A 42,229-nucleotide genomic window follows, 5' to 3' on the forward strand; every position below is an offset into this window, starting at 1 on the left:
CACATTTAGTAGTTTTTTGGCAGGAGCATGAACCATTTTATTCGCACTCTCGATGCGATTACGTCCTTTTTCCTTCGCAGCATATAGTGCTTCATCTGCCGTTTCAATCGCCTTGTTTAAGGTAATATTCTTCGATTCAATTTCATAGATACCTCCAGAAAAAGTAAGCGAAAATTTCTCCCCATCTTCTTCGAAAACAATTTCCGAAAATTGCTTTAGCATCCTGTTTAATACTTCCATAATTTCCGATTCACGTGCTCGCTGAAATAAAATGACAAATTCTTCTCCACCATAACGGAAAAGTGTATCCGTACTTCTAATATTTCCTTTTAAAAACTTCGCAAAAGCCGTTAGAACTTTATCGCCAACTACATGGCCATATGTATCATTCACTTTTTTAAAATGGTCAATATCTAATATGGCAATTGTTCCAGTTGTTTTTGTTCGAATCACATCACTAATAAAGCGATTATAGGAATCTTGTAAGAACTTTCTATTATATACTTGTGTAAGCTCATCAATTAAAACAGAATGATCAAATATTTTCTTTCGTTCTAAATGGCGTTCAATTCGGATAAGAAATTCATCTATATGGATTGGCTTTTCTATGAAATCATCTGCACCTGCTTGATAGGCCGTCAATCTTGTTTTCTTATCATTATCGATGCTACACATAATCTTCGGTACAAATGAATGTTTTGTATGTTTATGTATATCAGCAAGTACATCAAAGCCTGATACATTTGTTAAATTAATATCTATAATAATGCAATCAGGATGTAGAGAATAAAACTGTTCAATAGCATGATCAGCTTTCGTGTTGGCTATTACCATCCAGCCTTTACTCTCAAGCTTTTCTTTTAGGAAAATAAGTAAAGAAACGTCATCATCTATTAGTTGAATTAGCGGCACATCCACATTACGTACCTCTAAAACTTTATCCATTTCTTCTTGAAAATGCTCATATTCATGACAGATTCGATTAGCTTACTTAAAAATTTCTTAAGTTCTGGCTCCGTCCAATCGTGTTGTCTTTCTTCTACCTCTTCCATTAAGTCTGAAACTAATTGAAAAAGTAAATCTAAATCTAACGTACCAGATGTTCCTTTAATCGTATGAAGTAACTGATACACCTCTTTATGTTTAATTAGGCTTTCTTCTCCATCTAATTCGAATAAGCTTTTTAGCTCTTTTGTCATTCTTGTTATAAATATTGCTTTATACTTATCTAATACCATTTACTTCCCTCTCTTCTTCAGAGTTTGAATGAGGTATTTTTCTCATAATATCTGATTATTTTCCCCATTACTTCTAATAATTTATTCACCCTTTTACCTATGTTTATTTGGGCTAAATGTTCTATAAATGAAAAAAACAGCCCACTCCATATGGCCTGATTTTCTATTAGTAAATAAAAGCACATTTCCTTCTATAGAACCTATCTAAAATTAAACACATATATCATTATATAAAAAGAATGGTCAACTAGATAGAGAAAAATGAGAAGGAAATGAAACTTTTTATTAAATTGTAAATAGGTCTAATTACCCAAAATCCTAGTTGTTTACTTATCTTGCTTTAGTTTTTAAAGAGCAGGAATTTTAAACCAATTTCTTTTAGCTCTTCATCTGTTTATTCTTTCTGTCACAGCTTTCCATAGCAGCTAGTATTGTTCCCTTGAAATGCTGTTGCTCTAATGTATTTACTGCTTCGATGGTTGTTCCACCAGGTGTGCAGACTTCCATTTGTAGGACACTAGGATGCTTGCCTGTCTCTAAGACCATTTTTGCTGCACCATAAACGGATTGAGCAGCCATTTGGTAGGCTTTATTAGCAGGAATCCCACTTCTAACTCCACCCATTGCTAGTGCATCAATAAACATATACACATAAGCTGGAGAAGAACCACTAATAGCTGGTATATAATCCATTAATCGCTCTTCCACTACTTCTACTTTTCCGAAAGATAAGAATAGCTTCTTTAAGTATTCTATTTCTTCTGCTGAGACATTTTTATTACTAGAAAAAACAGTCATTCCTTCTCCTACTAGGGATGGTGTATTAGGCATAGAACGAATGACTTTTGTTTTAGAAGATAGCTTATTTTCTACAAAGGAAATATCTAACCCAGCAGCTAAAGTCACAATAATAGTTTCTTTTTTCACAGAATTTTTTATCTCTGTTAGGATGTCTCCATATAGATGTGGTTTTACTGCCACAATAAGAATATCAGCAAATGATGCTACCTCTTTATTGTCTAAAGTAACCTGTATCTGAAATTTTTCTCTAACAGACTCGGCACTATTCTCTGACTTAGTGCTCACTATTAGTTGGTCTCGGTCTATAAAGGAAGAACGAATCATTCCTTGCACCATAGCTTGAGCCATTTTGCCACATCCTATAAAACCAATACGCTGTTTATCCAATATTATCTTCCTCTCCTCTTTTGTATTTCTAACTCTTACATAGAGAGGAGAGAAAATCAATATATACGTCTACAACTACTAGAGAATTCTTTCTTTCACTTGCTTTTCCATACTCACTATAAATTCTTCTAGGAGAAATTGTTTTTGTTCTTGTTCCCCATATCGTCGAGCATTAACTGATTTATTGGCTACTTCCTGGTCTCCGATGACAAGCATATAAGGAATTTTCTTCATTTGTGCTTCTCTTATTTTATATCCTAATTTTTCACTACTATTATCCACCTTAACTCTTATCCCTACTCTCTTTAAGGCAGCTTGCACTTGTAAACAATACTCAAGATGTATGGAAGATACAGGAATGATTTGAACCTGTCTTGGAGAAAGCCAAACAGGAAGTGCCCCTGCAAAGTGCTCTAGTAAGATGCCAAAGAAACGGTCAATGGAGCCGAATATTGCACGGTGAATAACAACTGGACAAACTTTTTCATTCTTTTCATTGATATATGCAAGATCAAATAATTCTGGCATTTGGAAATCCAATTGAATAGTAGCACATTGATGACGTCGATTTAATGCATCTTTTATATGAAAATCAATCTTCGGTCCATAAAAAGCTCCATCTCCTTTATTTAATACATAAGGAACACCCATATGATCTAGGACTTTCTGCAATATTTTTTCCGCTTTATCCCATCGCTCATCTTCTCCTAAAGAATCTTCAGGTCTAGTTGAAAGCTCCACAGAATAAGAAAAACCTAAAGTAGTATACACCTTATCTATTAATTGAAATATTTGCTTCATTTCACTTTCAATTTGGTCTTCTCTTACAAAAATATGAGCATCATCCTGGCAAAAAGTACGAACACGAAACATCCCGTTTAATGCTCCACTATATTCATGACGATGAACCTGACCAAATTCAGAAATACGAATAGGTAAATCTCGATAAGAGTAGAGATTATTCTTAAAAACCAACATATGTCCAGGGCAATTCATCGGCTTTAAGGCAAATCGCTGATTATCTACCTCAGAGAAATACATATTATCTTTGTAATGATCCCAGTGTCCCGATTGTTTCCAAAGACGTTCATTCATCATAAAAGGTGTACGAACTTCTTCATAATTAGCTTCCATTTGTAATTCTCTCGAAAACTTTTCTAATTCATTGCGAATAATCTGACCGTTTGGTAAGTAAAATGGCATTCCAGGTGCTTCTTCTGAAAACATGAATAGCTCTAATTGTTTGCCTAGTTTTCGATGATCCCTTTTACTCGCTTCTTCCCTGACAGATAGATATTCTTCTAGCTCTTTTTGTGTAGAAAAAGCTACCCCATATATTCTTTGTAAAACCTCATTCTCTTTATCACCTTTCCAATATGCACCTGACACAGTAGTCAATTTAAATGCTTTAATATATCCTGTTGATGGCACATGAGTTCCTCGACATAAATCTATGAATTCTCCTTGAGTGTAGACAGATATTTTTTGCTCGTTTTTTAATTCCTCTAGTATTTCTAGCTTGAAGTGTTCTCCTCTTGATTCAAAAAGAGATTTTGCTTCATCGTAGGAAACTTCTTTTCTTACAAAAGGACTGTTCTCCCTTATAATTTTTTTCATTTCCTTCTCAATTATTGGAAGGTCCATAGAAGTAAAATTATGCTCTAATTTCATATCATAATAAAATCCATCTTCTATCACAGGTCCAATTCCTAATTGAACATTAGGATACAGTCTTTTTACCGCTTGTGCTAATACATGAGCTGAGGAATGTCTTACTATCTTTTCCCCTTCTTCTGAGTCTATTGTCAAAATCGACAATGTCCCATTCTCTTCCATACAATAACTCATATCCACGTATTCTTGATTCACTATTGCCCCCACTGCTTTTTTACGTAAATTCAGACTAATGGATTCAGCTATAGAAGCAATTGTAGTACCTCTTGGGAATTCCTTTATCATTCCATCTGCTAATTGAACCTTTATTGCTTGTGCTTTCACGTCTTTCACTCCTTTTTTTGTATAAAAAAAACACCCATCCCTAAAAAAAGGGACGAGTGCAATAACCCGTGGTTCCACCCAATTTCTCATAGAAATAAAGACAAATAAGCTTTATTTTATGACTTTGGTACAGTAACGCCTGCATAGTCGATTATTGGATACTCATAATTTCCCCAATATAGCTCCAAGGTGGTAAATTATTTTCCTTCGTTAGGAAGCTCTCACCTTTTCTTCCCTCTCTTTAAACAGTAAAAATAATTCATATCCTTATCATCGCTTATTTATTATGAAATTTTTAAAATGAATAAATAAAAAAACGCACTCATCCCTATAACAAGGGACGAGTGCGTTTACTCGTGGTTCCACCCAATTTCTCATAAATATAAATCATTTATGACTTTGGTGCAGTAACGTCTGCAAGAAACGGCATTGGATACTATACTTTTCCCCAATGCAGCTCAAAGGTGGTAAATCACTAAACAATGTTAGGAAGTTCGCAGCAATTCTTCCCTCTCTGATAACAGTTTGTAGTGACTCATGTCCTTTTCCTAGCTTTTATAAGTTTCATTTATCTTTAGTATTTGTAAGTTTTTACTATTTTATTACGGATGTGAAAATTTTGCAACACTTAAGTTAACGAATTTTCTAAAAATCTCTTACCATCTTCATAAAGCTGGTTATCTTTCCTATCTAATCCATAGGATAGCAAGGTGATTAATGTAAAAATAGCTTTAAACCGTGCTAAATAGATGGTGCTATTCTCTATTTCTCCATAATACTGAAAGAATTTTATGCGATAAAGCGCTGGAAACAAGCTATATACAATAGACAAATCAACTGCTGGATGCCCAATATGAGTATCGCCCCAATCAATAATTCCCACTAATCTATTTTCCTTATTCACAAGGATATTGCGAATATGAAGATCGCCATGTGTGAGCACTTTTTGATTAGGGATTGTTTCAGCTTCTAGATTTTGCACATAGTGAAGTGCGTTTTTATATAAAGGTATATCTTCATACTGTTGTAGTTTAGTTATTGATTTTATTAATCGTAGTTTTCTCATTTCAATATTTAATCGGTTAAATTCATCATATGGAATTCCCTGCAGTTCTGCTAAAGGATAAGAGTGAAGTTTTTTTAGAAAGGTCGCAAGTGGTTTTACCATTTTCAACAGTTGTTCTTCACTAAAAGAATGTGGCACTTTGCCTGTAATATATTCATAACCAACGAAGAACCATGGATACAGATCTGTTCCTTCTCCTAAATATAACGGTTTGGGAATAGGAATCTCACTTTCTATCGTTAATTTTCCAAGAAGATTCCATTCTGTTCTTAGTAATTCCTCCGCTATTTGTCTTCGTGGAAAACGAAAAGAATAGCTACCATTCACTAAAAACATAGTATTGTCAAATCCTTCTCCCATTGGCTCGATAGATATAATGTTGATGTTCGGAAACTGACTTTCTATTAAAGTGATAGCCAACTCACGAGTTACTATTTGCTCTGCATCCCAGCTATTGGCCATTTGAGCACCCCCTTTTGGTTACTTAGCATAGCACGAAAAAACCGGTTAAGGAATAGATTCTATTCGTTAACCGGTTTTACATAGAAGGATATGATTTACCTAAATGGGTACTCGCCCACCATTGCTATAATTGGTTAAGGATAACAGGTAACAGTGTAATGGGTCATTGATGATCGGTTTAGTCATTCGCCATTAACTATAAGTTCCTAATGAACACCAGAATTTGATCCCTCTATGCCCTGAATAGGAGTCTCACCTATTCAGGGTTTCATTAAAAATATTTCTCTGAGTCAAACTCTAGTTGAATTTGATAGTTTTTACTATTAATGAGATTTGATAGTCTATTTGCCTGGCGCTCACATTCCATTGCTTTTACCCGATATTCTTCAGGCTCGAAGGTAGCTACTTTCATCAACTGTACATTTTCATAAGAGTATACATACTCTTCTTTTTCAGCAGCAGCAAATTGTTTATACTTCCTTGCCTTCGCTCGCAACTGAGTGGCAAGCTCTATTGCTTCCACAATTGGTATATTCGTATTTTCAAAGTTAATCTCATAATCAATATTAGCTCGATACATTAGCTTATCTAATAGTCGATAATCATTGCGTACTTCTTCTATTTCCTTTTCTACCTCTATCATTGTTCTTTTTTGCTTTGGCATTACTTTACCAGCTTCTATTTGAACAAATGCTACTCGGTACATTTCCTCTTCTAGCTCATGTATTCTTTTTGACAATACACTTCTTAGTTTTACAGCTTCTGCTTGTGAGATTTTATTCATAGGAACCTCCAAGTATTGATTTTATTAACGTATATTACTGTGTTGTCTATTATACTAGTAGATTCTATCTTTTTCCAACAATAACCTATTTTGGAGTCTATGGAAAAGTGATTTTTCCATTGTTGCGGTTTAGACAGCTTTTGTTGCCGAAACTTCCTTTTTGTTGCGGTTGAATCCGCTTTTGTTGCGATTATCTATTTTTTGTTGCGATTACCCACTATTTAATTGTGATTCCAATTTCCCATAAAAAAACGTAATCCATGCATATGCAAAAATTACGTTCAACTCATAATATTATGGCTTTAAAATCATTTTAATGGAATTATCTTCATGTTCATTAAACAAGTGGTAAGCTCTTGGTGCCTCACTTAAAGAAACTTTATGTGTGATAATATCCTGTGGATCAAATTTTTTCTCTTCAATCATTTGAAAAAGCTTAGGCATGATAGGAATAACTGGTGCTTGTCCCATTTTCAATGTAATATTTCGAGCAAAAAATGCTCCCAAAGGAAAATTATTATAATTGGCTCCATATACTCCAGTCAATTGCACAATACCCGATTTCCGAACAGCTTTTGTTGCAATCTGAATGGGTCCAAGTGTTCCACCTTGTAGCTTTAGCTTTTGTTCTACATATTCGAGTGGCGATTTTTTCCCATCCATTCCTACACAATCGATCACACAATCTGCTCCACCACTTGTGATTTCTTTTAAATACTCACCCATATCATCGTACTCTGTAAAATCATATGTTTCTACTTTATTCGTTCTTGCAGCATGCTCAAGTCGATATTTAAGATAGTCCACTGCTATTACTCTTTTTGCTCCTTTTAACCAAGCAAACTTTTGTGCCATTAGCCCGACTGGACCACTACCTAGAATAATGACCGTATCTCCCTTTTTCACCTCAGCATGTTCAACACTCCAATAAGCTGTTGGAATAACATCTGATAAGAAAAGCACTGCTTCATCCTCTAACTCTGAAGATTCTGGTATAAGAAATGGAGTAAAGTTTCCATATGGAACTCTTAAGTACTCTGCTTGACCACCAGGATGATCACCAAATTTTTCTGTATAGCCAAAATACCCGCCAGAGTCATAATGTGGATTAGAGTTATCACATTGACTAGTTTCTCCTTGCTCACAGTAAGAACAATGCCCACAAGCTATATTAAACGGAATAACTACACGATCGCCCTTTTTTACCTTTGTAACTTCTGGGCCAACTTCTTCTACTATACCCATTGGTTCATGACCAATTATATATCCTTTTGGTAAAGGCATACTTCCTTGATACAGGTGTAAATCAGAACCACAAATGGCTGTACTAGTTAACTTAACGATGATATCATCTTTCTTTTCTAATTTAGGAGCTTCCACTTCTTTTACCTCGACATGCTTAACTCCTTGATAGGTTACTGCTTTCAAAAGATCACACTCCTTTTATTTTCTCTTTATATCTTCACCAATTGCTATAAAAGCATACGAAAAAAGGATAACCAACTAGTTATCCCTTAATCCTTAAATATAATCTTTGGTTCTTCTTTTGTTTTGATAATTATCATGGAGATAGCCTGGACAACTGCTATACAGCCAAGCATAATTCTTATATATCCGTTATCTACAAAAATAGCACTGATGGCTATGCAGATATAGCATGAGAGGAGAATTTTTATTTTTTGCTTTTTCGTTAGCTCCCCTTTTTTAAAGTTCTTTACATACTCATGATAAAATTTTGTAGAACGAAACCAATTATTAATTCGATCTGAACCTTTTGTATAGAAGAACGACGTGAGTAATAAAAAAGGAGTAGTTGGTAGTAAAGGAAGAAAGATTCCGACCATTCCTATAATTAAAAAGAGTGTTCCTAGTGTGATGTACACAGGTTTCATTCATATTCTCTCCCATCTTTATTTTATTAGATTAAGCTACCTTTTTTCTTGCAAGAGATTCAAAGAAATTAGTTAACCAATAGGCAAGTAGAAACTCAAGATAATCAATAATAAAAATAAAGAACACATTACTTCCTTTATATAACCGTAGAATATCAATAGAATCCGCAAATAGCCCAAGAATAATGCCTGTGCAGATTGCTGCTAAAAATCCAACTATGTACATATTCTTTTTATTATTAAGTCCATACTGATAAAATAACATAAAAGTCACTGGTATTAGGGATGTATTTATTGATAAATTTATGTCAATTAAGGGAACAAGGGGATAAGGATGGAACACATATCCCTTTGACAATACAATACCATCAATATAATTCATGAGAGCATGAATAGTAAACCCAAAGAATAGAATACGAAATATGTTGTCCCTATTAATACATTTTAGCAATACGATTAGTGGTACCAATAAAAAAGCAACATTCAACCAAAATTGCCATGTATCAAAGCTAGCGTAACTCTTCCAATATGCTGTACTAATTTGATCCGCCATTTTGGCAAGTTTTCGAAAATGGGCAATATAATCATCCTGTGTATAATTCATTGTATGCATCCTTTATCCAAAATTATCTAATATTAATATTTTCCTATGATTACTTTTTATCCATAAAAATTAATATTTTGCCAAAATTTCGCTTTAAACATAGAAAAGGACACTCAATAAGAGAATGAAATCCTCTTTTGAGTATCCTTTCCTATATTATTGCATTTTTTACATTATCCGCTATCAATACTTAAAAGACTGTCCACCATCAATCGGAATAACTGTCGCATTAATAAAGGATGCTTGATCTGATAATAAGAAAGCTACTAAATTCCCTACTTCTTCCGGTCTTCCAAATCGTTTCATTGGGTTAACACTAACAAATTCTTTACCTGCTTCTTCCCAATTTTCTCCACCTATTTGTTTTAAAGATGCTTCTACCATTGGAGTCATGATAGCACCTGGTGCAATAGCATTTACCGTTACACCAAACTGACCATATTCAATACCTGAATTTCTAGTTAAGCCTACTACCCCATGTTTACTAGCTGCATAGCCAGACTGGTTTCCTACTCCTCTTATTCCACCTACAGAAGCAGTGTTAACAATAGAACCAAAGCCCTGATCCTTCATTACCTTTAGAACTTCCTTCATTCCGTAGAATACCCCGTTCAAATTGATAGAAACTACTCGATTGAACTCTTCAATTCCAAAGTCTTCTGTTAAATTTTGCTTTCCTTCAATTCCTGCATTATTAAAGAAGCCATCAATTTTCCCAAATTTATCTAATGTTGCTTGCACATATTTGGTAACATCTGCTTCTTCCGCCACATTTGCTTCCACTAATTCCACTTCTGTATTTGAAACTGCTTTAAGAATTTCATCTTTGCTTTCTTCTAGACCTTTGCTATTTAAGTCTACTAGTACTAATTTTGCCCCTTCTTTCGCTAACTGCAATGCAGAAGCTCGTCCAAGTCCTGATCCCCCACCAGTAATAATGACTACTTTTTCTTCAAATCGTTTCATTTACGCCAACCCCTTTGGTTCATTGATTTAACCACTATTGTGATATGATAGATAGTGTTATAAAAATATTGTAAACGTAATCATTTTTACCTACAATCATTAATAATATTCATTGTGTTGACTTTATCTACACTATTAATATTTTTGTTGTTAAAAGGGGGTATTTATTGTGTTAGTGAAAACTACCATATCCAAAAGAAGTGAAAGAACAAAGTCAGATTTAAAAGCAGCCTTCATTGAACTAATCCACGAAAATGGGTATAGCCATTTAACCATTACAGATATTGTAACTAAATCTGGTTATAATCGGACCACTTTTTATTTACACTTCATTGATAAAAATCATATTACAGAAGAATTGCGGAAAGAGATGTTTAATAAAGTCAAACAGCAATGTTTCAATCGATACGAAGAAAATAAAAGAATACATGTACAAGAAATGGATCCTTACTCCTTTGAACTAATGAAATTTATTTATGTTAATCAAGATTTTTTTAATTTATATATTAAGGAAGATACAATACCTGGCATATTGCAAGATCTACCTCTTGCTATTTTTGAAGCATTAGAAGAAAGATTTGTATTAACACCCATTCACTCAACTAGTATAAACTCCAAAACTAACAAACTATATATGGCACATGGAACAGCTGGTTTAATAATAGATTGGATAAAATCTGGTTATCAAGCCTCTCCTAATGAGATGACTCAGCAGTTAATAAGGATTCTACAATCATTTGTAAAGGATTTTACAATTACATCCATATAGTTTTAGTGGAAAAAACATAGCAATTTATAAAGTTATGTTTTTTCTTTCTCATTCACTAGAGTGATTCAACCAAAACAAACTACAAAAAAACAGCCCTGTATAAGAGCTGCACTTCTACATTCAAGCATACATTTGTCCTTCCTCTTCTTTCCGAAAGAAACTAGTCATTGCATTAAACACATCTGCTTTTTGACGTAATAAATAGTAACGGAACTTTTCATTTTCAATATTTTTGTAAGCAGACATTAATGTACTATGGCGATTGTATTGATTGACTTGTTAACCCTATACACAAAAGATTACCTTCTAACTAAATGTCTTTGCTCCCTTAAAATTCATTACCTTATTTACTACTTAGTTGATAAAAATTTTATTTACTTTTAATTCCTTATGATACGGTTCACCGTAGTTATTTAAGAGGCAAAAAAATGCTCAGGGCATAGAAACTCTGAGCATTTTTTTTGCAATAGTATTTTCAAACGATAGCATCTCTCTTCTTATACTTCAGTAAAGATTTCTTTTGAAGTTATAACCCAATAGTTACTGTAAAGATTTAATATTTAAAGCCAAATAAGCTACCTTTACCTTCATTATCCTGAGATAATTCACAAACTATATCACTCTCTTCAAATTGCTCTTTAGAAACATCAGAATCAATGACACTTATTATGTATTGGATATTCTTTTCATTTGAGTATTCTTTAATAAAATCAAGATAAGATTCTTTTCTATTTTCATGTAATGATTCTAAAGGACCATCATGGTATAAAAACTTAAAGAAACTTCTATTGGAGTAATATCCCAAAATTCCCAAATCAAAACACATACAAAGGATTTTCCGATAAGAGAATCCTTCATCCTCATGTGTTAAGACTCCATTTTCTGAAATAATCCCTGCGTTAAATTCAACATTTGAAGCAGTATTTGTTGAAATATCAATTATTCCCTTTTTGCCCGTAATTTTTTCAAAAATTATCTTAAACAAATATCTAATATCATTTAAAGTTTCATTTCCTTCCTCAATACTAGATTCAATTTCTTGATTTATTTCTTCAAGCTGCTTTTTCTTGATATTTAACTCTTTAATATCCGTTCTGGTCTGTAAAATAATCTCTTTTTGTGTCTCTAAACCTTGAATACTTCTTTCCTTCTCAATCAAATTAGACCTTAAACGTTTATATTTATTAATAACATCAGTATTATTTAAAACACTAAGTATCTCAGAACGCTTACTACCTAAAGTTTTAAGTTCCTCATCAACCTTTTTCAGTTCAGTTTTCTTTTCAAACAATAGCTTTGTTAGATGTACCTTTCTGTCCTTAACAAGTGACCTATTAAATTCTACAAGTTCTTCATATGATTTTTCTAACTGATCCCCAAAGTAAATCTGAACTTCATTAAAAAGTTCTTTTATGTAATCAAAATCTAAGAATTCGGTTGTATTCAATGATTTATCAATTAGGTTTATATCCGATCTTAAATTATATGCATGATTATTTAATTCAACAGATTTATTTTCAATATCCTTAATTAAGTCCTGACTGATTTGTTTTTCATTTAAGTAAAAGTTAAATGAATCAAGATCTTTTTCGAGAATATCCTTTTCTCTGCTCAAAATATTGATTTGTCCATTTATTCTATCAATATCTGAAACGCTATAAAAACTTTCCATGTTACTAATTTTTGCTTTTAATTTTTCTATTTCACTATAATTAATATATCTTTCTAAGAGGGTGTTGCTATTAAAGCCAAGTAATTCAAAAATAAATGGTTTCCAAACTTCGTCAGTGGAATTTGAGAATTTACTTAATTGGAATACATCGCTATAATCATTCTGTGTTCTGATAAAATACCCGACTAGTTTTCGATAGTCATAATTTTTAAGTAGATCAAATTTTAATTCACTATTTAGAACCTCTGTAGCAGCTATCGTTTTTTCACTTTTTGAATTTAATACTAGATTTTTATAATCCCATTCTTCACAATCTAATAATTCCTGAGAATATTCAGAGATTTTTATATCAACCCTAGTAATACTTTTAAATGATCGTCGAATTGTTAAAAACCTTCCATCATTTAATTCTAACTCTAAATAAAACGTATGAAACGCAAATACTTCTCTTTTATTGTAAAAATAATTCCCTTTTTTGACTTCTTTAAGAAGCATAAAATCTATCAGGTGAATAAGTGCGCTCTTTCCTAAATTATGTGGGTCATTAATATTTGTATTATTAACATAACCATATATTATATTTAAACCGTTATTGAACTTAATATTTTTAAATCTTGGGTCGTCACAGTATAGTCTTGACAACTTCATATAATCATCTCCAACATATCGGATCCAATGTCATACTTTAATTTCCCCAACAAAAATAAAAAATTAAGTGCTGGAAGGAATAAATAAAATGCATCTTCACCTAAATGTTCCTCAACAGTTTTATATAACTCATTGTAGTTACATTTATATTTGTTTTTCTTGAATTCATTTATTATAATTGCAACAGTATGTACAATACTTTTATTTAAATCTGTAAATTTATCCGGCTTCAGCAATGTTCTCACCTATATGACAAATATAATACATAAAATGAATAATAATACTTACCATTTCCTCATTATCTAATATTGCTGCGTCATTCGTATTAATAAATCTATCAATAATTTCATTCAGGACCTCATAAAAAAATATCTTCTCTCTCTTTATATCTGGAATTTTGTTATTTATTGTTTTCTTAATATTATTATAAGATTTTTTTAAAGATCTATTACGAGGATTTGATAGTATGTCTTTTATACTTTTAAAATAAATACTACTCTCGATAATATTCCTAAAATAGACGTTACTCTGTTCATCTTCCAACTTGTTCAAGAGGTTCTTTTCAATTATATCAATTCTTTTTAGATCATCATCATTATCGAGAGATTGACTTAATTCAATCTCTCCATCCAATTCCCTTTCTAAAAATTCTATTATCTTTTTTAAATTATAAGGATTGATAACTTCATTTTTATAAGAAAAGAGATTTAGGTTTACATCCCCCGAATTGTTGTAGATAGGACTATTAGGACCTAAAGTATGATTTCTTTCTATCACTTACCGTCACCAATTTTCCCAGTAGTAACACTACCCTCGTTATTATATATTGGGCTGTTATTTCCCTTAGTTTTATTTATATTTTTATTAATTACTGATCGGATAGCAAAGCCTCCTGTGCCACCAATTAATAGAGTAATAGCATGAGATAAGATGGTCGTCCAATCAACATTCATTATAAGCACCTCTTAAAATAGTATAGGTATTTTCTAACAAATACACTTTATTCTATTATTCCAATATTATGTAATATTGGCAATATACTTTCGCTTTTTTTATTTTTTCTCTATGTTTTTTTCTCTGAAGGATACCTTTTCGTTCTTTCTTTCAGATACCATTCTCTTTTTAAAGTGATCCTCAAAATAACTATTTCAAATAGCATCAAAAAGTCTCACTGCATTAAATAGTTATATTATGTAGTGACGGAGACAGTTACTTTTTGTAGAAGAAAAATGTCTAGGACAATCTGTCCTAGACATAAACTCTCAAAATCTTTTTATGTAGAACTTCATTTAAGGACAGACTAGTCGCTACTGCAATTACATCAACGGTTTTCTGCTATCAACATTTTAACAACAGCAATTGTATCGTTTTAAGCTTTTTCGAAAGCTCTCTTATCTAAAGATCATATAGCCTTTTTTTATGCCTTCATGTTCTTGATGCTTAAAATTTCTTCCCACTCTACGCCTTACTAGTCAATACCTATTGATTGCTTGTAACCTCTTGCGGTGGGTGTATAATTGTCCATGTCCTCAAAAAGTCAAAGACACTGGATTTTTCCGTAAGGATTGCAACGTTATTCTTACTTCGTGTAATCGCTACATAGAACTGTGCTATTACTGTATCGGACATTTTATGTTTCCCTTTGGTAATATGGTTTTCCATCTCTTTAGTAGGAAGTATTAAAACATTTTCATAACTTAACCCTTTCGATTTGCCAAAAGTTATTGATTTAAAATTTATATCTCCATCTAATTTAGATATAAATTTGTTTAGCGAACTCACATTGTAATAAAGTAATGTTGGTTTATACTGTTCTATAAACTTAGATACATTATCCATGCTGACCAAGTATGTACCTATATCTTCATGGACAACACTCTTCGCTGATCGCATGTTAAGGTCACTATACAATGTGTTTGCCAGATTACAAACTATTTGTGGACAACGATGGCAAACCTCTAAGTTTTCAAGATTGTCATGCCTTAATACTTCGGTAAAAAAACTAAAAATATTTACACCGCTGTATCTGCCTAGGTAAGAGCTTGAGTTTGTTGAATAGGTTGCCTGCCGATGGTCTCCTACAACTACAAGATTTAGGTTAGATTGGTAGATAGCCTCAATTATTTTTAAATCATATCCCCCCATATCTTGTATCTCATCGATAAGGATTGTAGAGTAGATTTTTTCAAGTCTATCGATAACCGCTCTTGCAGAAGCCTCTAAAATTACATAGCAAAACTGAGCCAACCTTTGATAATAAAGCCTTCCTTGCAGATCGTAGTAATACCTCCAATTAGTAGCTGTTATACCTTTTAAGCGCGGAATTTCTCCTAATGAACAAAAATTAACTCCTTCTATTTCGGGTCCACCCATAATCTTTCTATATGGCCTAGCGCATTCATTAAGCAAAAACTCCGTCCATGTCTTACATTTTATGTTTGTAGGTATTATTCCCACTGACTCCATAAGGTCAGATTTCATAGAGTTTAGATTTGCATTGGTATATGTGAGGTATAAAACTTTGCCTTCTTGATAGTTCTTTACTGCTTCCCCTATTAATAATGTAGTCTTTCCAGTACCAGCAGCAGCTTTAATAATCCTTTTATTGGATGGCATCATTTATATACTCCGGATAATTTAATTGTATTTCGCTGTTTAAGAATACTTTTAAGGCCCAATCTGTTTTGTTACTAAGCATATACTCTAGCAATTCTTCTTCGGTTTTATCAGGTTTTCCAAGTATTGTTTTTAACTTCTCATAATTACTGGCATCACATTTTAACACTTGTGGTTCTAAGGTATTTAGCTCATTATTTTGGCTAAAACACAACTTAATTGTGCCACCTTTGTATTCCTTATATTTGTTGTCAATATTCTTTTCATAATCATGATCGTTATCGGTAACCACAATAGTTTCTATACTTAGCAATTTTGCTATATCTAAAAATCTTTTAAATGAAAGGCCATTTACTGATATAACATCTATCCCGTCATCTATTGGCAGTTTATTGTATTTTTGATGATAGGCTTTTTGAATGATCAAATCATCTGCTGGGCCTTCGACTAATATTACCTTCTTAGACAATATAAATCTCAGAGTGTCATAGCTCGGTAGCTTATGAAAATAGCTTCTTGTATCCTTTGGCAATTGATTTAACTTTCCACTTCTGTTCTCACCAAGCAGAATAACATTTTCCATCGCCATCTTATTTAACACATATGAACTATGGGTAGTAATAATCAATTGTTGATCAGAACATTCCGATATGATTTTATCTAATAAAATCCTCATGTTTGAAAAGGAAAGATGACTCTCTGGTTCTTCTATAAGGATTAAGTTTCTTTCAGGCTTCCTATTTCCAATAGACAGGGTAGTCTTTATAACATTCTGTTCCCCTTTACCGATATATTCGAAAGGAATATTGTCCATGAAAGCAGCAATGGCGGATTCCCATGTCGCCTTTTGAGTCACATCTAACGATATCGATAAATTCCTAGTATCGTCTAACATAAGATTTTTCTTCTGGTTTAATACTTCATTTATAGAAGCAATGTTAGGATCTTCACCAAACCTCTCCTTATAACTTCTGTATAGAACAGCCAGATTAGCCTTTTGCTTTTCATCTAAGACATCTGAAATAATCTTCATAATATACTTTTGAGAACTAGCAGAGAGACTTGTCGTGGTTGAATCAATCAGGTGAGATTTTATTGGGATTGACCTTGTAGTAATCGTTGTTCCTGCAAAACTTTTCCATTCAACTGTATAGTACTCAGTTGGGATATGTATAAAATTTTTGTTCTTAATATACTCTTGATACTCCTCACGATAATGCTCATTGAATTTAATAGCGAATACGAACCCCGGCAAATTGGTATTTTCGCTATTCTCTAAACCTATCAATTCATTAAGGTCCGAATCTTCTGAAACCGAAAAGTATAATTCTATTTTTGTTTCTGGAGGGGTAATCTTATTATCAACTTTTACTGCCTCGATAAATTGGTTTACTACTTTTCTGTTAAATATGTAGGGAGATAACTCATAAAAGATTGGCTTCCCATTTATTGTCCCTGTTAAGGCTAAGTGAATTGCTTCAAGTAATGTCGATTTTCCAGCACCGTTGTTTCCAATCATAATTGAGTAGTTATTATCAAATTCTAAGGAGAATTCCTCGAACTTCTTGTAATTAAATATTTTAATTTTTTTTAATAACATCTCTCTTCTTCCCCCAATCCGTATTATTATGTACAGTTAGTTACTGTATTCGTATGCAGTTATTATTTTTTACACAGTATCCATTGAAAGAAATATTCGTCACTATTAGATTCTAATAGTATTTTCTTTAGTATCGCATTCCCTTGAGGTAGATACCTTTCAAGCGGGTATAGGCCCTGACTTTTTACAATAGAAAAGCCAGCAACCTCAATCATTCTCTTTAAGTCAGGTAAATGATAAAATTCAAAAACATCGCCCAAACTCCCATACATTCTCATTTCCTTATATCGTTTAAGTGCTAGAGTTACAGATTTCGAACGTTCATAAACCTCAGCAGAGTATATTTTATGCAGTTGCTCTGCAGGATCAGAGATATACCCTAAAACATTGTGGCAGGTAATAAAAGAGTAAGAGTTTAGGAAGTAATTAGAAGTTAGATTAACCATATCCATAACTGTAACATTTCCATTCAAATTATTATATAAGAGCCTTGTAAGCCACCCTTTACCGCAGCCAATATCAAGAACATTTCCTCCCTCCGGTATGAGGGGCAAAGACTCCTTCATAGCTACTTCTAGCTCATCATAAAAGGGATTGAGGTTCACATCCATCACTCCACTTTGAAATTCATTCAATGTATTCCCACTACAACGGCTGACTCCATTAACTCTCTTGCTTCTTTTACCTTTTGAGCTTAGAATATTATCTTGAATATGTAACGTAGCCATAATCTTTTCCATATTTCTAATTGAAACAAGAATCCTTGCATATTCTCTAATTGACATGCCCCTACAGAACTGGTAAAAGGAAGAAAGGCTTTTATTTTCAACACCCATCCTACAAGCTAATTGCCAAGCATCTTTTTTACTCTAATTGATTGGAAAATAGTAACCCATTCATCCATATAATTGTTTTCAAAAGAGGCCATAATATCCGCAGCAAGCTCCCTAAGACGTTTCTCATTTTCAATCTGCTTTTCCTTCTTTTTTTCTGCCTCAATTTGTTCTTGTCTTGCGCATTCGGAGCAGTTCATTATCTTATACTCTCGGTGTCTATTCCAGTCGTCCATCTCTCCAATTTCAGTATAAGTGCTTTTTCCACACTTACACGGATATTCCCTTCGGTACATTTCTTCCCAACTCACTAAATAACCCCCAATTTAAGTTTACTCCCTTCTTATATTATACAAAATATTCCTAAATAAATTTACACTCAAAAGGAGCCTATGAGCCAAAACGAAATCCGCCTTTAGAGTAACTATCTAAAGAATAAACAAAACATACTTATTCTTAGGTATATACTTTTCCATAATTTCCTCAATCCTCCTTAATTCATTTAGAGTCTATCTATCCATTAGAAAGAACTTTTTAGGAGTATTAGGCTCCTTTAGGATAAAAGTTTTCCCTTATCAAGAACGCACAGCGATACCTCATATAGAAACATTAGGGCAATAGTTCCCCTTAAATTGAAAATAAATATTATACTGAGCTTGAAAGCTCATTTATTGCAAAACACGAAATTAAATTTGTAAATTAACGATTACACTTCATGTGTAGCAAGAATACTTTTTAATCCGACATAATTTAAACAGATGTGAAGATAGAACTATTAATAAACTATCGTATATTCAGCTGCGAAAGGATAATTTCAATTGTTCTAATCTGAAGCCCAAAATGCTTACTAATATCGTCTATACAAATACCCTTCCTATACATTTCATTTATTCTCTGAGCAACTACCGCTTTTCGCTGTCTTCTCTTAATATTATGCCGCTCCAGAATCCTAAAAACCTCAGTAGAACTAATGCCTAATTCATTACCACTTTTTCACCGCTCATGCCTTCCATAACGTATAATTGAACGGCCTTCTTTTCAATTATTGCCTTCTCTTCCTTATAGTTCATTTTGAACCACACTCCCATTTTTCCGTAGCTTGTTCTTTCTTTGTTATTTAACGGTTTACCTAAAAACAAAAGGACCAATTGGCCCTTTTTTGGTACTTCATAATTTTTGAATTATTTTTCTTTTTCGTTGATTGTAAATAATTATTTTTTCTTACTCCATAAGACCGCTATATTAAATTGAACACTTTCAAATAATTCAAGCGGTATAATTGCAGGTACTGTGATCTTGGCCCACTCATTAGGTGGATTTTTAACAGTACTTGCGGTTCCATTTTTATAATTAGTACTGGTCTTGTTATAATAAAGTTCTCCAATATAAATGCGTGATTTTGCAATCCATCTTATTCTAACCGGATTCCACGGCAGATCATTTTTGTAAAAATATCCTTCTTTATTGAGCAAAACAGAAACATCTGTATAAGATTTACCTATTTTAAGATAGTTGAAGATTTTCATAACTACTTCACTTTCTTCTTGTTGGATTAATAATTTCCCATTTTCACATCGATAACCATATGGGACTCTCCCAAGAATCACTTTCCCTTGTTCCCTTGCCCTTTTCAAACCACGGGCTGTTCTTTTAGCCATATATTCTCTTTCCTTCTCATGAATTAGATTTAATAGAGAATCTGCATTCCCTTCATTAATCCCACGAACCAAAATATCCTCAATACTTGTCAAAAATATCACTCTCTTTTCATTTTTTCTTAATAAAAGACAAAAAACCCCAACGAATAAACATACGAATAATGAGCTTCGTACATTTATTAGTTGGGGTTTTCCCTTTTTCGTTTATTAAGTTATTAAGATAGTAACACCACAGTTATTTTTTTGCAATAGCCTATTTTAAACTTAATTGGATTTTATATAGGATGAATTTGATTGCCTTATTTCTGTTTCTCAAGGGAACAATTTTTTTATACTGAATTCCCCTCTCATTTAAAACATCTTCAAGATAAAATTGAGCATCACAGTCTGTTAAGGATATCTTTACTTCACCTTTCTCGATTATCTCTTCTATGAGGCTAGCATATAAAGAAATTGACATGGGAGAACACCTACATCCTACTGCGTAATTACGTTTATCTTTTATTTTAAGTTCCAGTTAAATATTTCTCTACTTGTTAGCAATTTAGAATTCGTTAATAATGAATTCAATCAAATCTATATCATCATCTGATAAAATAAACTTCTTTTGAATTGCTTTCATTGGAATCCCTTTTTTAGCAAACTCAATTGCAATGATTAAAATTTCATCATCGCTATATCTATACTCAATTTTATCTTTATTCATCTATAACACCTCTAACCTGAAACAATAGGATTTAGAGCCTCTTTAAAAAAGTCTCACAGTTCTTAGGGATAACAAAAGCAGTGAACTCCTTACCCATTCCTTCATTCGGTTGCTCCTTTATTGCCTGTATCAAAGATGGATTAGAAAAGCCCAGAGGCAGCGCAAATTCCCCGGTATATTCGGCAAGTTGCTGATTTATATATTTCCCCTTACTTCTTCCGCAGCTACAGCTCTTTTCAGTCATGATCAGATTAAATATATCATTACACTCAAGGCACATAAGAAGCTTCATTTGCATCCCTCCATTAATTAGTGTTCTTTTTCTTATCAATCATCTCTTGAATGTATGTTATTACTCCGGGGTCGTTCCTATACTCTGTTATTTTTTCAGTGATTAGCTTGTTTTCAAACATGCCCCTTAATAGCTTAATGCTATCTGCTTTCACTTTTAAATTATAAAAGTCATCGAGTATTAGCTTTGCAAGTAGCGTTATAATAAACTCTTTTTCCTGAATCCCTTCAAGCCTTAGCCAAGCATCTTTGGTAAGATACGTTTGAAACTTTTCAGTAAGCATTTTTCCGAGTATTAGCTTCATCGATTCAATTTCATAACTATACAATTGTTCTTTAATCTCAGGATTTTTCCTTAAAAACTTTTCAATGCTATATGCTACTGTTTTTAAATAGAAGTCCTGCTTTTCCGACAGTAAAACCGAATAATTATTAAAATAAAGAAAAGCATCTTCATTATCCAAATAGTAGCTTTTGCTTTCCTTCTTGTTATTAAGAACCAACATAGGAGCAATACTCTTATAGAATTCCTGAAGTTCTTCTTCTATCCTACTATTTCCCTTTTGTAATAGAAGGCTCGCTTTTTTATCCCAATCTGGAAAACAAGAGGTGAACTTCTCCACAACGTCGGTTAAAGGGATATAGGTTCTAATTTCACGGCCCGGAAACTTGATATCCATTACCATCATTCCAAATGTTCTTTCAACAATGGCTGGATGACCTTCAATTTTGCGAAAGGCTTCCAAAAAATCATATTTTTGTGGTGGGATACTTACCCAAGTAAGAGTAATTGCCCCTAACATTTCTTCAGGTTTGTACTTCGGTCCACCTTCCTCCTTGCAAGCCATAAAAAACAAACTATTTAGGTCCTTAACTAGATTCAAATAATAGACCAAGAGCTTAACAGCCCCAATCTGTGTTGGGGAAGAGTACTTAACTAATTTTTCCTTAATCCACTTGTGGAAAGTTTCTTTATCAGAGTACTTATAAACTAGCTCCAAGATTTTTTCCTGATCTGCAATTGTCCATCTTTCAATCAATTCTATTTTTTCACGTTCACTTTCAGGAGAAAATTGGTTAAGCAGCTGCTGTGGATCAACGCGTATCGGTAACTTTATTGGGGCTGAGAGATGAGTGTCTGCCCATTGTTTTGCTTTTACACACTGCAAATGATCTATATCTCCACTTACACTAGCAAACTTGGGAAAGCGGCTCTCAATGAGCATAGCAATTGCTAATATGTAAAGATGGTAAGGGTATCCTTGGGTCTTAGCATCAAAAACAACAACTGAGCTTTCCCCATCCCTTAAAATATCTGTTTCATTATTAGTAGAAGATGGTGCAGCCTCCCTATACATCTTAATATCTGAGTAAAGCTTAAAAGTTTCTCCAAATTTCTTACTGCCTAAACCCCCACATGTTTTCCAATATCCAGAAGGTTCTTCGCGTTCTTGGGATTTAACATATACAGGAATTTGAGTATCAAATAACTTTTTTTCACCTAAATCTGCAAAATCATAAGCTTGCAGTAATTTCACTGTTTCTTTGTAAACACTTGTCCAATCTTGTTGTGAAATCTGATAAGGAAGCACCGACAGGCTAACATATGTACCCAATCAAAAACCACACCCCTTCTTCTGAGATAGAATTGAAAGAGAAATCCCTTCTCCTTTATGGCAATTTTTTAATATCACCAAATTAAAAAGGTTATCTCGACATCAGGAAGATAACCTTTTATTTGTTTTCCAGAATTATAGAAAAGCTGTAAGCTTCTCTATATTGCATCCTGTTACTCAATTCTATAAGTTGCTCTGTTAGATTTGTTATATACTCGATGTATATCTTTCTTGGATTGTTTTACATATGACTTAATCATTGAATAATCGTTCGTGTTAGCATCTTTCACTTTCTCCAGAGTTGCTCCTACACTTCCAGCCAAATATCCAGCTGCCCCCAGTATCACTCGCAGTTCATCCATCAATTCTGAAGTTAATGCTTCATGGGCATTATTTTTCATGATGTTATCTTCTGCGTCTTCAACAATTGTTGCTAAATCTATTACCAACTTTCCTGAATATACCTGCACTTCGGAAACCTCCCCCATTTAACTATTATTAGTACTCCCTAGCGCTCACTATTAGTAGCTTATTTAAATGTATTATGCTTTTTTTAGCCGTTATTTTTCCTTCTCTATTCTCATACCTGCCTTTATTAGTGACAGGTGAAAAAGATCTCTTTTGTCACATTCTTCACTACTAGTAAAATCAAAAATAAAGTTATCAGTTACAACCTCATACTTTGCAAGAACGGTTATTATATCCATTAAAAGTTCATCATAAATATCAGTACGAGGATTCTCATGTATTTTTGTAATTCTATATAAGTCCACTTGAATAAATCCTAAATGTTTAGAATATGTCAAAGATAATCCTCCCATTAAAACATTTTCTGTGGATTTACTAAGGTGTTTATGGCAAACATAAGGGCATCATTAAAAGCAGTCCGATAGGCTAATTTCGTTTGGATATGTACCTGCTCAAAAATGTTAGCTCTAATATCATCAATGAATTCATCTTTTTTTGTTTCATCCTCAAACTTTTCGAATTGGGCAAGCTTTTCATCTAGATCTTTATGAAGCAATTCCGAGTACATAACGTACTCTTCACTTGTGATAATTTGTTCAAGCCTTTCCTCAATTAACCTGTCCACAACCTTTTGAAATCCATCAATCATTAAATACCACCCTTTTTATTCCTTATTGGAATATATTCTTAAATAGAATATAACACGATATATATTGATTGTAAAATTCAATAACGATACGATTACTAATAATGATGTTTAGAGGGCTGAAATATGAGTGATTTATTAATTGGAAGACTAATCAAGGAACTTAGAAAGAAAAAAAATATCACAATGGTTGACTTCGCAAAAAGAATTAAAATATCCCAGCCGTCCCTATCTAAGATTGAATCAGGAAGACAAGAGGTATCGTTTTCCCTGTTGGAATCTATATGTCATGAATTTGGAATTACAAGGAGCCATTTTTTTCAAATGCTTGAAAGGGACAGTATATATCACCAAACTTCTTCGGCTTTAAATTTTGAGGAACCCGTGGATGCTAACAAAGAAATTGAACATAAAATCGGAGAATTAGTTTCGAAGATGACATTTGAACAAAAAAAAGCATTATTCACTTTTTTATTCTCCAGTAGCAAAGAATAAAATCCATAAAAATTAAGATACTTAGGGGTTTTTGAGATTACTCAAAATAAAAAATGCAGTCCAACTCTTTTATGAATTGGACTGCTAAACTTTTTGCTCAATTAGTTTTCCTATAGCTCTAAACCTGATTAATTTTTTTTACTCAAATTTTTAAAAATGCTAGTCTTCATTTTCAAAATGATGAAATTTGCTTCGTTCTATTTATGTTCCGAACAGGTTCCGAATAATATATCCCATTCGGAACATTAATCCTTAATCGATTTTCCTTTTACATAAAGGTTTTTCATGAGTAAATCAGTACTCTGTTCCAAAATACTGAATTTTTTACTGTTTGGAAAGAATGTATAACGTACAGGTATATTTTATATACCAACATACTCCCAAAAGTGGTGGAACGTTGGAACAACCTGCTGTTAAACCTTGATGTTACTGGCTTTTAAACGTTCCATCTTTTCCATTAATTGCGGAACGAAATTTGGAACTTCCTCTACCTTATTTTATTTATAGAAGTAAATCATTGTATCGGGCAACTCTGGATGAACAATGCCATCCTTAATTGATTCAGGATTACCCGGATCAGATAATTGTATTAACCACGCAGTAGGATTACTAGCACCAATTCTGTGTTTAACTTTTTTAATAAAAAATGAATAAGTTTGTAAGTCTTTAACGACTTTATTGCTTGATGGGTAGAATGGGATTCTTTCCGACATCTGATAAGCTTCATAAATATTAGATGGAGCCAAGTATAAATAGGTGGAACCATCTTCTTTTACACACTTATAATCACTATTGTTCTGTAATTGACCTTTTTTAGCCAATAAACCAATCTTGCGCAAAAAATCCATAGCAGGATGGTCTTCGATTGTTAGTTGTTGCGTTTCTTTCATCTCCTGATATACAAATTGATAAATTTCCTTTCTTTCCTCTGGATCAGAAAAAAATATTTCATCCTCCAACAAATCATTTAACTGGGCAAAGGCTGCAAATGCTGATGCAAGAACCATGGCATAATGGGACCGAATTCGAATGTGAATATTACTCCATCCCCTACTATTAAAATAATCAAGGATTTCATGATAAAGTCGTAAAAAGTTATGCTTCCATCTATAAGATGTTCTCATTAAATACTGTCCTACCCAATATGGTACTTCTTTGAGAGCTTTGACTTTTCTAATAGCCTCTTCATTAAAATTAATTTTTGAAGCATCAAATAAAACTGATCTTTGAATAATTGATGGCACGCTGGTCAATACTTCTCCACTTAACATTAAAGTCGCTTTTACAGGAAATCGAATAATAGCAGATTCATCTTTATGCCCTCTAATAAAATCCTGCCTCATATAAACATTATTTTTAAGTGACTCTGAACAGGTCTTAAAGAAATCTATCCCCTTGCTATTGTCATTCTTATTTTCAGCTTCGTCTACAACAAAAGGCATAGAGGATTTTCGACTCATACCCTTTCTTAAACTATCCAACGATGGCGGGGTGTTCAACGATACATTAATACCGGCCATTTTTGTATACTCTTTAACGGCTGTACTCTTGCCTTGACCGTGTTTTCCGTATAGGTATAGAAACGGAAAATAATCCGTTTCCTTTACAATGGCATCTACATTCATTGTTCCAGCAATATAACCCAAAGCTAGATTTGAATATTGGCCATAGAGTAATTTAAGGCACTTAAAGTAAGTGACCAAATCCTCCTTAGATGGAGTAGTATCAATATGTGGATGTATTCTATATTCGTCATCTTTATCAACATCCACTTTAAAACTCTTACCTTTTACTGCTATAATTCCATCTTCATCGGCAAGAACCACCTTATCACGATAATACGCATGTGATGGATAAATCCAGATACCCTCCTTTTCATTCCACCCCATATATGGTATAAACTCAAGTTCTTTCATAGGGCTGGTTAAAATCATGTTTATCAGACTATCTAAGTTTGTTTGCTTCCCATACCAATTGAATCTCCCGTTATTCATGCAATGTTTTTTAAAAGCTGTGTGAATTGCTAATGTCTCACCATCAAATTCGACCACTTTTGTCTGATTGTTAGAGATTATTTTTAACATATAAACCTGTTTGCCACCTTGTCTTACAGTCGTATAGAGTGGCACAACAATAAAGTTTGAGATTGGACTTTCTTTATACGTATTGTCCTCTGTCTTTACTCGTACGTAATAATATTTTTTTTCTTTATTGATTCGAAGATTATTACTATTAAAAATGTTTTCTCTTGTTGGATACAAATCAGACTGGAGATTTTTATCCTTTTGCTTAATATTATCTGGTTCATTACGCGCAGGAGAATCTTCAATTCCCACCATCACATCATTGTATAAGCCTATACTTCTTCCTACACTGGATTTTTTTCGATTTTTAGTTTCCATTTCAACTTTGTTTTTTTGATTCATGTTTTTTCCTCCATAATAAAAACCCCAAACAAGTAAAGATGGTCATAAGGCCATTCTTAAACAAGTTTGGGGTTCTCCCTTTTTTATTATTTATTTTTCAGCAAGAAACCTATTATTAAACTTACTTTTATAAGGGACCTCCTTCTTTGTACTTTGTTAATTTCAAGCTAAAATCTTAAAATATTATAATTATTGTTTTTGATATTCGAACCCCTTTTCAAAAAAAATGTTTAATATTTTCTAGATTTAATTAATAATATTGTAAAATTTAAATAGTACGGTATTTCCCAGAATAAAATTAAAGGAGCAATACAATGAGATTCAAGTTCTATAACGATACTGGCAGAATAGTTACTATACATCCAGCTACATATAAACATGGCTGCAGTGTCGATAATAAAGAAGCGATTATACCATTAGAAGAAAGACTATTCATCTTGCCAGAAGGTACCTACCCGTATGTCAAGATGTGGGACTATGGATTAAACAATGGACTTCAGTTACTGGTTTCACCTACTAAAGATTAAAAAACTTAATTTTGGTCAGTAGCCCCTATGTGAGTAGTTTAATTAAAAGCTGCTCTTTTTTTATTTGTGGGTTGTTTATAGATGTAAATGAATAAATAGATGTTGGATATAGAAAAAATGCTCATTGTCACGCCATTCATTTAAATTTCATTAAAGTCTACTTTAAGTTAAATGAAATTTAGCAAAAACTTAATCAGATCCATTAGAAAAAATTAACTTCTATTTGATTTAACTCCATTAAAAGAAAAAACCAATAAGAATTAAGTATTACGTACATATTTTTTTATTTTTCTATTCGAATTGGATAAAGTTCAAGCTAAAATGTTTTTACCTTTAAATGAAAGGAGGAAATAAAGATGGACAAAGACATTAAGAAAGCATCCTTGAGAGAAGTTATTTCACTCATAAAAGACGGGAAGACGGATCAAGAAATTGGAGCAATGTTTAACTTATCTTCAGGATCTGCTATTTATAGTCGTTTAAGGATTGTTGGAGCTGATAAATCGACCAAAAAGTGGGATTTTACCAACATTGATCAATCTATATTAGACCATAATTTTTGGGACATTCGTCAAGAAAAGAAACTAGTAATAGAAAAAAACTTTGATAACCCGTCATTTTCGGAAGAGCAAATCAATGCTCTCAAGGTTATTGCAGATGAATATATCAACCGGAGTTCTGAGAATGAAGATGATGAAAATAAATATAAAATGTTTGGCAGACTACTATTTGAACACGCCAATTATAAAAATAAAGATATTGCCGCCAAACAGTTAAATGTCCCCATTCCTGACCCTGTTATGCAACGACTAGATGATTTTGCTAATAGAAGTGGACTTGAAAAAAGATTTATCGTGAACAAAGCACTGGAAGTTTTTTTAGATTTATATCAAAATGATTTGAAATAAGTGTAACTATGCACGTTGAAGTATACCCGTTAGAGGGGTCCGTTCAACGCGTATATTATCTCCTTCTTTAAAACCAGATTTATCAATGGTTTATGTACTATATGGGCGCTCCCTTTAAATGCCGACTATATAGGCAGAGAACTACCTATTTAATACGAAATAAAGGTCTATACAACCATTCGCTTTCAAATAACCTATATTAAATTGTAACTGGGGAAGTTATTGAATTATAATCAAAATATGGTGATATTTAGAAATTTATTTAAGGGAGGACAGCTCATGGACTTCAACAAACTAATGCTTTACGCCAACATACTAGGTATCTGTTTTACTGTGGCTCTAACATATATAATTGTTGTTAACATTCTCGTTGGACTCCCTGTTCAGCCTGTCGCTATTGCTATGCTTGCAATCGGATATGTTGTCATGATTAAGAGAAATACACTTTTTCAAGAACTTTGGAATAGATGGTTCTCCGGCAGAGGAAAATAAAACTTTTCTAAAGACATTTAATAATTTCCTTTAAGTGATATGTTATTTAACCATTCATAAAATCGTTGTTTACGTGTAATTTAAATACATTTAAATCGGAATAAGGGAAAACCCCATTATTGAGTTTAAACGCACATACTATTGCGTTTAAGCCTCATTATGGGGTTTTTATTTTTGGTTAAAATTTACTGGGGGAATCTATGTGATATTAAATAAAAACGATTATGAAGCGCTTTACGAAGAGTTAAAGCTTGTTAATGAGGAGAATTATCAAGGAAACTTTTATGTAACTAGATTCGAGGATTTAGAAGAACAAGCTATGCAATTTTTGATAAATGAGAATTACATTGATGACGAGAACGAAGATAATGATCAAAATGTTTCCTTAAATATTTCTTGGAAAGGAGAAGGCTTGTACTGCTTTTGTGGACTTGGATTTATCAATAAGTATTCACTTAATCATATTGTCGATCTTTTCGAAGCTGAAACCGAGGTAAGCCACAAAATATATTTAGGTGACCATAATGAAATTGAAAAGGCAAAAAACAATTTCACAAATGTACATGTCGTATGGAATATAGATGTTTTTACCAAAACCTATTCACTTGAAGAAATCATTGAAAGTGAAAAACCCACCAATACTTCAGTAATCCTTAGTGAGCTTAGTAAACGTAAAGGAAATAGGCAATGGGGGAATCATGAAGTAGAAATTATTAAGGATATGAATAATGAGACTTTTTACGAATTTTTGAAGCAGTATAACAAGCTATTGCTAATGTCTTAGCAATTTCAAATAAAGTAAGGAAAACCTAAAGGCACCTTTTCTTCTTGGAGAAAGTGCTTTTTTCCTTTAAAAAAACTAACAGGAGAAAAGAAAATGAAAATATACTATTATTTATCGAAATCAAAAAAACGCCGTATTCAATTAGAAAGCAAGGATATCTATGCGCTGCTTTTCTTGAACGAACAGAGTATCTTATCGCAACCTCAATTCCATGAGTTTTACTCTCTGTTAAAGCCTATAAGTGAAGCTGCTTTCCGAAGAAAAATGAGTCGTTGGAACAACGCAAATATCATAAACAAAAGAAAAGTAAAAATGAAAAACGGATATGAGATGGGAATTATTGAATTGACCAATTCTGGTCAATCCATTCTAAAAAAGCTGGGTTACTTAAAAGAGAATGAAAAACTCAAATACCAAGCAAAAAGCAATTTAGACCATACTCTTGCCATTAAACAATGTGTCATCGAATTCTTAAAAAATGTCAGTCATTTAGATCCGTTCTATATTGCTGATGGAGGCAAATATGTCATTCCGTTTGGAGAAGAAGATAAAAATGATGAACTAGAGCAACCTATGATAATCTTTAAGAAGCAAAACTTCGACAATGATTTTATTCCTCCTTTAAAATCGTTAGCTAAGTACAATCCAGATTTTATGGAGAAGTACAAAAAATCAGGGATAGTTCAATCATTTGTGCCGCAGGACTTCACTCATATTAAAGAGCAGCTTGGCGATAAGACGGGATTAACTCCAGATTGGATTTTTAAAGTGAAGGACACATTCATCTATGTTGAGGTGGATAGTGGTAGCGAAAAAATCAAAACGAAGCGGGACCATGCCAATACCATCATTGAAAAACACGATGTTAAATCAATTGAAGGCAAATTGTATCGTTACGAAGAGTTGGCTAAAAATGATCCAGAGCATAAACATAAAGTAATTTTCGCGTTAATGGATGATAGTGATGTAGTGAAAACTACTAACATTCACTCAAATAAAAACACACGTATTGCGAACTTAAAACACGATATCGCTCATATGAATCACTACAAGGATTGGGACATAGATGTTTGTGTTACAGGAATGAAAAGATTGAACGCCTTAGTACAGGCCATCTATAAAGAATTACTTGGAAATAAAGAATTAGACATCATACAGAAATATAGAGTTATAGTTAGTTCTTTAATCGAGGCTGGTCTGAGACCCAATTGGAAAAACACTAGGGCAAGACTTGTTCGTATGAGTGATTATAAATCTAATAACATTTCAATAAACGGTTTAAACTATGTACCAGATGTTTTATGTAGGTTCTTCCAAGAACAAGACAATAAATATGAACAATATTTTGTCCCTATATTTATCAGAGAGGGTAACGTAAAAGACATGGAGATCTTAGCATATTACACAATCCCTACCGCTGATGGCAGATTCAAATACAATGCAAAGATACTAGCAATGTACGAAACGAAAGAAGAACTTTTTAACGATGTTCTTCGGAAGACAAAGAAAGTAAACGCCAATAAGATAACAAAAGAAAAAGTTGATAATAACGGAATGGATACGGACAATATCCTATTCGTTGCTTTAGATGAATTATCTGAAGGGCAACTTCGTCTCTACGATGCTGACAAAAAAATTGTTTATGTAAGCCAGTTGTTCTGAATTGAACAGAGTAACTGGCTTTAAGACATATTGGCATGACTAACATTAATAACTGTTGAAATAAGTTCTTGATTCAATAAAAGTGTTCCTTTTTGGTGTACCAGACTTATCTCGCCCCTTTAAGCTTTAATTTAAAGACGTAATTCTGTTTTTTCCGCAAAAGTGTTCCTTTTCGGTGTACCGACTTACTTTATTGCTAACTCCAATATGGATTAACAAAAAACATTGCCAGTTGTTCGAAAGAAGCTGCCCTAATTGGACCGCCTACTCCAGAACAACAACAACTTTTCATAGCAAATACAACCGTATTAAACCAGAAGATCGATTTCCACTAGGGTATAATCCATTAACATTATAAAAAAAGAAGAAGGATGTGCTTCCTTCTTCTAGTTTCTGTCATAGATTTGAATAAACAATATGCTCAATTTGTTCCTGATTTTGTTCAAAGCCGATTAATATTGTTTTTTTAGTTCTGAACAATCGCTTTCTCTCAAATATGAAAGCAGGGACTATTCGAGTACCGGTTATCCCAATAAGCTCTTGTTCCTTTTCAGGCTCGTTTGCTAAATTAATTTCTTTATAATGAAATCCTTTATTCGAAAGAAACTCTTTCGCTGCTTTGCAATCCAGTCAGGTTGGTCTGGAATACATAGTCAGTGTTACTTTTTTCATCTCATCATTCCTCTCTTAATTTGCTAAGGATGTGAATATTAAGATAAAGTTGATGGCATGTGATACCTTGGCAAATTATAAATCAGTATGGTTTTCAGTATGATTTCCGCTCTTAACATCTGGATCCGCAATTAATTGATCGTAGATGATATATCCTGCCATAACAACCAACAAATAGGCGATTGCAGCTATTGCCCACTTTTTCATTGGGAAATCTTCCTTTCAGCAAATTTAGTCATTTAGTTTTACCCGTTGTAAGCGAAGGGCATTCAACACTACAGAAACAGAACTAAATGCCATTGCAGCCCCAGCCAACCACGGAGCAAGGAACCCTGCTGCCGCTATTGGGATGCCGAGAGAATTATAGGCCAATGCCCAGAAAAGGTTTTGTTTAATATTGCGAATCGTTTTCTTACTCATTAAGATAGCATCGGCTATGCTGTTCAGATCCCCTCTCATCAGAGTGATATCTGCTGCCTCCATCGCAACATCTGTACCAGTACCAATCGCCATACCGATATCGGCCATTGCCAGTGCTGGTGCATCATTGATGCCATCACCAACCATCGCTACCCGTTTCCCTTGTTCCTGCAGCTTTTTCACTTCCTCAGCTTTTCCTTCAGGAAGGACTTCTGCAATCGCCCTGTCGATTCCGACTTCATTCGCAATTGCTTCAGCAGTACGCTTGTTATCGCCTGTCATCATGATCACTTCAAGCCCTGCATCTTTCAAACGTTTAATCGCTTCTTTCGATGTTTCTTTTACAGTATCAGCTACAGCAACGATTCCCGCGAACTTTCGATCAATCGCAACAAGCATCGCTGTTTTTCCGTTATCCTCAAAAGTTTCCATTTTGTTGATTGCTGACTCAATAGTAATATCATTCTTATTCATTAATCTTCTTGTACCAACCAATAGTTCATGACCATCCACGGTTGCCTTTATTCCGTGTCCGGGTATTGCTTCAAATTCCTGTACATCCATCAAAGATATATTTCTTGCCTTACCGCCTTGAACGATTGCTTCCGCAAGTGGATGCTCGGATTGTTTTTCCGCCGAACCGACAAGCGCAAGGAATGTTTCTTCATCCACATTTCCTTCAATGACTACATCCGTTAATATCGGTTTCCCATGTGTTACAGTACCTGTTTTATCTAAAACTACGGTTGTAATACGGTGTGTTGCTTCAAGATGTTCTCCGCCCTTAAATAAGACTCCATATTCGGCTGCCCGTCCAGATCCTGCCATAATTGAAGTTGGCGTAGCGAGTCCCAATGCACAAGGACATGCAATAACTAGAACGGCAATTAGTTTCTCAAGCGCTTCGGCAAATTCACCGGGACTTACCCATAGATACCAGATTAAGAAAGTGATAACTGCAATCCCAACCACGATTGGTACGAAAATACCCGAAATTCTATCCGCCACCCGTTGAATCGGTGCTTTTGAACCTTGAGCTTCTTCCACTACTTTGATGATTTGGGCTAGTGCAGTGTCTCTTCCTACTTTTGTGGCCCTTACTTTTAAGAAACCATTTTTATTTAGGGTAGCTCCAATGACGGTATCTCCAACAGACTTGCTGACAGGAACACTTTCACCTGTTAGCATTGATTCATCCATTGCGGAACGACCTTCCACTATTTCCCCGTCAACCGGCACTTTTTCACCCGGTTTGATGTAGACTATATCTCCGACGGCTACTTCTTCAAGTGGAATTTCAGTTTCATTTCCATCCCTTAAAACAGTAGCAGTCTTTGCTTGCAGTCCCATTAATTTTTTAATGGCCTCTGAAGACCGGCCTTTTGCCCTCGCTTCAAATAATTTCCCTAAAATTATCAGGGTGATGAGAATGGCACTAGTTTCAAAATACAGCTCTACCATATGCACATTAGACCCGATAGATTCAATTGCTTGGTATACACTATAGAAGTAGGCAGCAGAGGTTCCTAGTGCCACTAATACGTCCATATTGGCACTTTTATTCCGAAGGGCCTTATAAGCTCCCACGTAAAACTGCCTTCCGATAATAAACTGGACTGGTGTGGCTAGTGCCATTTGGACCCAAGGATTCATAAACATTTCAGGTACATAGATAAAAGAAGTAAATTCAAAATGCCCAACCATAGACCACAATAACGGCAAGGAAAGAATTAACGAAAACAGAAATTTCCCTTTTTGTTTTTCTAGCTCCTGTTCCCGGAAATCGGCTGTCTCTTGTTGATCTTGCTTTAATTTAGCTTCGTATCCGATTTTGTGAACTTTCTCAATCATGTCTTGGATAGAAACCTCTGAAGGGTTGTATTCAACTGTTGCTGATTCAAGTGCTAAATTGACCGTTGCATTCTCAACACCCTCAAGTTTATTTAACCCTTTTTCAATGCGGGTTGCACAGGCTGCACATGTCATTCCCACTAAGTCGAACTCAATTTTTTCTTTGACGACTCCGTATCCAAGGTCATTTATTTTTTGCTCGAAAGCATCCATTTTTGTAACCTCTGGATTATACCTAACTGTTGCTTTTTCTAAGGCTAAGTTAACGGTAGCACTTTTTACACCTTGAACTTTATTTAGTCCCTTTTCAATGCGAGTCGCACAGGCTGCACATGTCATTCCCGAAATAGGGATTTGAGCCTCCTTTAAAGATGCACTGCTCACTTTGATCACTCCTTCTATAAAAGGCTTAATAATATTAATCTTACTTACAACTTAATACTATACCCCCCCACCCTATATGTCAATGATGATTTTTCTTTTTGGGGGAGAATTCATTGCATTTCCATGCTATGTAAACACCTTTTCTTACATATTTTGTCCTTTTAATAAAAGGTATACCATTTAAAAAAACAGAACTCGCTTAATAAAAGACAGGTTCTGTTTTTTTAATTCTATTATTACTCTACGTCATATCCTTGATCATCAATGGTTTCTTTGATTTTCTCTAATGACACAGAGGCAGAATCAAATTGCACATTTACTTTACCATTTTCAAGATCAACAGCTACCTTATCAACACCCTTTATCTCTCCTACACTTCCTTCAATTGCTTTTACACAATGTCCACAAGACATACCTTTAACATTTAAAGTTACATTTTCCATTCCTTAACCCTCCGTCACTTTTTCATTAACTTTTGTACAGTCACAAGAACCTCGTCAAGAACCTCAAGATCTCCCTCTTGAATTCTTTCCAACACACAGTTTTTCATGTGTCCTTCAAGTAATATCTTAGCAACGCTGTTTAATGCTGATTGCGTTGCTGCTATTTGGGTAATTACATCATCACAGTAAGTATCTCTTTCAATAAGGCCTTTGATGCCACGTACCTGACCCTCAATTCGATTTAAACGAGTTACAAGGTTCTTCTTAACTTTATCAGAATGGTGGCTCTTTCTGTCGCTGTGTTCAATTGAACAACAATCATCAGCCATTGTTTCTTCATTATTTATATCTAACGACATCGCCTCGCCTCCTTCACGATTATTATATGATACCCCCGTACAGTATGTAAAGTTTTACACAGTATATTTTTTAACCATTCTTTATCATCGCAAGCTCATCTAATAACGCTTTCTCATCTATTCTTCGGATAAATTTATGAAACTGTTCTCTTCTTTTTCCATTGCGAGAATACAGTTCAATCAAGTGTTCAACAGCTTTATATAATTGATTTGGAGCTAGGTCTTCTAGCAGTAAGAAACCAACCTCTGCATCTTTTCCCTTTGCCTTGCCGCCAACATAAAGATTGTAATGCTCTTTGATTTTCATAACCCCAATGTCACTTAACAATGGCTCTCCGCATCCTACTGGGCAGCCGGTATATGCTACCCTTAATGTAAAGGGAACTGGTTTCCCAGCAATGCGCCTGTTTAATTCTTTAGCAACCGGCATCCCTTCCTCTTCTTCTCCCTTGCAAAAGTTACATGTTCTCAAACTTTTCACATAGTTTCCCACCGGGTAGCAAAATAAACCTACATGCGTGAATTCTTCAATGATTTCGTCCTTTTTCTCTTCAGGTATTTCAATATATAATTGCTGAAAGGTAGTTAGCTCTAAACTATCTTCCTCATCCAAATATTTAGCGATAGTAATCAATTGTTTTGAATTTAATTTTGATCCAAAGTCAATACCACCATTAACAGCTATTTTTATTGTTTTTTCTTTTTGATTCACAATAAAGCCCCCCTTATAGTATTTAGCTTTTAGCTTTTAGTTTTTTGACATTTCAATCTACTCTTTCTATGTTGATAATAGTTGCTCAACAAATTTCAAAAATTTTGGAGTGAGGATATGATTTTTGAACTGGATGAAAAAGCAAAAAGCTGGATTGAAACCAAAGGAAAACATTTAACAGTTAATACCGTTGAGCTACAATGATGCTGCGCTGTAGGGGTACAGGACCTAATTGCTGTTCCCAAAAAACCAAAGGACACGCATCGCTATACTACATATGAAGTAGATAATCTTTCTATATACATTCAAAAAAATATAGAGGTTCAGGACAAGATTTCCCTCAAAATGTCGGGCATTGGTTTTTTTAAAGGTAAATCGGCAAAAGTAACTAGTTAACCGTTATAAAAATTGAGAGATACATAAAGGATTAGCCAATAGCCAATCCTTTGCTCCCTCTACGGGAGAGTTGATATAGAAGATTGATAGAATTAAAAATTCTTAGTTTGTAATTCTCCTTCTTGTACAAGTAAATCCCAAGACTTTGTACCATCAACCGTACGATATATATTACCGTTAAAAGTAGAAAAGACCATTTCCTTCTCACTTTGAGGATTTTGAGCTAAATACATAATGGCATCCTCTTTTAATTCCGGAATAAAGATTCTTTGCTCGTTATCCTTCGTTAAAGACCGTTTAATTAACTGAGCTTCTTCTTTATACCCGCCATATATCAAATGATCGTTCGTTAAAAACACTGCCGTTCCTTGTATATCATTGGAAATCAGATGAAAGTTTTCTCCGTTATCTTCTGACAAATAAACTCCATCTTTCCCCACACTTGCAACAATGTTTGGTTCCGTTGGATGAACAGTAAGTGAGAAAATTTCGTATCCAAGACCTTTTCCGGCTACTTTCTTCCATGTTTTGGTATTATCATCACTTTTATATAGTTTATTACCGTCCATTAGAGAATTTTTCTGAGGACTTATGGCATAAATTACGTTGTTCTCGAAACCTACACCCATTACGTGAAAATCAGTTTCCCCTTCCAAAGTTAGATTTTCTAATGATTGGCCGTTGTCAAAACTTCTTTTTATCCCTAACGGGTTCGGAAGTGCTGAATCTTTACCCGGATGTCCACTTGAATAAAATCCTTTCTGTACCGCGTTAAATCCCATATAATCATTATTTTCCGTTTTGGTGCGATACCACTTACCATTTTTAAAAACTTTTAACCCATCATGTGCTGCAAAAAAAACTGCATTTTGATTACCTGCATAACCAAGACCATGAATATGCTCCAGTGTTCCGTCAAATGACGTAAAAAAACTGTTCGATTCAATGGGTTCTTTTCCATTGGAATGAGGGGTGTTTTTTAATTCATTCTGACTTGGTGATTTTTCCTGTTCTACATCTTGTGTCTCATTACTTTGATTACAGGCAGCCACAGCAAAGGCTAATCCTATTATTACTACTAACAAATGAATTTTTTTCATGTAATTCTCTCCTTGTTACACTCTGTCAAATAACATTATCTATTAACATACTAAAAAATTGTGCAGAAATTTTGCATTTATTTATATTTGATTCACGGAATGGTTACTTTATCATCGTGTGTTATGTAGAAAAAAATCTGCACATTTTTTTAACATTTCTTTGTTACAATTTACTCAGATTGATTGAGAGGGGAATTTGTATTGTATGAATATTTAAATAAAGTAAATTCTTTTCTAAACCTGTATATCAACTGATGGATGGTTCGCTAACTATACCACTATTCACGGCTCTTCTTGTTAGGCATTCTTGGCTCCTTGGCACCATGTCAGCTAACGGGAAACTTCACAGCTATAACTTATTTCGGAAAAAAGTCTGTTAGTAATACAACCCCGTGGGGCCAAATATTTTTGTTTTTATTTGGTAAAGTATTGGTCTTCTCCTTGTTTGGAGGATTAATCTGGCTTTTGGGCAAAGAATTTCAATCCGTTCTTACTACATATTTTGCTTACTTTCGCAAAAGTGTTGGCTTTATTAACATAATTGTTGGCCTTTTTCTACTAGGTTATTTGCAGTTAACGTGGCTGAATCGTGTAATCAAAACGAGAACCTTGAGAGATACAAAAGGGAATATCAGTGCTTTCTTACTGGGTATAAGCTACTCTGTAGCCTTTTGCCCCCAATAACGCTCACTGATTCTTTAGGTTTTACCTTACCACCTATTTTTGGTATTGGCACCTCACTACCTCTTTTATTTTTCTTGTTTATGATTTGGGCATTTGGCGCAGAAGGATCCCTCTTAAAAAAAGGGAAGAAGTTTGGAAACCGTGGTTCAGAAAGTGGCGGGAGTAATTATTATTCTGATTGGTTTGTTTGATATCGTTACTTACTGGTAAAAAAGAAGCTCCCATATAGGCTAACGTGTTCTGTTTTCACCATTGACATGTTGATCACATGTATCGAATAACAAACGGCAGAACGAATTTCTCATTCTGCCTTTTTAGATATTAATGACCAGAATGCCCTCCATCGTCACCTTTTGATGGAGAAAGTTCATCTTCTGTGACCCATTGGTGGTTTTTCACTTTTTCTCCACCTGTTGTTGGCGTGTAATCAACCATATAAATAGTCGTTTGTTTTGCTGAATCTATAGTAGCCTTTGCACCCTTCATACCTTCCATGTGATTAGCTTCTAGGGTCACTTCATCACCCGCTTTATAAGGCTTTTCACCAGCATCCTTCAAATCTTCTTGAATAACCCATTTATGATTTGTCACTTTTTCTCCACCCGTTGTTGGAGTGTAAGTTACGGCATAGACAGTCGTTTCATAAGCACCAACAATCTCAGCTTCGGCACCCTTCATGCCTTCCATGTGGTCCGTTTCTAATATCACCTTGCCTCCAACTGGATATGTCGGATTCTTTGTTTCTTTTAACCCTTCAGGAACTTCGCCTGAGCTGGAATGATCCATTTCAGAATGGTCCATACCTGATTGGTTCTTCTCTTCTTGTTTGGAATCGTTATTGTTGTTTGAATGGTTTTCGTGGTCTGTGTTATTTCCACATCCAGCTAAACCTAAAATTATAGCAAGACCAAGTAAAATCAGTTGTTTTTTCATTTTCCCCCACCCTTTTATAATAATATTTGGTACTAATATAGCATACCCATGAAGGGTATATAATCAAACAAAAACTCTTTTCAAATTAATGTCCAATATTCCAACTGCATAGCTTCACAAGTATCTAATTAATTTTTAATCAGATTGACATTGCCCAAGACAAAAACCTTACTAACAGTTTATATAAAAATTCTACCAAGAAAATGTGCAAAAATTATGCAGTTAGCTGCTTTCCCGTTTTATCATAAGTTAACGATGTTTTGACGAAACTCTAACAGCTAAGAATATTTATTACCAATTTTTTAAAATCACAAACAGGTGTAACAAGCAGGTTTGTATCTTTAGTAATTCCTAAAATTCTTTGGATTTCTACTGGAACCGTTATTTTATTACCATGATATACAAATTTATTATGAGAATTTTCATCTAAGATGTGTTCGATAATTATTGAATTATTTTCAACGTAAATACATAAAAACATCTCTTCTTTAAAATTAAGGTATTGTCTTAATCCTTTGGGAATATATAATTGACCAGTTTTAGTCAATCTCCTTTGAATCTCCATAATGAATCATTCCTTATTTACCCACTTATAGCCCACTCCCCAGACAGTGCGTAAATGTTTATCTATAGGAAAATTTACTTGCCTTAATTTATCCCGGACATTCCTAACATGAGAATCAACTGTTCTATCTTCAGTATAAGTATTATTTCCCCAAATTAAATCAAGTAACAGCGCTCTAGAAAACACTTTATTTGGGTTTTTTAAAAATAAGCCAACTAACAAAAATTCTTTAGGTGTTGTTTGAATAATTTCACTTGCATATCGTAGTTCGTATGCAGCTTCATCCCAGCTCAAGCCGTTAAAATTAATCTTTCTAACCTCTTTGTTCTGATATCTTCGAAATACTGCATTAATTCTTGCCAGTAATTCTCCCTCATCAATAGGTTTGGTAATATAATCATCTGCACCAGTTTCCAGACCTTTAACAATATCAATTTTTTCATTTCTAGCGGATATCATTATAATTGGAACTTCAGAAAACTTTCTAATTTTTTCACAAGTCTCCCATCCATCCATCTGAGGCATCATAATATCCAGTAAAACTAAATCGATATTGTTACCCTCCAGTAGTGAAAGTGCTTCTTCACCTGAGTTTGCCTTTACACATTGATAAAAAGGAGATAGATATAAGCTTAATAAATCAAGCATCCTTACTTCATCATCCACCAATAATAAGGTTTTCACTGTCTCACCTCCCCTAAAGTGATTAAGAATCGTGTTCCTTCCCCAAGCTGACTTTCTACCTGAATAGCACTATCTTGATGCGCATCCACTAACTCCTTAACAATAGCTAGCCCTAGTCCAGAACCACCAAAGCCTCTTGATCGAGATTTTTCAACTCTATAAAACCTCTCAAAGATAAATGGAAGATCTTCTGTTGGGATGCCGTAACCTTCATCCTTTATCTCGATGCAAACATTACCTTTATCTTTGTAAGCGTGTATACTGGTTGTTGTTTCTATCGGTGAATATTTAATCGAATTGTCAAGCAAGTTGAGAATGATTTGTTCAAAACGCATCGGATCTACATTTACTTTAAGATTTGCTTCACATTCCAAATCCAAATGTATTCTTTTTTCCTGAAAAGCCGGAAGCATTTTTTCATAAAGCGTATGTAGAAATAAAGATAAATTTACGATTTCTTTATTGATCGTGAATGTATTTTTATCAATCCTTGCTAGATCAAATAAATCCTTAATCATATCTGAGAGTTTTTCTGATTCTTCAAAGATAATATCTAAATATTTTCTCCTATCGTGTTTATCGAGATTATCCCTTCTTGCTATATCAGCATAACCTTTAATATAGGTAATAGGTGTTCTAAGTTCATGTGATATGTTGGCAAGAAACTCATTTCTATCTTCCTTTAAATGCTTTAAATCAGTAGATAAAACCGTTATTGACTTTGCTAAATCTCCTAATTCATCCTTTCCCATTTCCGGCAAATTCACCGTAAAGTCACCCTTACTGATTTTCTCAGTAGCTTTTTTCATCTTGATTAATGGTTTTGTTAATACTCTTGTCAAAGAAATAATTGTTAAGATCATGAAAGTAATAGTCAATATTGCAGCAATAACAAAGTGTCTGTTTAATTTAGAGATTAAACTTTGGACCTGATCCGTGCTTTGAAACATAAAAACATATCCATAATTATGGTCATTAATGAAATATGGGCTTATTGTCGAAATATATTTTTCAGTCCTCCACCTATCCTCCAAGATGGAACCTTGCCTCGGAACATCTTTAACCTTAGTTGTAATAATTTTCTGTTCTTCATTATCCAGATTATTTGATGTTACTAAGATGTCATTATTTTGGTCAGTTATAACTACTTCTGTATCAGCCTGAGCTTCCATTAAAGCAACATGATGAAGTGTGTCACTTTTAAAAGACTTTTCTACTACATCTCTATGGCTATTTCCTCTTGCTTGTAGAGCATTAAGTTCCTCTTCAACCCTTGAATCCACTATGTTGGAGTGTAAAAAGAAAAACAAAAACGATTCAAGAATAAGAATAATTACGAAAAACCAAAATCCTAACCTTAACGAAATTTTATTTATCGGAATCACCACTTTTTTTAAAACGTTATATCAAAAATATCATAAAATTATGCAGTTTCTTAGGAGTTTTATAAAACCCGTTAGTTCAATTTCCTGATGGGTAAAATTAATATGACTATAAATTTAGGAGGTATGATTATGAATTCTACTTACGAAGAATGCATCAAAGCCTGTTTGGAGTGTATGGAATCATGTAACATGTGTTTCGATGCTTGCCTGAAAGAAGAGGATGTAAAAATGATGGCTTACTGTATTCGCTTGGACAGAGAGTGCGCTGATATTTGCAGTTTTGCGGCCAAAGCCATGCAATCAAATAGTCCTTTCGCAAAACAAATTTGTCAACTTTGTGCAGATATCTGTGAAGCATGTGGCAACGAATGCAAGAAACATGAACACCACGAGCATTGTAGAAAGTGTGCTGAAGCATGTTTTAGATGTGCTGAAGCATGTCGAAAAATGGTTGCATAAATTAATCTAAAGACAAAAAAAGAAAAACACACATCAATGACTGGATTAAAATGGTACCTGTAGTTAGGACACTTGAAAAAGAGTGTTTTATCTACAGGTATTTTTTTATATACTTATAATTACTAAATAGGGATTAGAGGACAACATGAGTAGAATAACATTTTCAA

At 33.8% G+C, this 42,229-nt stretch carries 47 protein-coding genes, 1 pseudogene and 2 other annotated features (1 of these 50 running past the window's edge); of the genes and pseudogenes, 10 read left to right on the plus strand and 38 right to left on the minus strand.

Translation table 11 applies throughout. The annotated features are described in order from the left end of the window. From F9279_RS16705 to F9279_RS16745, 10 genes are all read right to left on the minus strand, one after another. On the minus strand, positions 1 to 945 hold the 5' portion of the coding sequence (locus F9279_RS16705; RefSeq protein WP_226793635.1) for a diguanylate cyclase. The gene continues 381 nt to the left of window position 1, outside the view; only the first 945 of its 1,326 coding nucleotides appear in the window; its start codon is at positions 943 to 945; its stop codon lies beyond the left edge, outside the window. Continuing rightward, complete coding sequence (locus F9279_RS25735) at positions 930 to 1,238, minus strand: Hpt domain-containing protein (protein ID WP_226793638.1); 309 nt, start codon at positions 1,236 to 1,238, stop codon at positions 930 to 932. The genes F9279_RS16705 and F9279_RS25735 overlap by 16 nt, the downstream gene beginning before the upstream one ends. Positions 1,239 to 1,616: 378 nt before the next feature. After that, positions 1,617 to 2,426: a pyrroline-5-carboxylate reductase gene (gene proC, locus F9279_RS16710; protein WP_152115112.1), complete on the minus strand. Its 810-nt coding sequence runs from the start codon at positions 2,424 to 2,426 to the stop codon at positions 1,617 to 1,619. 78 nt (positions 2,427 to 2,504) lie between these two features. Next, the gene (gene thrS, locus F9279_RS16715; RefSeq protein WP_413463220.1) at positions 2,505 to 4,385 is read right to left on the minus strand and encodes a threonine--tRNA ligase; all 1,881 of its coding nucleotides are present in this window, start codon (positions 4,383 to 4,385) and stop codon (positions 2,505 to 2,507) included. An 84-nt stretch (positions 4,386 to 4,469) separates the two neighbouring features. Further along, positions 4,470 to 4,707: a binding site (T-box leader), on the minus strand. A gap of 50 nt (positions 4,708 to 4,757) precedes the next feature. After that, positions 4,758 to 4,983, minus strand: a binding site (T-box leader). 69 nt (positions 4,984 to 5,052) lie between these two features. After that, on the minus strand, positions 5,053 to 5,952 hold the full coding sequence (locus F9279_RS16720) for a phosphotransferase (protein ID WP_152115115.1): 900 nt from the start codon (positions 5,950 to 5,952) through the stop codon (positions 5,053 to 5,055). A 271-nt stretch (positions 5,953 to 6,223) separates the two neighbouring features. Then, positions 6,224 to 6,736 carry a hypothetical protein gene (locus tag F9279_RS16725; protein ID WP_152115117.1) on the minus strand — a complete coding sequence of 171 codons (513 nt, stop codon included), beginning with the start codon at positions 6,734 to 6,736 and terminating at the stop codon, positions 6,224 to 6,226. Between the two features lie 294 nt (positions 6,737 to 7,030). Beyond that, positions 7,031 to 8,164: a zinc-dependent alcohol dehydrogenase gene (locus tag F9279_RS16730; protein ID WP_152115119.1), complete on the minus strand. Its 1,134-nt coding sequence runs from the start codon at positions 8,162 to 8,164 to the stop codon at positions 7,031 to 7,033. 86 nt (positions 8,165 to 8,250) lie between these two features. After that, entirely contained in the window at positions 8,251 to 8,628 is a 378-nt protein-coding gene (locus F9279_RS16735) for a YbaN family protein (RefSeq protein WP_152115121.1), read from the minus strand. 31 nt (positions 8,629 to 8,659) lie between these two features. Further along, positions 8,660 to 9,232, minus strand: coding sequence for a CBO0543 family protein (locus tag F9279_RS16740; RefSeq protein WP_152115123.1), 573 nt, complete (start codon positions 9,230 to 9,232; stop codon positions 8,660 to 8,662). A gap of 183 nt (positions 9,233 to 9,415) precedes the next feature. Further along, positions 9,416 to 10,198 carry a glucose 1-dehydrogenase gene (locus tag F9279_RS16745; protein ID WP_152115125.1) on the minus strand — a complete coding sequence of 261 codons (783 nt, stop codon included), beginning with the start codon at positions 10,196 to 10,198 and terminating at the stop codon, positions 9,416 to 9,418. Positions 10,199 to 10,367: 169 nt separating this feature from the next. On the opposite strand from F9279_RS16745, the gene F9279_RS16750 reads away from it, so the two are divergent. Beyond that, complete coding sequence (locus tag F9279_RS16750; protein ID WP_193224611.1) at positions 10,368 to 10,967, plus strand: TetR/AcrR family transcriptional regulator; 600 nt, start codon at positions 10,368 to 10,370, stop codon at positions 10,965 to 10,967. 120 nt (positions 10,968 to 11,087) lie between these two features. Here the strand turns inward: F9279_RS16750 and F9279_RS16755 are convergent. The 16 genes and pseudogenes from F9279_RS16755 to F9279_RS16830 all read right to left on the minus strand — a co-directional run. Next, a pseudogene (locus F9279_RS16755) lies at positions 11,088 to 11,246 on the minus strand (sporulation protein YhbH); the annotation flags it as partial. Between the two features lie 274 nt (positions 11,247 to 11,520). Continuing rightward, on the minus strand, positions 11,521 to 13,287 hold the full coding sequence (locus F9279_RS16760; protein WP_152115130.1) for a DUF2326 domain-containing protein: 1,767 nt from the start codon (positions 13,285 to 13,287) through the stop codon (positions 11,521 to 11,523). After that, positions 13,284 to 13,532, minus strand: a complete 249-nt coding sequence (locus F9279_RS26280; protein ID WP_413463218.1) for an ABC-three component system middle component 8 — start codon at positions 13,530 to 13,532, stop codon at positions 13,284 to 13,286. The genes F9279_RS16760 and F9279_RS26280 overlap by 4 nt, the downstream gene beginning before the upstream one ends. After that, positions 13,507 to 14,064 carry an ABC-three component system protein gene (locus tag F9279_RS16770; RefSeq protein ID WP_094768384.1) on the minus strand — a complete coding sequence of 186 codons (558 nt, stop codon included), beginning with the start codon at positions 14,062 to 14,064 and terminating at the stop codon, positions 13,507 to 13,509. The genes F9279_RS26280 and F9279_RS16770 overlap by 26 nt, the downstream gene beginning before the upstream one ends. Next, complete coding sequence (locus F9279_RS16775) at positions 14,061 to 14,240, minus strand: hypothetical protein (RefSeq protein ID WP_094768385.1); 180 nt, start codon at positions 14,238 to 14,240, stop codon at positions 14,061 to 14,063. Before F9279_RS16775 ends, F9279_RS16770 begins: the two co-directional genes overlap by 4 nt. Before the next feature lie 526 nt (positions 14,241 to 14,766). Then, positions 14,767 to 15,903 carry a UvrD-helicase domain-containing protein gene (locus tag F9279_RS16780; protein ID WP_226793644.1) on the minus strand — a complete coding sequence of 379 codons (1,137 nt, stop codon included), beginning with the start codon at positions 15,901 to 15,903 and terminating at the stop codon, positions 14,767 to 14,769. Beyond that, on the minus strand, positions 15,890 to 17,503 hold the full coding sequence (locus tag F9279_RS16785) for an ATP-dependent nuclease (protein ID WP_152115134.1): 1,614 nt from the start codon (positions 17,501 to 17,503) through the stop codon (positions 15,890 to 15,892). Before F9279_RS16785 ends, F9279_RS16780 begins: the two co-directional genes overlap by 14 nt. Positions 17,504 to 17,565: 62 nt before the next feature. After that, positions 17,566 to 18,243, minus strand: a complete 678-nt coding sequence (locus F9279_RS16790; protein ID WP_226793647.1) for a class I SAM-dependent methyltransferase — start codon at positions 18,241 to 18,243, stop codon at positions 17,566 to 17,568. Positions 18,244 to 18,347: 104 nt separating this feature from the next. Continuing rightward, positions 18,348 to 18,647: a hypothetical protein gene (locus F9279_RS16795; protein ID WP_152115138.1), complete on the minus strand. Its 300-nt coding sequence runs from the start codon at positions 18,645 to 18,647 to the stop codon at positions 18,348 to 18,350. Between the two features lie 900 nt (positions 18,648 to 19,547). Continuing rightward, positions 19,548 to 20,087, minus strand: coding sequence for a recombinase family protein (locus F9279_RS16800; RefSeq protein WP_152115140.1), 540 nt, complete (start codon positions 20,085 to 20,087; stop codon positions 19,548 to 19,550). Between the two features lie 451 nt (positions 20,088 to 20,538). Then, positions 20,539 to 20,700 carry a hypothetical protein gene (locus F9279_RS25275; RefSeq protein WP_170939494.1) on the minus strand — a complete coding sequence of 54 codons (162 nt, stop codon included), beginning with the start codon at positions 20,698 to 20,700 and terminating at the stop codon, positions 20,539 to 20,541. Between the two features lie 31 nt (positions 20,701 to 20,731). Next, complete coding sequence (locus F9279_RS16810) at positions 20,732 to 20,992, minus strand: hypothetical protein (protein WP_094768392.1); 261 nt, start codon at positions 20,990 to 20,992, stop codon at positions 20,732 to 20,734. A 13-nt stretch (positions 20,993 to 21,005) separates the two neighbouring features. Continuing rightward, on the minus strand, positions 21,006 to 22,529 hold the full coding sequence (locus F9279_RS16815; RefSeq protein WP_226793650.1) for a hypothetical protein: 1,524 nt from the start codon (positions 22,527 to 22,529) through the stop codon (positions 21,006 to 21,008). Between the two features lie 251 nt (positions 22,530 to 22,780). Further along, positions 22,781 to 23,077 carry a hypothetical protein gene (locus F9279_RS16820; protein WP_152115144.1) on the minus strand — a complete coding sequence of 99 codons (297 nt, stop codon included), beginning with the start codon at positions 23,075 to 23,077 and terminating at the stop codon, positions 22,781 to 22,783. A gap of 90 nt (positions 23,078 to 23,167) precedes the next feature. Then, positions 23,168 to 23,413, minus strand: a complete 246-nt coding sequence (locus F9279_RS16825; protein WP_094768395.1) for a hypothetical protein — start codon at positions 23,411 to 23,413, stop codon at positions 23,168 to 23,170. A gap of 14 nt (positions 23,414 to 23,427) precedes the next feature. After that, the gene (locus tag F9279_RS16830) at positions 23,428 to 23,724 is read right to left on the minus strand and encodes a hypothetical protein (RefSeq protein ID WP_094768396.1); all 297 of its coding nucleotides are present in this window, start codon (positions 23,722 to 23,724) and stop codon (positions 23,428 to 23,430) included. Positions 23,725 to 23,847: 123 nt separating this feature from the next. Here F9279_RS16830 and F9279_RS16835 point away from each other — a divergent pair, with 123 nt between their 5' ends. Next, positions 23,848 to 24,216 carry a helix-turn-helix domain-containing protein gene (locus F9279_RS16835; protein WP_094768397.1) on the plus strand — a complete coding sequence of 123 codons (369 nt, stop codon included), beginning with the start codon at positions 23,848 to 23,850 and terminating at the stop codon, positions 24,214 to 24,216. A gap of 497 nt (positions 24,217 to 24,713) precedes the next feature. On the opposite strand, the gene F9279_RS16840 is transcribed toward F9279_RS16835, so the two are convergent. Further along, positions 24,714 to 26,642, minus strand: coding sequence for a hypothetical protein (locus F9279_RS16840; protein ID WP_152115146.1), 1,929 nt, complete (start codon positions 26,640 to 26,642; stop codon positions 24,714 to 24,716). Positions 26,643 to 26,956: 314 nt separating this feature from the next. On the opposite strand from F9279_RS16840, the gene F9279_RS16845 reads away from it, so the two are divergent. From F9279_RS16845 to F9279_RS16865, 5 genes are all read left to right on the plus strand, one after another. Next, the gene (locus F9279_RS16845) at positions 26,957 to 27,169 is read left to right on the plus strand and encodes a hypothetical protein (RefSeq protein WP_094768399.1); all 213 of its coding nucleotides are present in this window, start codon (positions 26,957 to 26,959) and stop codon (positions 27,167 to 27,169) included. A 356-nt stretch (positions 27,170 to 27,525) separates the two neighbouring features. Continuing rightward, entirely contained in the window at positions 27,526 to 28,077 is a 552-nt protein-coding gene (locus tag F9279_RS16850; RefSeq protein WP_094768400.1) for a hypothetical protein, read from the plus strand. Positions 28,078 to 28,356: 279 nt separating this feature from the next. Further along, on the plus strand, positions 28,357 to 28,569 hold the full coding sequence (locus tag F9279_RS16855) for a hypothetical protein (protein WP_094768401.1): 213 nt from the start codon (positions 28,357 to 28,359) through the stop codon (positions 28,567 to 28,569). Between the two features lie 202 nt (positions 28,570 to 28,771). Beyond that, positions 28,772 to 29,353, plus strand: coding sequence for a hypothetical protein (locus F9279_RS16860; RefSeq protein WP_094768402.1), 582 nt, complete (start codon positions 28,772 to 28,774; stop codon positions 29,351 to 29,353). A gap of 264 nt (positions 29,354 to 29,617) precedes the next feature. Then, positions 29,618 to 31,015, plus strand: coding sequence for a hypothetical protein (locus F9279_RS16865; protein ID WP_226793653.1), 1,398 nt, complete (start codon positions 29,618 to 29,620; stop codon positions 31,013 to 31,015). A 396-nt stretch (positions 31,016 to 31,411) separates the two neighbouring features. Here F9279_RS16865 and F9279_RS26285 read toward each other — a convergent pair whose 3' ends face one another. From F9279_RS26285 to F9279_RS16895, 7 genes are all read right to left on the minus strand, one after another. Then, the gene (locus tag F9279_RS26285) at positions 31,412 to 31,645 is read right to left on the minus strand and encodes a glutaredoxin family protein (RefSeq protein ID WP_152115177.1); all 234 of its coding nucleotides are present in this window, start codon (positions 31,643 to 31,645) and stop codon (positions 31,412 to 31,414) included. Between the two features lie 117 nt (positions 31,646 to 31,762). Continuing rightward, complete coding sequence (locus tag F9279_RS25985; RefSeq protein WP_264298259.1) at positions 31,763 to 31,894, minus strand: hypothetical protein; 132 nt, start codon at positions 31,892 to 31,894, stop codon at positions 31,763 to 31,765. Positions 31,895 to 31,918: 24 nt separating this feature from the next. Beyond that, a complete protein-coding gene (locus F9279_RS16875; protein ID WP_413463221.1) occupies positions 31,919 to 34,297 on the minus strand; it encodes a heavy metal translocating P-type ATPase in 2,379 nt (792 codons plus the stop codon). Positions 34,298 to 34,578: 281 nt separating this feature from the next. Continuing rightward, entirely contained in the window at positions 34,579 to 34,785 is a 207-nt protein-coding gene (copZ, locus tag F9279_RS16880) for a copper chaperone CopZ (RefSeq protein WP_152115155.1), read from the minus strand. A gap of 14 nt (positions 34,786 to 34,799) precedes the next feature. Further along, positions 34,800 to 35,144: a metal-sensitive transcriptional regulator gene (locus F9279_RS16885; protein ID WP_152115157.1), complete on the minus strand. Its 345-nt coding sequence runs from the start codon at positions 35,142 to 35,144 to the stop codon at positions 34,800 to 34,802. Between the two features lie 70 nt (positions 35,145 to 35,214). After that, entirely contained in the window at positions 35,215 to 35,856 is a 642-nt protein-coding gene (locus F9279_RS16890; RefSeq protein ID WP_152115159.1) for a nitrite reductase, read from the minus strand. 488 nt (positions 35,857 to 36,344) lie between these two features. Further along, positions 36,345 to 37,352, minus strand: a complete 1,008-nt coding sequence (locus F9279_RS16895; protein ID WP_152115161.1) for a F510_1955 family glycosylhydrolase — start codon at positions 37,350 to 37,352, stop codon at positions 36,345 to 36,347. 315 nt (positions 37,353 to 37,667) lie between these two features. Here F9279_RS16895 and F9279_RS26290 point away from each other — a divergent pair, with 315 nt between their 5' ends. Next, on the plus strand, positions 37,668 to 38,036 hold the full coding sequence (locus F9279_RS26290) for a cytochrome c biogenesis CcdA family protein (protein WP_413463222.1): 369 nt from the start codon (positions 37,668 to 37,670) through the stop codon (positions 38,034 to 38,036). After that, positions 38,024 to 38,227, plus strand: a complete 204-nt coding sequence (locus F9279_RS25740; RefSeq protein ID WP_226793656.1) for a hypothetical protein — start codon at positions 38,024 to 38,026, stop codon at positions 38,225 to 38,227. The genes F9279_RS26290 and F9279_RS25740 overlap by 13 nt, the downstream gene beginning before the upstream one ends. A 130-nt stretch (positions 38,228 to 38,357) precedes the next feature. On the opposite strand, the gene F9279_RS16905 is transcribed toward F9279_RS25740, so the two are convergent. The 4 genes from F9279_RS16905 to F9279_RS16920 form a co-directional block, all read right to left on the minus strand. After that, positions 38,358 to 38,969, minus strand: coding sequence for a YdhK family protein (locus tag F9279_RS16905; protein WP_152115165.1), 612 nt, complete (start codon positions 38,967 to 38,969; stop codon positions 38,358 to 38,360). A gap of 271 nt (positions 38,970 to 39,240) precedes the next feature. After that, on the minus strand, positions 39,241 to 39,516 hold the full coding sequence (locus F9279_RS16910; protein ID WP_152115167.1) for an AbrB/MazE/SpoVT family DNA-binding domain-containing protein: 276 nt from the start codon (positions 39,514 to 39,516) through the stop codon (positions 39,241 to 39,243). Between the two features lie 24 nt (positions 39,517 to 39,540). After that, positions 39,541 to 40,218: a response regulator transcription factor gene (locus F9279_RS16915; protein ID WP_152115169.1), complete on the minus strand. Its 678-nt coding sequence runs from the start codon at positions 40,216 to 40,218 to the stop codon at positions 39,541 to 39,543. Beyond that, entirely contained in the window at positions 40,215 to 41,501 is a 1,287-nt protein-coding gene (locus F9279_RS16920) for an ATP-binding protein (RefSeq protein ID WP_319020774.1), read from the minus strand. The genes F9279_RS16915 and F9279_RS16920 overlap by 4 nt, the downstream gene beginning before the upstream one ends. 231 nt (positions 41,502 to 41,732) lie before the next feature. Here F9279_RS16920 and F9279_RS16925 point away from each other — a divergent pair, with 231 nt between their 5' ends. Continuing rightward, on the plus strand, positions 41,733 to 42,062 hold the full coding sequence (locus F9279_RS16925) for a four-helix bundle copper-binding protein (RefSeq protein WP_152115171.1): 330 nt from the start codon (positions 41,733 to 41,735) through the stop codon (positions 42,060 to 42,062). The last annotated feature ends 167 nt before the right edge of the window (positions 42,063 to 42,229 follow it).

This window comes from Bacillus sp. B1-b2, from assembly GCF_009183415.1.
Lineage (GTDB): Bacteria > Bacillota > Bacilli > Bacillales > Cytobacillaceae > Niallia.

Coding starts and splice junctions, on each gene's coding strand:
- F9279_RS16830 (WP_094768396.1), bottom strand. CDS start 23,724: ATGATTGATGGATTTCAAAAGGTTGTGGACAGGTTAATTGAGGAAAGG.
- F9279_RS16790 (WP_226793647.1), bottom strand. CDS start 18,243: ATGGAAAAGATTATGGCTACGTTACATATTCAAGATAATATTCTAAGC.
- F9279_RS16785 (WP_152115134.1), bottom strand. CDS start 17,503: ATGTTATTAAAAAAAATTAAAATATTTAATTACAAGAAGTTCGAGGAA.
- F9279_RS25275 (WP_170939494.1), bottom strand. CDS start 20,700: ATGAATAAAGATAAAATTGAGTATAGATATAGCGATGATGAAATTTTA.
- F9279_RS16855 (WP_094768401.1), top strand. CDS start 28,357: ATGGACTTCAACAAACTAATGCTTTACGCCAACATACTAGGTATCTGT.
- F9279_RS16845 (WP_094768399.1), top strand. CDS start 26,957: ATGAGATTCAAGTTCTATAACGATACTGGCAGAATAGTTACTATACAT.
- F9279_RS16725 (WP_152115117.1), bottom strand. CDS start 6,736: ATGAATAAAATCTCACAAGCAGAAGCTGTAAAACTAAGAAGTGTATTG.
- F9279_RS16740 (WP_152115123.1), bottom strand. CDS start 9,232: ATGAATTATACACAGGATGATTATATTGCCCATTTTCGAAAACTTGCC.
- F9279_RS16865 (WP_226793653.1), top strand. CDS start 29,618: ATGAGTCGTTGGAACAACGCAAATATCATAAACAAAAGAAAAGTAAAA.
- F9279_RS16780 (WP_226793644.1), bottom strand. CDS start 15,903: ATGCCATCCAATAAAAGGATTATTAAAGCTGCTGCTGGTACTGGAAAG.
- F9279_RS16760 (WP_152115130.1), bottom strand. CDS start 13,287: ATGAAGTTGTCAAGACTATACTGTGACGACCCAAGATTTAAAAATATT.
- F9279_RS25735 (WP_226793638.1), bottom strand. CDS start 1,238: ATGGTATTAGATAAGTATAAAGCAATATTTATAACAAGAATGACAAAA.
- F9279_RS25985 (WP_264298259.1), bottom strand. CDS start 31,894: ATGAAAAAGTGGGCAATAGCTGCAATCGCCTATTTGTTGGTTGTTATG.
- F9279_RS16895 (WP_152115161.1), bottom strand. CDS start 37,352: ATGAAAAAAATTCATTTGTTAGTAGTAATAATAGGATTAGCCTTTGCT.
- F9279_RS16745 (WP_152115125.1), bottom strand. CDS start 10,198: ATGAAACGATTTGAAGAAAAAGTAGTCATTATTACTGGTGGGGGATCA.
- F9279_RS16835 (WP_094768397.1), top strand. CDS start 23,848: ATGAGTGATTTATTAATTGGAAGACTAATCAAGGAACTTAGAAAGAAA.
- F9279_RS16775 (WP_094768385.1), bottom strand. CDS start 14,240: ATGAATGTTGATTGGACGACCATCTTATCTCATGCTATTACTCTATTA.
- F9279_RS16850 (WP_094768400.1), top strand. CDS start 27,526: ATGGACAAAGACATTAAGAAAGCATCCTTGAGAGAAGTTATTTCACTC.
- F9279_RS16720 (WP_152115115.1), bottom strand. CDS start 5,952: ATGGCCAATAGCTGGGATGCAGAGCAAATAGTAACTCGTGAGTTGGCT.
- F9279_RS16905 (WP_152115165.1), bottom strand. CDS start 38,969: ATGAAAAAACAACTGATTTTACTTGGTCTTGCTATAATTTTAGGTTTA.
- thrS (WP_413463220.1), bottom strand. CDS start 4,385: ATGATAAAGGAATTCCCAAGAGGTACTACAATTGCTTCTATAGCTGAA.
- F9279_RS16810 (WP_094768392.1), bottom strand. CDS start 20,992: ATGAAGCTTCTTATGTGCCTTGAGTGTAATGATATATTTAATCTGATC.
- F9279_RS16875 (WP_413463221.1), bottom strand. CDS start 34,297: ATGACATGTGCAGCCTGTGCGACTCGCATTGAAAAGGGACTAAATAAA.
- copZ (WP_152115155.1), bottom strand. CDS start 34,785: ATGGAAAATGTAACTTTAAATGTTAAAGGTATGTCTTGTGGACATTGT.
- F9279_RS16840 (WP_152115146.1), bottom strand. CDS start 26,642: ATGAATCAAAAAAACAAAGTTGAAATGGAAACTAAAAATCGAAAAAAA.
- F9279_RS16925 (WP_152115171.1), top strand. CDS start 41,733: ATGAATTCTACTTACGAAGAATGCATCAAAGCCTGTTTGGAGTGTATG.
- F9279_RS16735 (WP_152115121.1), bottom strand. CDS start 8,628: ATGAAACCTGTGTACATCACACTAGGAACACTCTTTTTAATTATAGGA.
- F9279_RS16885 (WP_152115157.1), bottom strand. CDS start 35,144: ATGTCGTTAGATATAAATAATGAAGAAACAATGGCTGATGATTGTTGT.